Origin of the sequence: Flavobacterium frigoritolerans, from assembly GCF_025847275.1 — a bacterium.
GTDB classification, from domain to species: Bacteria; Bacteroidota; Bacteroidia; order Flavobacteriales; family Flavobacteriaceae; genus Flavobacterium; species Flavobacterium frigoritolerans.
This window is the reverse complement of the sequence record NZ_JAOZEV010000007.1, coordinates 115,343-173,013: the sequence shown is the minus strand read 5'-3', so window position 1 is coordinate 173,013 and position 57,671 is coordinate 115,343. Positions and strand designations below refer to the sequence as shown.

Here is a 57,671-nt window from a genome sequence, read left to right as displayed (position 1 = left end):
CTTTAGAGTTAAGTTATTTTACCCCAACTAACGATGGAATTGACGTAGATGGAGATTTGACTATTGAGGTCAGATTAAAAATAGAGTCAACAAAAAATACAACTTATCCATCTGATAAAGAAAAAGGACTTGAACTTGAACTATGGAATGGAAAATATGGAGGAAAAGATCAGTATATAAGTTGCAACGTACCTTTAAATGGAACAAGTACAGTATCAATCTTTAAAAATAAATTAGGAGAAACTTATAAATATGAAGTTTTTTACTTTCTAATAAATGCAGGTAGGAATGATAATGCTTTTGCAACTGATAAAACGATACGATTTCATATAAGAAACGGACAATTCTATATCGGTGATACTTATTTAGGTGAAGTGCCTAAAATGCCGTCTGGTATTAATAGATTCAGATCTTTTTATATAAAGCATATAGGGGCTATAGGTTCAGTTACAGATATTAGAATTTATAAAAATGGAAAACAAATAGGTATAGAAAATTTTGACGGAAATTCAACAACTATTCCAATGCCTTGGTTAAAATGGTATGAATAAAAAGATAAAAGTTTAATCGTAATTATTTTTAAGGGGGGGATATTAGTAAGAAGACATCATTAACTTGCTGTCTTCTTGCATTATCATTTCGACAGATAGATAATTCATTGTGCTAGTATGCTTAAAATTAAGATTTTACGTTTTTAAAAAACAAAGAGGTCTCTAATTAGGTCTCTAATTTTAAGTAGAGGAAAATACAGACGGCGCAAAGATAGCTTTTTGTGTCAAACAAAAAAAGACAGCTTCACAACTATCTTTTAGACTGAATTTTTAGCAATTCACTTACTTTATATCTTTTTCTGTTACTGAAGGGGCTATATCCTTTAATTTTCCCATCTGTTTCATATTTTCCAATAGTGGTTTGATTTCGTATACCTAAAATCACCATTGCTTCTTTAGTGTTTAAATATTGTTCCATACTTTTATTTTTTAAATACAGTTGTCTTTAATGTCTTTGATATGAAAATAGATGGTACTTCTTTGGTTTCTGTTACAGGTTGGTACGTATTTAATGTAACCGTATTCACTTAATTCGTGCATACATCTGTAGTATGTCTTAGGTGAAGAAACCATTGCTATCTTCATAATTTCATAGCTGTATACTTTAATAGGATTAATGAAACCTCCGTCTGTTCTAAATTTTAGCAATGCCGCATATATACCAATATGAGTGACGCTTATACGGTAATCTTTTTCTATTGCCTTAAAAAAATCAGATAAAGGTTGTAGTGTTTTCATTGATTATCAAGTTTATCAACTTATGTGCATCCCATTTCGTTTAGTAGGTGTCTTCTGTTGGCTTTCATTGTTTTTATGTATCTGTTTTACAGCCTCCATAGTTTTATTACCCAATGTTGTAGCGAGCGTTATTTTTCTGGAATGGTCATCATAAATGTTTACTGATTTAAATTGAGGGTTCGCTTCGATATAAAACTGATGTTCTTTTCCGTTTTTAAGTAAGGTTACCAACTGTCTGTTCCCTTGTCTTAAAGCATCTTGTAATTTATATGCATTAGCTTTATTTGATAATTCTTTTAAAGGAAGTTGCTGCAATGCCTTTTCAAGATCATAACCATACTCTGAATGAAATTCTTTGATACGATGATTGCCAACTGCGTCTTTATCATTAAGATTCAGTTGTATCCAAGATTCTTCTTTTTGAATGGCTCGCCCTGCTAGTAAATTATAAGCCTGTATTATATCAATAGAATTCCTTTCCTGTACTTTAAAATACTGGCTTCTGTCTTCCTCAGGTTTTGATTCATTTTGCAAAGTGGTTTTATATCCTTCAAATTGATACTGCCCGCTTTGATTTTTAATAAAGGATAACTCATGATTCAGTCGTTCCTTTTCGTTGATATAATAGGAAACTGGAATAGTAAATTGTTCGTGACCTTGTTTTATTTGCTGATCGATTTGATTTGACAAATCTTTAAAACCAACGCGCTGCACCTGATCATGCAGCGCTTGATTGTTCTTTTGCTCTCCTTTTTCATCATTGCGTACAGCAATTTGATCTATAAGTGGTGCAACGACCAGTTTACGAATAAGGCGCACTAATAAATTAGGATACAGTTGTTTTAATACCTTGTTCTTTTCTTGCTTGAGCATCTGCAAAGCAAAACGTTCCTCTGTGTTTTTAGTACCCTTATATTTTGTTCCAATACGTTCGTAATGATGGAGTTTCTCTTTAAGCAATGACCTATTGTTGGAAAGACTGAAATTAAACAGTTTAGTAAAACGCTCTTCCCTAGAGTGCCACTGTTTTAATTCCATCTCTACTCTGTTAATAGGAAGTTGGTCGTTCATGATTACATGGATTGGCTTTTCCTTTTTCTCTTAGCTTCCTTTGGTACTTCTGGTCCATCATCATCGGTAGTTTGGTTTTGCTTTTTACTACCTTGTTTTTCGGAAGTTTGCTGGGTTTCGGATTGTTTTTCTTCTTTGGAATGACGATTATCAATACGTTGCATTGTAGCATCATACACATTGATAGTTTTGAATTGTGGATTAGCTTCAATGTACTGCTTAACTTCATTACCATCTTTTAAGAAAGTAGCAGATTGCAGGTTTCCTTTTTTCATAGAATCCATTAAATCTTCTTTATACTTTGGATTTTCTAATTCTTTAATGGGATGCTTGGTGAGTGTTGCTTCCAAATCATAACCATAATTTTGATGGTATTGATTTAGTTTAAAATTTCCATTAGTCTCAGTTTGTTTAAAGTCAATTTGAAGCCAGGAATTGTATAGTTCACCTTCTTTATTTGTCAAATCCTTATTTACGGATCTTCCTTCCATAAGATTAAAAGCTTCTTTCATAGTGATGTTGTTACCTTTATTGATATAGAAGGTTTGCTCCAACGCTTCTTTGGAATTCTCTTTATGCAATTCTACTTTATAAGAATTAAAAAAATACATATCACTTTGATCGGATTTTTTAAAATTCAACGTAGCTATAGCTGTATCATTGCCATATTTAGCATGATGGGTCAAAGTAAAATTAGGTTCTTCCTTCTGTAATTTTTCTTTTAATTCAGACTCAAGTGCATCACCGAAACCGGTGTACTTAACCTGCTCTTTTAAGTATTCAAAATTTTTCTCGTTCATGACTCAATTTTTAAATGATTGAAATGTTTTATAGTTTAGGGAGTACAGTGACCTGTACCAATTTTTTGTTTTTTACATACAGTTCCACATGCCTTCCGCCATTTTTCTCCATAAGCTGTATGGATAAGAATTTTTTCTCTGGAATGGTGAATTTTGGAAGTGCAAATACAAAGGTGTTTTCTGCTTCACCTTCAATTTTAACTACATTGTTCAAGATATAGATTGGAGTGATTTCGATTTCCTGTGAAGCCGTTCGTTTTACTTTTTTAGTATCGCGAATAAAAAAGCGAAGCTGGTCAATATCATAATTAATTTTAGAGATGTTTGTTACTTTTATCCTGTAATACATCACTTCGTCACGAATAAAAATTCCGTTGAGACTAAAGTCAATGTCATACTGTCTTTCTTTTTCACCTCGCAGTTTTTTCTTGTCGTAAAAAGCTAATTTGGAATATTCCTGAACATCCTCATCATTTATGTTTTCATCAGAAAAATAAATTTCCTGTCCTTCGGATTTAGTTTTATTCAAACTGAGATTCAATTGTGGTGATTCCTCATCATAATTCAATACGAAAGAATACAATTTTGCGTCAGCAGTCACTACCGTAAGATTGGTCTGAAGAAATCCTTTTTGAGCTGCTTTGATTTGAAGTATATTCTCAATACCTTTCGCTTTCTGTACCAGTATATCGGGACTTCCCTTATCAACACTTTTAATAGCAAAAGGGAATACAATATTGGTCGTTTTGGAATACGCTATCAGTAAAGAATCGGACTCAATTTTAGAAAGGTTTTTACTTGTTTGCTGTGCAAATACACCGATGGTCATTAATAATAAATACCCCATCACTAACACATTAAATTTTTTCATAGCAATATTTTTAGTTTTTAATTGGAATCTTTTTGTTTTTCATCACGAAGCAGTACTTGATAGCCTGCTTTTACAATCACTTTAATCATCTTTACTTTTTTACTCAGCAGGCTTTTAGCCGCTTCAATTCCAGCTCCAGCTGCCTGTGAACCCCAAGAATCATCAAGGTTTGCAACGCCCAGAGTTTGCATGGAACGGTCAGCAGATGCTTTGGCAACATCACGATTAATAGCTCCCGGAATATAAATACCAATGAGTCCATCCATATCGTAAACTGATAAGTCCACTGGAAATAGGGATTTGTTGTATTTAATGCTGTTTATTTTGATTGTTAGTCGTTCTCCTTTTAAGGAAGCTACTCCAAACAAGAAATTATCCTTTGGAATCTTAATACCACTTACAAAAATGTCGTTCATCAGTCGAAACTTAACTGTAGCTCCATTTACAATAGTTTGTGTTTCATGGATAACAGCTTCCACCGCATTTTGCATTAAATCCGCATTTTGAGATTCATCAATGGAGTAAAACTCATTCTGTCCTGACTCGGTAGCATTATCCGATTTGTTTTGTAAAGAAGAAACAGGGTCTTCTTGCTCTCTGGTGGAAATAGAGAATACTTGCCCTCGATGAGCCTCGGAAGCTTTTCTTAATTTTTCCTGTATTCTGTCGGGATGTTGGATATCTAATATATTTTCCAACATCCCACCGAGTTGTTGCAATTCCGGATCTGGAGTATCCTGCCCAGTATTCATGGATTGCATCATCTGTTCGAGTCTGTCTACATGATTGGAATGCATAGAGGACTCATTTGATTTTGTATACCTACTGACATCCCAGTTTTGTGTAGGAACAGCTACGGGTGCATTGATTGCTTTTTGCAATGCTTCCAATTTTTGATGCACTTTTATTTCGTTTGGATCCTGATAAGCTGATGTATTTAATCCAGTTCGTCCTTTTTTAGAATTGACATTACTACTATCTTCAGTCGAGTCAATCTGGAAAGACTGACTTAAATAGTTAGGATCTTTCTTGATGAGTTCATTTAGCTTTGCCGAATCAAGGGCTGCCATATCGTAGTAATTCATTTTATCTAGCAGAAGCCCCTCTTTGAGGTTTGCATTGGGCAGTTTGATATTAAACCCTTTTTGCTGTGGCGTTGCTAAGTTGGCAGCGTCCATTTTTCCACCGCCTAATGCCCAAAATATCGCCGTTATAAATGGGAGAGCCAATAGAGGTAATACCAAGAGCATCTTACGATGCTTTAACTCCTTTAATGATTTTGTTTTTTGTTCCATGATATCAATTTTTAAAATGTGAGTAATAATAATTTTCTAGTATTGAAAGGCTGTCCAGAAGCCCTGGACGGCATAATACAATACTATCATGTATTTTTTTTCCTGTTGGACTACGTCCCAGACTGTCCATATACCTTCGAAAATGATTAATTTTTTCTAATTCAACTTTACTGATAATTGTTTTGAGCTCGATGTCTTTTTCTTTTAATGGAATTGAATTAGTTGGTTTAGTAATTGGAATGACAGTTATATTTTTAGTTGTATTTCCAGAAAAGTTCGTAACAATCAGGTACATACTGCATCCACCTGTAAATACTATAAAACTGAACAGAATCACAATCCAATGGAGTCGTGAAAAGTGAGCTGTTTTGCGCTCCAGCCATTGTGCACACTTATGTTGCAATCGAAGATTTGCCTGCTCAAATTTTTGCCAAAGACTGTTTTTAATACTTTCAATAGCATCGTTTTTCCTAAAATAAAATCTCATAATCAGTAGTTTGTTATTTTCTGTTTTCAGTGCCTAAATCCCGATTCTCAATGGTATTCCAACGTTCAATTAAAAAACCATGCGGATTGTTGTCGCTTCGCGATACATTGCGAAGATTGCCTTCCGTTATCAGGTTTCGATGGGCAATGCTGGTGGTTCTGATGATATTTTGAGTAGCATAACATCGGAACCCATACGGATAGGTATTGATGTCAATGGTTATGCTGTCAATTTTTATCGTCTGGCTGACGTTCCCTGAGATGATGCCGGAGTAATAGCCATTTTCTTTTAGATCATCGTAGATCCTTTTGGCGCTGTCATCAGCTAGATAAAGTGCCTTGGTAACATTACTTTTGATTACTTTATCATCGGGGTCAAGAGTAAAGAAGAATTGGTGGAACGTCTTTACATGATCCCGCGCCTCAATGGGTATGTTGTCTTTTCGATCTGAAGCATAGGCTTCCAATGCTTTGCCATTAGCCAATATGTAAACCTTATTTTGCATTTGTGATACTAGGCTGAAACTCTTGTAAAGCGAAAAACAACTAATTAAAATACAACCAACAATTACCAGCATCGTAAAACCTCGAACATGTCGAAAGGCAGTGTCAATATTTTTCATTTTACTAAACATGATACTTTTATTTAGAGATTAGGAATTGCCTTTTAATTTATTCCCCATGTAGCCTTCCTTATCTTTAAAATAAGGAGATGTATTTCCAGAACTTGACATACTTTGGGATATTCGTCCAGCGACATTGCCCATTGCATCTGCTGCCATACCAGCTCCTTGGGAAACTGTGCCAATCGCGGAACTAGTAGAGTTACTAAAGATGCTAGATACTTTTTGTCCCAATGCACCACCACCGCCAGCATGAACAATATAGTTGGCAACAGAAGGCACAGTGAAATACCCTACGATTCCAATTATCATAAATACCAGATACGCAACATCGGTTCTGCTAAAGAAAGTATCGCCGTGTTCACCTACTTGCGAGATGTCTAGTTTTAGCATATTCTCTTGAATCTTTCCGATGATACTGCCAAAGATATTTGCCACAGGAAGCCATAAGTAAATATTGATATAGCGCGCCAGCCAGACGGTGAGCATATGTTGAAAACCATCAAAGACCGATATGCCAAAAACGAGTGGACCCAAAATAGACAGCACCACCAATTGAAAAGTTCGAAGTGTATCGATACAGAGTGAAGCCGCTTCAAATAAAATTCGTAGTATTTCGCTCATCCATTCTTTTACTGAATTTCTAAAATTATATGTGGCTTTACTCATTGCAAATTGGATATCATTACCAATACTGGCAAATTTCCCCTCTCCCTCTGGGTTGGCATCATCATGAGTATATTTGTACCATTTGTCCCGATCACCACTTCCATCGGAACCAACATACATCTGCCAAGGATTAGTACTTTTAAGGGCTTCTTCTTTTTCTTTAAGTAGTCGTTCAATAGCTTTGTTTGATCCTTCTACCATTGCAGCAGTAGCCGTTACAGTAGGTTTCATCACTCCATTAATCATATACAATACTGAAGGAAAAATCATTATGCAAAATCCAATAACAAATGGACGAAAGAGAGGGTAGAAGTCTATAGGTTCTGCGCTGGCAATATGTCTCCAAACTCGAGAGGCGATATACCAGATAGCTGCAAAACCAGCAAGTCCTTGTCCAACTCCAAGCAGGTTACTGCATAGAGGCATCATCTCATCATACAATTGCTCCAATACACTATGCAGACTGTTCATTTCATCCGCAACACCTTGTGCTTGGCCAATAAAGGGCAATAAAATCCCTAGAAGAACAAATAAGGTCTTCTTGTTTATCTTTATCATATCAGTAAAATTTAGTTATTTAGTGTGCATGTTACGAACCGCATTTACATCATTACGCTCCTTGGCACGTTGCAAAGCCAGTACTGAAGTATTGTTATTGAAGTTTCTCAGGAACATAAGCTTGTCCTGCATATCTGCATATATTTTGTCAATGGATGTCAGTCGTTCGTCGTCTGACATTCGCATTTTATTTGCCGTGACTACTGTAGTAAGCTCGTCAAGATTTCTAAGACTCTGTTTGAATAAATTATCGTACACTCTTTCTAAGTAAGCGATTTCATCAGCATTGAAATTTTTACTGTCTCGAAAACGACCAAAGGCAAACTTATATTCTTTAACCAATTGCACCTGATAATTGACAATATCACCGATTCGCCTGTAATTTCTGACCGTGGGACTAACTTGCATGAGTGCATCAAGGAACGTTTTATGCAGACTGAAATTTCCTTTAGATAAATCTTTGACCGTATTATAACCTCCACTGAGCATTTCATAACCTTTTTTCATATCCTTAAGGATTTGTTTGAACTGGGCTAATTTCTCTATGTTCAGAATCAATTGCTGGATTTCTTGTTTTTGAGCGGTAACTTTGGAAGGAAGTATTAAAACAATACATACAATTCCTATAATCAGTATTTTTTTCATGGTATATCAGTTTATGCCGCTGAGGACACGGCTGGTTTTTGCCTCTTTCAGTTCCATTGCTTTTGATAAAGCCATAACTTTAGTTTGATTACTGAAACTTTCAGAGAAAGTGTAATTATCGAGCATGTTTTGGTAGATGGTATCAATGCGTTTCACTCGCTCATCATCTTTCATCTCTAATTTTCCGTCTGAAACGATAGTGAGAAGTTCATCCATATTGTTATCACAATTTTCTAGCATTCTTTCAAATACCCTTTTGATATAATCAACTTCATCCCCGTGAAATAAATCATCCTGCCGAATTTGCTTATATAAGCTTTTGTGACTTTTTATGATTTTTATCTGAAGTGCTATAATTTCTGCAACCCTTGCATGCTTTTTAATTTTTGGATTGACTTGTTTGAGTGAAGTGAGATAATCACCATGAAGATTAAATTCTCCACGCTTAAAATCTGATATAGCACCCAGTCCTTTTTTGGCTACCGAATAGCCTTTTTGAGCATATCCGATATACGTTTGAAGTGCCGCTATTTGCTGTAAAAGCATCCGTTGTTGTTTTGCCTGTGCATGCATATTTCCCTTAAAAAATCCTATTAAGAGAAGTACTAAAAATATTTTTTTCATGATTTTTTGATTTATTACGGAATTCCGTAAAATTTCTTGAGCGATTTGACATCATGTTGTGTTTTGGCCCTTTGAAGACTCAGCATTATATTCTGTCTGTTGAAGAGTGTCAGGTCATTATAATTAGTATCGATTTGACCCGCAGCAGTATTGATGATTTCTATTCTCTTGGCATCACTCATCTGTGTGGTAAATGAATCCAATACCAAGAAAATCTGGTCGATGTTTTTTAGACTTTCATTTAATATCCCCGAATACACGCTGTGCATATAATCCAGTTCACTTGCATTAAAATGAGCATCCTTTTGAAACAAGCTCCATGCTCTTTCATATTCATCTACCAAACGAACCTGTTTTTGACTAATATCTTTGATACGCTGGTAATAGGTAATTATGGACTTGACTTTTGCCAGTTCCTCATAATAATCCTTGTAGAGGTCTTTTTGTTTTTGTGTCCAATCGGAAATCTCATCCAATTTTAGTTTAGATAAAATGTTTTCTATTTTCTTCTGTGCATTCTGCAACCAGATGGTTTTGTTCTGTAGTTTTTGTATTCTAAGGTCAATCGCTTTAATTACCTTTTTTGCAACAGCTTTTACCATTTCTAAAATTGGTATTACCGCAACCTTTTCTGCTGGTCGGGTAGGAGTGCTTATCAGTAAAAGGCATAAGAGGCAGATTGTAATTTTCTTTTTTGCTTTCATAATTAGTATTGTTTAGTTTCCATTTCTCATATCTATAGCGAGTGCAGCAATACCTTTTCGGATGTCGCCATCAAATTTCTTGGCATACGCCTGTACTTTTACTTTTTCGGTTTCTTCGGTTGTGTAGGCGTAGTATTCCTCAAGGGATACCTCAGTGCGGTATACTTTAGACTGCATGCCTCCAAGGGAGATAAACACTTCTTTGTATTTCTTATCAGGATCATTGGCTTTGTTTACTGAGAGTACGAGTGCCTTTTCTTTTTCAGTAAGCCCAAGCAGTTCCTGAATCTGTTCGAACTTATTTTGATACTTACTCTGGTCCAGTAATATCTTGCAGTCACTGTTATTGATAATAGCCTGTTTAACGACCGGAGAGGATATAATATCTTCTACTTCCTGAGTGACTACAATGGCTTCCCCAAAGAATTTACGAACAGTCTTGAATAAATACCGAATATATTCTGCCATTCCTTCCTTGGCAATAGCTTTCCATGCTTCTTCAATGAGGATCATTTTACGGACTCCTTTAAGCTTGCGCATTTTACTGATAAAGACTTCCATGATGATGATGGTGACTACTGGAAAGAGTATTGGATGGTCTTTGATATTATCGAGTTCAAAAACAATGAAGCGTTCTTTTAACAGATCCAGATTTTCGGTAGCATTTAATAAATAATCAAATTCACCTCCTTTGTAATACGGACGTAAGACATACAGGAAATTGTTCACATCAAAATCCTTTTCCTTTACCTTATCGCCTTCCAATATGGTAACAAACTCATTTTTTAGAAATTCATAAAAGCTGTCAAAACAAGGAAACAAATCAGAATTACCATCTAACTTTTCATAGTAGAGTTGCAGCGCATTGGACAGAGCCACATATTCACTTCGATTGAAAGTTTCATTGTCTTTTTTCCAAAGAGCTAGTAGCAATGTTTTAATGCTTTCTTTTTTTTCAGTATCCAGTATATCACCATCACTGATATAAAATGGGTTGAATCGAATGGGATTCTTTTCATCATAAGTAAAATAATATCCACCCACCATATCACACAGTCCTTTGTAACTGTGTCCAACATCAACCAATACAACATGAGTTCCTTGTTCGTAGTAACTCCTAACCATATGGTTGGTGAAAAAGGATTTTCCGCTTCCCGATGGTCCCAATATAAATTTGTTTCGATTGGTACAAATGCCCATCTTAACTGGCTCATCACTGATGTCTACATGAACTGGTTTTCCTGTCAAACGATCTCCCAACCGAATACCCATTGGACTAAGGGAAGAGCGATATCCTGTTTCCAGATTCAGGAAGCAGGCAGCTTGTTCTGTGAACGTATCGAAGGTGTCATTCATGGGGAAGTCTGCTGCATTGCCCGGAATTCCTGCCCAAAAAATCTGCGCAGCTCCCACGGTTTCTTGCTTCGCAGCGGCATCCATCTGTGCCAGTGCCGAAGAAACTTTGTTTTTCAAATCTTTGAGTTCTTCTTTATTGTCTGTCCAAATCAGTACATTAAAATGAGCTTTGACTGGGAGCCGTTGCTGACCGATAGCCTCATTTAAAAAATCATTAGTGGCATCACGCGCAATGAGGTTCTCTCTGCTGTAGGCTGATAAGGATTGTAATCGAAGTCTTTTACTTTCCAATTTCTGCAAGTTTTTTTGGAAATCCTCTATAAAAATATATTGGTTGTAAATATGATTACAGGACAATAATTGACCAAGTGTAGATGCAAATCCGATGCTGAACTTGGTTTTATCAGTGGAATAGCGGTCGTAGTTAATTCGAGAACCACATAGAGCAGGCAGGTCAGCAGCATCACCTAAAGTATATATTTGGCAATGTTTGTCTCCAACCTGCAAACCATCATCGAAAGCAATATCCTTAAATACAAATGAATTTTCCTTTTCAGATAAAAAACAGTACTGTTCAATGATTCCAATTTTTCTACTATGGCTTCGAAGGTCATCATTGCCAAGACGCGTTAGTTTTACAAAACCACTGTCTTCCAAAATGCGTCTGAATTGTCCAGTACTATCAATAAACTCCTGACGTAATTGCGCTTTTAATGTTTCTTCTGGAACAATGGAAGTTCTCAGTAAATTCGAAAATAAGGAACTTGACGTTTTTCTGCCTACTGGTTTTTTGGTCAGGAAAATGTAGCAGGAATGATCCAAAAATGGGCGTTCATTAAAAAAACGCTCACTGCTTCGGGTTAAAAAACTGGAGTCTTCACTGGTAAAATCCGGCTGAAACTTACTGTCTATAAACCAGTCCTGTTTATGGAACACGCTAAATTTGGGAAGCAGTTTTATGGCTTTGAGCCATGCTTGATGGAACGCTTCGTATTCCTGATCCGACAAAGTAAATATCTCAGGTAGTTCTGCTTTGAATACCACTGTCACATCTCCTTGTTTGGACAGGATGCAATCGTGCTCTACATCCATAATCGGTAAAATATTATCTATCATCTTTTCCATCTTCATCTATCATTTACCAGTTAATTCAAAACATCATCTAGAGTCTTTTTCCTCTTTTTCTAGGAGATACATCAGAATCAAAAGTTTGTTTGTTGAAATGTTTTTTTACATCTAGCGGGCTTGTATAAGTAGTCGCTTTCAAATTTTTCTCGATTGGATAGTCCCTGATATAGGCTGAGTCTTCATGACCATTGCGTCTTGCAAGTCCAACGGGATCCAGATATAAAAGATTAGGCAATTCTACTTGGATAACATCCTTTGAGGATTCATTGCCTACTAGCTTTTGAAGTTTGGTATCATATAGAAAATGATAGGCAAAGTCTCCATCAAAAGAACCAATCTCAAAGTCTTTAAATTCCAATTTTATAAAAGGATCCTCCGCTAATCTCAGTTCTTTTAAGTTGAGATCTATGATAAAATCCTGTCCTGCGATATCAATATGAGGAAGGATTCCAGCTACCCGTTCCATGAAACCTTCATAATTTGGATTTAGAAACTCTAAATCAGTTTTGTTTTTTAGACTCTCTATAGTAACTCCATACTTTTTTGTCATGCCTTCGGAATCTAAAAGAAGCAAAGGGGGTATGTTGATATTGATAGTATCTTCAACCGCATCGAGTTGACACGGAAAATTTTTATACTCAGAGTGGTAACACATAGAGTAGTGGGTTCCGTGATCTTTCATATCATGGAAAGAAATCGTATTGGTAAGATTTGTTGTTTCGATTAATGCTTGACTATTGATGACTACATAAAAGGTTGTTCCCTCAATCTCATGAGTGGGTAATCTTTCCAGAGGAATAGTATTGCTTGGATTCGCTGTTTCCACTATAGCCTGAGCGTTACTATCAATGTGGAACTTGCAGCCGGTAGCTATTGAAATTTCATTTTTCATTTGGTGTGTTTTTAGAAAAGTTCATGAATATTTTTCTACTCTGGGATTTCACTGCTTTAGGAATTTGTCGTTTCGCTAGCGCTTTCATCATACCAAATTCTCCGTATTGATGGCTCATCTTGTATGTTTTCAAAACCCACAAGGTTCCTGATATACCAATAATTCCTATACAGATTAGCGATGGTAAACCTGCTATGTACATAATTGCAAACAGTATCATAAGAGCAATAACACCACCACCCAGGTACCAGATGTATTGCGCCTTTAACCCGCGAAATTCTATGCTTTGGTTGATCCCCTTGTTGATTTGATAGACACTGTTTGACATGACCTTGTTCGTTTAAATCCCAAAGAAGGATTTGATTACGGTAGCCACTACGACAAGAAAAACACAACTGCCAAACCAGGCGGCGGCAACTTTTCCAGTATCAGGATCGCCTGCATTCCATTTCTGATAGACCTTGACAGCTCCAATTAAACCTAGTAATGCTCCTACAGCATACATTAATTCTGTACCTGCATCGAAGTAACTTCGTACCTGCTGGTTAGCTTCATTGATTCCGGCAAGTCCATCCTGGGCATAAGCCTCATAGCTTATCACAAAAAGGATTTGAGCCAGGAGAATACCGAAATGATTCATTTTTTGGGGTATAAACTTTTTAAAATTCCAGTTCCATTTTCTCATCACACATTATTTTAAAGTTTAAAAATTCAGGTAAAAAACGGAGGTATTGCTGCTGTCGCAGTGCCACTTTCCTGTTACATATGCCATACTGCGCCGGGACGGACAGGGGCATTTCCTCCGTTATATTGTTTTAGATTTTTTAGTTCCACAAACCTTCCGCTTCTGCTTGGGTTACTGATACGGTGTCAAGTGTTTTACACTCTGTCACAATCAGTTCACTCACAGAAGAGCGAAAAGCAGAATCTTTTACGGATGGATATTCTCTTAGGAGGAGTTGCAGATAATAGGTAAATTCTTTTTTGACTAATTTTTTCTTTGCGGCATCAGCGATAAAACTTTTTAATCGTGCCACCAGCGCATCAACATCCTGAAAGGTGGTGTCAAATTCTCCAAACGCAGGTTGGCTTGAAGTAGGTGCAGGTGTTTCCTGATTGTTTTCTTCAGATTGAAAGTCTCCGTAATTTGGATCTCCTAATCTACGGAATTGAAGTTTCCGTTTTCCTGAGATCACTTCTTTGAAGTCATCAAAATAAAATCGAAATCCAACAAATAAATACCAATTTGTCAATAGCAGAATAATCACAACTATGTAATTACCCCATGAAATGTCTGTAAACATACGCTCTTCATTTTATCGTTCTACATTAGTTTCTCACAATCCCGATTTCTAAATCCGGATCTTCATCATTACGGAGCAAAGAAACGATAGACAACAAACTGCTACAAGTACAACTTTTTGTTGCACCCCAGTTGTACCCCCTTGCACCCCCAGTAAAATCAAGAAGAAAAAAATAAAAAAAACGTAAAAAAATATAAAAGCCTCCCGATTGGAAGGCTAGTTAGATTATGAAATGTACTATTTTAGGATTGATTTTCTAGTTCGAAAATGATAAAAATTCAATTTTTGATATAAGAATAAATTGAAAAGTAAAATTGCCAATAGAAGTAAGCTTGGATTCTTAAAGATAATTACAAAGAATCATCGTTTGTTAAATATGTAAATAGAGTCTCTTCAATTTCTTCTAATAGATTGCTAACATTGTCAAAAATGGGATTTTGACTTTCTTACAATATGTTAAGCGAATTGTTCTTTTAATTAGTAGTTTGGTGATTTTCTATTGCACTTGCAGGTTTGTTAAATTCTACACGTAATCTATCTTTGGAATTTTTGTTTTTATTTTCAAAATGCGTAATTATTTATTGTTTAATTTCATAAGTTAATTTTTTAGATGAAAGATAATATTTACATCACACAAGTAAAGCCTAGATTTATTTTGAGTACAAAAAAAGTTCCAGATTTCTCTGAAGGCTTATCTTAGTATCCTCTGTAGTTGCATCACTTAACCCTTTTAGCTATAAATTCCTCAGCTATTATAAAAGGTTGGTTTAAGCTAAAATCATTGTCGCTTATATCTTCGTTTCCGAAAATTAAAATTTTGGTTTTTGGTTTATGGGCATAACCTTTATTGTCACCTATCAATTCGTTAGTCACATCAAATTCCAAATCGTGTTCTTTGCAAACTTCCGTAAATAAGTTTTGTAAAGATTTAGGGATTTTGATATGTCGTTTAGGATATAGTTTAAAGTTTTCTTCATTATTCCAAAAGACTTCGCTTATCTTAATCCAGTTACCAGTTTTTTTCTCCAATCCATTACTGATATCACCAACAAATAAATTTAGATTTTTTGGTTTTCCTTTAACTAAACATTCAAGTTGATTTTCATGATACTTTAAAAGCAAAGGATGAGAATCTAATATTTTTATTTTGACATAAGGAAGTAGTAAGTCCGAAAAGAACCCATCAAATTGCTCAGTTTTTAAGCAGGTTAATTTCCATTCTTCATATTCAATTGGAATATCATAACTAGTTTGATTAATCGAGAAAAATAACTGTAAAGTGTTCGCTGATGTTTTATAACTGTAGGATTCAAGTTTTAAATCAGAATCCTGATAAAATTCGGTAGTATTTGTTTTTCTAATAAATTCTTCAATCATAATTATAGTTCTGTTTCGGTTTGCAATTGCATATAAGGTTTTGCCAGTAAGAGAACTTGGTGATCCGGACGAACTGACTGTTCTCTGATAAAAAATAATTACTTCGTGAAAATCAAATGCAATTATTTATGTCTATATATTACTTCCCATATAGGTTCAAATTCTAACTCTTCAAATTCTAGCGAATGTAAATTTTTGCCTTTATATATACCGTTGCTAAAAGTGTCTTGTATCCAATTTGCAAAAGTCCAGTTTCCTTCTTTTTCAGGTTTGCCCCATCTTCTTGTTTTTAAGATTGTAGCTTTCGAGTTTATTTTTTTAGACAACTTTTTCAAAATCGGTTTGGAGTCAAGTTTTAAACTCTTGGCAATTGCAACTACTATGAAATATCCGAATTTAATATCACGATCGTTTTCAAAATCTCTTTCATTAGATATTGAGATATAAATTTCCGGTGGGGATTGTCTTTTTTCGCAAATTGTCCAAATAGGAGACCAAAGTTCAAAATCGAGAAAGTAATTTTCAGTGTTATTCGATATTGTCCACTTTTCATGTGATTTTTCATCCCATTTGAGTCGTCCAAGCTTTATGTCTGAATAATATACAAATTCTTTGTTGTCCTTTTTAGAAATTCGTTTTTCAGGCTTGCTCTTTGTTGCCCTAATTCCTGTATCTTTTATATTTTTATTATTTTTTATCAACAAGTCAAAATATGGTTCAAAGTCCGATTTCCAATTTGTTTTTATCCAAGGAGATTTGTTTTGGTCAGCCTGTCCAAAAATTAAATAAAAGTCATACTGTTTGTTTTCCCAGTAAGAATCAGTATTAGTCAAATTGTCGTAAAGGTTTGTAAACTTATTTCCTAGTTCCTTTATTAATTTCATTGTCCCTTGGTTCGTATTGGTTTTCTATGCTGACACTCAACGTTCCGCGGCTTTGCGCGGTAGCGTCAATTTACCGCTTTGTTGTAAAGATATGTAAATTTATTTTTGAGTAATTTCCGTCTAAGAAAATAAAACTAGCTATTGCGCAAAACCGATGTTAGTAGATATTTTGATTACCATTCTCCCCATAGGTCAGCAATTCCTTCGCCTTCGGCATAATCTTTTGGATCTAAACCTGAAGCAAGAGTTATTTGGTCAATAAGTTCACATAAGTCTTCTCGTTCACCTGTTTCAATAATTCCTTCATCTTTTTCATTCAATTTATTTAGTGATTTAATTGCTATTTCAAAACATTTTTCCTTTTCATTTTTGTTTCCATTTTCACCTGATGTTACCATTTTAGATATTAAATTGTCAAATATTCCTTTTGCTTCATTGCAATTTTCTTCTGTATATTGTTCCATTTTATACTCAAAAAAATTCTCTCTCCATTTTGCGAATGCATATAGTTCTTTAGTTTTTCTAAATAAGTTAAATTATCATTTACAGAATATCCAAATTGAGTTTCAGTTTGAGTATTTTCTGTTAAATTATTTTGAAGTTTGTTCTTTGTTTTTTTTGAATTAGCAGGCAAATAAGCAATACTGCCAATAATTAAATAAGTCATCTTTTTCATTTTTAGTTTCGTGTCATTTTTTAAAATATCTGGTACTGTCTTGCTACTAAAGTGGGCTTGGCACTAAATTAAGCTCATTTTTTTCAGATTTGCCAAATCATCTAAAATACCAAACCAACTTTCAATTAAAACTATTACCCAAATCTGTTGTAATAGTTGTTGAGACTAGTTTCTTATCCTAATCTAAATATTAAAGCCATATTTTCACTTACAGCTTTTTCGTATGCTTTTTTAATGTTTTCAAAATATTGTATTAAAAAATCTCTATCTTTTATTGGAGTATTTGGGTTATTTTCAATTCCTCCTTTTTTTAAGTATTCAATGAAATTTTTTGAAGTTATTTTATCCAATATTTCAATTTTATTCCTTTTCACTTCACTAGATTTTGAAAATCCAATAAAACCATCTTCCGGACTAAAAGAATTATTGCCCTGCAAAATCTTACCAACTAAATCATTGTTTAGATTGGAATATTTAGACAAAATTTCTAAAAGGTTTATTGCGAAATAACTTAAATCTGCAATTTCGGTTAAAGATTCTATAGAATCAAAATCATTTTTTATTAAGGATTTTAATTTATCATCTGTAGTGCTATATAATGAACCTGTTAATGACATAATTTTTATTTTTTTATTAAGGATTTTTAATCTTCGCTAAAATTACTGCCAACTCGCTAATACTGGCTATAAAATGGTACCAACACAACCTTTTTAGTTGTGTTTGTCCGGTAAGTTAGCTTTTCTTCAAGCGAATATAAGAAATGTTTTACTATATTTTTTTAACTTTTTGAAATTGAAATAAAAATAATTTATAAGTTTTATCTCATTAAAATTTTGCGAAATCAGACCTGAATTGGTTTGAAACAGGTTTGTAATATCAATAATTGTGAGGTTTAAACAGATTTAATAGGATACATTTCTGATAGGATTAACTTGGTAATTATTGGAAGTGGAAAACTTGGTAATAGAACTAATAATTGAAGTTATAGTTGTCTAGCTAAGTTTCATAATTCTAATAAGATAAAAATTCAATTTCCGATTTTTTATCCAGAAGCTTCCAGCCATCATCGGCTCGTATAAAATACACTTCATGACTAAGTGTGTCTTTCAAGCTGTTTTTAATTGCTGCAACAAAAACGTTCTTTTTTCGAATTGTAGTGTATCCCACAATTGCCTTATTATCAGAACTCATAACCCTAATTTCCTTAATTGCTCCGAAGGTTTCGTCTGCTACTTTTACACGTTGAATTTTACTTATTTTATCAGCTGGAGGTGTAGGTAGTAAGTATGGTTTTGCTGCAGTGGTAAAACTCACGAAAGAAATTGTTTCACCAATTTTTTTGCTTTTAAGCACTTTTACAAAACCTTTTTCTACAAGTCCAGATTTAAGAATAGTGTAAGCATGATCAGGATCATTGCAGTAAATATCATGGTCTACAATTATAGGATAATGATATTTTTCTAGAATAAGGGCAGTAGCCAACTTTTCATCTAATGTTATGGGCTGACAGCCTGTAAACATCAGAATTACTGTAGTCATAATGTAGGATAGTTTTTTCATGTTTTTAAATTTTAAAATAGTACTATTTAGTTAATACTCCTTGATTTGTTTAATCATACGCTCCAATGTTTCGATCGCTATTTTTTTGTCTCTTTCTTCGGCAACGTATGCTTTGCCACGCATAGCATTATAAGAAAGATTTACTTTATTTGGAGTTGATAGAAAAGGAACAATTGTTTTAAATAAATGATTCATTGATTTTGAAATAAGAATTTTTAGTTCATCTGAAGCTCTAAGTATTAGAGCTGTCTGATCCGTTGAAAGCTTACATAAAACTTTATTAGATGGATTATCTATCATGGTAGGACCATTGTATTTCCTTTTAATAATTTCAAAGTTGTTGCCTAAATAGTTTGCAAATCTTGATTCTATAAAAGTTATTAATTCATCTAAACAAGATATTAAGGTATCTGTAACTTCTTTCAGGTTGTCTTTGTGTAATTCATTGCTATTATTTATTTCTGTGATTTTATCCAAAAGAAATAATAATGATGAATAATAATTTCCAACTAGAATCTTAATTTGTTTCTCGTTAGTAAGCGAAAAAACCTGTACAGTAAACTGTGACTGAATAAGAAATGTTTGCTCGGTGGCTTTCTTAATAATCGCTCTTGATTGAAGTAGAGTAATCATAGTTAGATCTGTTTTGTTAGGATTGAGGGTTGAGGTTACCGTTAAATCCATCCATTCTAAAAGATAGGCTTGAGTCATTTTTTTTACTTTTACTTAGTAAATCTTTCTCTCTACTTGCAATCGACAGTACTCTAAATCAATACTTATAGAACATTCTTAACCCAGCCTAAACATTTTCTTTGTAATATTTACTGAGGATTTAAGTGTGACCGATATTCGGAAGGTGACAGGGAAGTATGTTTCTTAAAAAAAGTGCAAAATGAAGAAGAGTTGGTAAATTGTAGTTCTTCTATGATATAAAAAATAGATAGTTGATTGTCTTGAAGTAATATTTTCGCTTCCAAGACAATGGATTGAGTAATGAACTCTTTTGCTGTTTTTTGGGTAACTTTCTTAACAATTTTAGTAAGGTGACCTGCTGTAATGTGTAAGTCATCCGCATAGAATTTTACATTGTGTTGCTTCCTACTATTAATTTCTAGGATTTTAAAAAACTGTATGACCAATGCTTCATTTCGTGAATATTTTACATTTAGATGCCAAGACGATCTATGATAAATGCCTGCTAATTCATACAGCAACAGATTAAAACTAAATAAGAGTATTTCCTTTTTATAGACATGTGTGTTATTACTTGCTATTTTACTTTTTATCAAGGTAAACAAATCAATTACCAGAATTGCATCTTTTTTTTTGAGAATGATTTTAGAAGAAATTTGTGTAATAAAAAATTCAAAATGCTTAATATGTGGCCATTTGATACTATTCCCAAAAGCAAAATCTGAAGTAAAGGATGTCTGGCAAATTTGTAATTGGTTACTAATAAATAAAATTTCGCATATCGCTTTTTTTGGAATTATGATGAGATCATTTGCTATCAAATCAATTTTTCTATTATTTATTTGAAGACTTAGAGAGCCTGAATTCACGAGGAGTATTGAAAAATGGTCTATCTTAAATAATTGACTAAAAGAAATCTGGGATGTGAATTTCTCAAAGATATTGACTTGCAAACCAGGATGATAATATTTCGATTTTTTGTCTACCACAATAATTCTCTTTTATAAAATTATGAATAGTTAATAAACTTTAGATAGGCTCAAGTTGAAAAAGGGTTACTCAGAAAGTAATCTGGATATCAATGAAACAGTGACAAAAAGTAAATTGGACATGCCACTCACAAAAAGTAAATAAGCTAGAATACGTCGGCTATCATTTTTTATTTCATCATCTGTGAGGTAGTCAATTATTTCATCATAGGAAAGTAGGTCTATGATGAAATAAAGACTTACAAGATTAAAAAGAATCAGGAAAACAGTAAGCGTGTATATTATTTCTTTTTCGATAGAATAAAGACGATACAACATCAGTGAGTTGCTTGTGTGTATATCATAATTCCTGTTACAAGGGAGCGTCTAATCGCAGTAGATGAATTATCTATAGCTCCACTAAGTCCTCCAACAAGGTGTCCCTTAGAGGGAGGCCAATCTTTATCTTTACGTGTCAGATTATAATATATGGAATATCGGACTAGGGAAGAAGTCGTGAGAATAATTCTCTTATCCTCGTTACTAAATCCTGAATTAGCTATTACAGATGATTCATAAGAAATAACGCTTTGATAAATTTCTTCATAGGAATTATTTTCCCATAAAATAACATCGTTCATAAAACTGGAAAGACTCTCTTTTGCGGCATTTGTCATTGTAGAATTTGTAATAGCCTGAGCAAGTTCAAGCTCAGGATTACTTACAATTTCTTGTATGATGTCAAGATTAAATGACAGATTTATTCCTGTACTTAAAAGGATAAAATTAGTATTGGCAGTTGCAATAGCTTCGATTTGTTGGTTAATTTGTTCAATTGTAGTGTGTTGGTGGTTGCCTGCCAAATAAACATCAAGGATATCATTATGCAGTTTACCTGCAAAGTCATACATGTTTGCTGGATTTTCAGGTATCGGGTTTTGTACTAAACGCGTTGATTTTTCTAATTTTTTCATGCTGACCTTACTCGCAATGCTTTCTGTGTTGTCAATAGTATCAGGAGTACAGGAAATTGTTAGTAATTGTAAAATTACTAATGGAAATGAAATGTTTTTCATGATTGAAATGTGTAAAATGTGACAGACTACTTTTGTAGTAAGTTCATTTCACCCGGGTAAGCAGAACTTTAATTTAGCACGATGCTAAATATTTTTGCTTTTGAATTCGAAACAAATCTAAAAGGCTTTTTTTTATCCTGCAAAATGTTGTATACGGATTTTCATATTTTACGGTACGGATTTTATGAAAATCCGTATATCTTTTTTCGTACAAATAAGCTAGTTGTCAATTGTTTATGTATATTTGAGATGATTTCCAGCAAAATATCCCTAAGACATCTTAGAACCCCTTACTTGGCTCTAAAAAAGGTTTTGCAGAGGAAATAATGTCCCATTTTAATTTACATTATGATTAGAAAGTATCTTTTTTTACTCTCTCTTTGTTTGGGAGGTCAAATCAGCGCACAGAAACTTCATTTTAAAATTCCTGACACGCTGCGAAATAAGGATTATGATTATCTCTTTGAACAAATAGAAGAATCTGAAAAAGACAGTGTTAAACAATCGCTGTATCTTAAATCCTTTCTGGTGAAATCTAAAGTAGAAAAGAATTTCGAAGAGATTGTAAATGGCTATAAAAACTATCTCTACCACTCATCGGAAAATTTAAAACTGGTATATGCAGACAGTATGATCTACACTGCAAAAAAATCAATGGACAATGCTTTGATAGGTTCTGCTTATCTTACAAAAGGAATTGTATACTATTCCTGGAAAAAGCACAATTATGCATTAGATAATTATCTTACTGCAAATAGTTATATTTCTAAAACTAATGACAAGTATTTAATCTATAAAACCAAATATAATATTGCTAACATAAAATACTTTCTTGGATTTTATAACGAGGCAATTGCTTTGTTTAAGGAATGTATCAGTTATTTTAAAAATAATAATGATAGTGGCTATTTGTATTCACTTCACTCTCTTGGGTTGTGTTATAATCGCATTGGAGCCTACAACTTATGTACACAAACAAATGAAAAGGGATTATTGGAAGGGGAAAGATTGGCTAATAATGAAATGAAAGAGTATTTCATTCTTTCCGAAGGAGTTAATCAGTATTTCAGAGGCAATTATGCTTTGGCTATTAAGAAAATAAATCATTCATTACCCGTTATTCAAAAAAGCAAAGGTTTTGCAAATGAGTCTGTTGCGAATTTTTATATTGGAAAAAGCTATTGGGATCTTAAGAAACCCGAACTAGCGATACCCTATTTTCAAAAAGTGGATTCTATTTTTGATGATAAAGGATACATCCGTCCGGATCTTCGCAATAACTATGAATTACTAATCAGTTACTTTAAATCCAAAGAAGATCCTGTATTACAACTTTATTATATTGAAAAACTACTTAAAGTGGATAGCATTTTACACAGTAGATATAGATATGTATCGGGAAGAATTCACAAAGATTATGATACTAAGGAATTATTGGTACAGAAAAAAGGTATTGAAAAATTACTCGATAAAAGAGAACGTGACGGTTTTATTCTTAAAGGGATAGTAGTCCTTTTATTTTTATCTGTTGTCTTTCTCATTTATAAACATATTAAAAACAGGAAAATCTATCGGCAAAGATTTGATGATTTAATGAAAAAAAGTGATGCTACTATTAAAGTTGATTCCAAGAATATAACCAATAGAATAGAAGACATGAATCAAGAAACGGTAACATCGGTCTTAAAGCAATTGGAGAAGTTTGAAGTAGATAAAAAGTTTTTGGAAGAAGATTGGACTTTAGCAAAGCTTGCAGTTACTTTTGGCTCAAACACAAGATATATTTCACAAATAATAGCTACTTACAGAGATAAAAAGTTCGCTGCCTATATCAATGATCTAAAAGTGGATTATTTGATTGCCTTATTAAAGGAGAATAAAAAAGTTCAGAATTATAGCAACAAAGCCCTATCAGAAGAATCGGGTTTTAGCACCACAGAACGTTTTACAAAAGCTTTTTTTTCCAGAACAGGGATGCCTGCATCATATTTTATGGAAGAACTTCGAAAAGAACAATCATAAATTTTTATTAAACCTCAATATTGTTAGCATATTTGCTTAAAAAAATCCACCTCAAAGATACTATTGAGATGGATTTAACTCGTCTCATTACCTAAAATTATTATTGTTTTTGTACTTATACGTAAACTCTGTTGATTTCTTATCTCCCGGCAAATTGTATTTCATCACTATTTCATAATTGCCATAACGCATAAACAAGAAATTACTATTTAGAAAACGGTTCGCAATTGATTCAAGACCAATGTCACCATCGATATAGGCGTTTATAATCTGATTGTTTAAATCAACCCAATCCTGTTTGTAAAGCAATGGCATATTATACTTAAATGGGAAATTACCTTTTGTCCATGTGAGTTACTAATTGAGAAAGGCGTTAAAGCTGCTGGGCCAAGAGCTCGTACATCAAGCATAGAACTTGAGAAATTATTCAAAGAATTTAGAAAAGTTTCTGTAGAAGAATCTAAGAAATAATATTTTTGCTAAACTAATCTAGGTGGGGTTTTGTATTCACATTTGGGATTTAATTATTATAGACTTTTTAGCCTTTTTTCCATTTGTTTTGCGATGAGTATTGAATCTACAGAGATAAAGAATAAAAAACCTATGATCATTGGAACTACTAGTGACCCCATTGTTATAAGAATATCTCCTATGCCTTGAGTTTTAAATTGATTTAAATAGAAATATAAAATAATTCCACCAGTAAAAAAAAATAGAGATAGTGAGATGGCAATGTTGGCACAAATTCTTTCAGTTTTACTTAAATTAATTTTTATTTCTGGACCATTTGAATCTAGGTGTTGTTTTGCTCTCTTGATTTTTGGCCATGTATAGTTTCCGCCTAGTTTATCTTTAAAAGAAATGTATTTCGGTATTGATTTCTCATTTGTATCAATTCCAGTTTGAGAAAAAAAGTACAACTCTTTCACATGAGGCTCAATAAATTTGGTTTTAAAATCTTCATCAAATTTATCAAGCGCAGAAAATGTTTCTAAATCATTTAGTACGTTTTTTAGATTTCTTCTTTGTAAAGAATCAAATAAATTTGATAATGACTGCTTTCCCAGTATAGCTGCAAGTACAGTTCCAGATACAGTTAAGACTGTTTTTATAATATTTTCATTTATTAAATCCATATCATTTTAATTAAGAGATTTTAACTGATTTTTTTAACTTTTTAATTAATTTGCTTTAATATTTTATACCATACTCTTTTTCGAAATCACTAAAAAGCTGAGATAAGGATGTTTCCTCTTTACGGCAAATTTTTATTATAGTCTTCAATGGAGGTATGTACCCTTCTGGAGCATTTGCTATTTTTGTAATGGTAGATGTAGCTAAATCACATTGATTAGCATAATTTGTCATACTGACTTTTTGACTAGCGGGATCTAATTTTTTTGGAAACCACTTTTTAGTAATGTAATTACATAAATTCATGTACATTAAAGCATCACTACTTGAAGTTGTGTTGGAAGGTTTTTTATTTACCACTTTAATAAAAGATTTTAACAAAATAAATCCATTAGGTTGAAAAAATCGTTCGCGATTGCGAACGGTAAAGTTTTTTTAATTATATTTGCTTGAAATCCAAATGGATTGTATTTTTGCGATACTTCTAAATAAAAATATTTGAAGCATTCGCTTTGAATCTCGGATAGAAAACTGGTAATTTTCATTGGAACGAGAGGATAAGTGGTTTTGCTCACGACCATGGCGTGGGCTCACTTGTTGTTCCAGGGTTATACCAGTACCTCTATTCGACATGTTGAGTTTCTGCGCCATTTTTTATTTCTAAAGCAAATCTCTCATTTTTGGATTCTTAGCACCAAATTTTCATTGTTTTTTAGGCTCGTAATAATTTAATTAGTTCAACTAACCAAAATTTAGTACCTATGATTCAACAAAAATGGTAGTCGATACCATACTCCACCTAACTTAACGCACAAAAAATGGCCCTCTAATTCGTCACCAAACTAGTATAGAGGACCGTAGCAAACAAAACAAACGTTTTACTTAACTAACCCAATATTATGAATAATTTTTCATTCTACAAGGGTAGTAAGGCTCTTTATTACCTGATTTTTTTCGGGTGTTTCTTGTCTTTTACCCCTGTTCTAGCAAAAAGTGCACTGCGGCAACTGCAGTCTAACCCCCAACAAAATGTAGTTAGTGGTATCATCACAGATGGTACTAATCCATTACCAGGGGTTACCATAGCTATAAAAAGCAAAGCCAATTCCGGTACAATTTCCGATTATAATGGACAGTACGGAATTATTGCTAATGAGCTCGATACCTTAGTTGTGTCTTTTATAGGTTTCAAAACTGCTCTGATCCCCATAAAAGGACGCCAAACCATAAGCATAGTTTTGGAATACGATACCATGGTACTTCAAGAAGTCCGAGTCAATGCAGGCTACTATACCGTAAAGGAAAGCGAGCGTACGGGCAGTATTTCCAGAATCACATCCAAAGATATCGAAACCCAACCCGTGACTAATGTCTTGGCAACGCTGCAAGGGCGTATGGCAGGAGTTAGTGTTACCCAAACCACAGGCGTTCCCGGAGGTGGTTTTGATATTAAAATTCGCGGGCAAAATAGTATTCGCAGTGATACCAATGCCCCGCTGTATATCATTGACGGAGTGCCGTATGCCAGCGATGCTATTGGGGCGAGTCGAACAGCGACTACATTTCCAACACCAACGAGCCCCTTAAATAGCATTAATCCCGATATGATTGAAAGCATCGAGATTCTAAAAGATGCCGACGCTACTGCCATTTACGGCTCCAGAGGAGCAAATGGCGTGGTACTGATTACCACCAAAAAAGGAAAAGCAGGGAAAACCACTTTTACGGTAACCGCATCAACAGGAGCGGGCAATGTTCCCCGATTTCTAAAACTCATGGATACGGGGCAATATCTAGCCATGCGTAAACAGGCATTTATAAACGATGGTCTTAGCCAGTATGGTCCCTTAGACTATGACATCAACGGAACCTGGGATCAGAATAGATATACTGATTGGCAAAAGGAACTCTTAGGAGGTACCGCACAACTCACAGATTTTCAAGGAACAATCTCAGGCGGATCCGAAACTACACAATTTCTGGTTAGCGCTAGTTACCATACCGAAACTACCGTATTTCCGGGTGAATTTCTCTATAAAAAAGGAGGTAGCCAAATTAATTTGAACCACCGCTCTGAGGATAAAAAATTCAGAATAACATTTTCAGTAGGGTATACCAGCCAAAATAACCAGCTGCCATCATATGACCCCAGTTATGAAGCGCGCTCCTTACCACCTAATGCTCCAGCATTGTATGATGCAAACGGAAATTTAAATTGGGAAAACAGCACCTGGATCAATCCACTGGGCAAACTGGGCTCCAAGTTTGAAACAAAAACGAATGATTTGATTGCAAACAGCGTACTGTCTTATGAACTACTACCTGGATTGCTGCTTAAAAGTAGTTTGGGCTATACTGATTTAAGCACGCATGAAACCCGAATAATCCCTTCCACTACAGGGGATCCTGCTCTTGGAAATGATAGTTCCATTTCGGCGCTGTTTCTAAATAATACCGACCGGTCTTCCTGGATTGTAGAGCCACAAATCAATTGGAAAAAAGAGTTAGGCCTTGGGAAAATGGAAATACTCTTTGGGGCTACCTTTCAAAACCAAATCACCAAACGCATAGAACAATCTGGAAGCGGATTTTCCTCCAATAGTCTAATCTATAATTTAGCCGCTGCAAAAACCATCCGTGTGGTGCGTGATGAGGAAATCCAATACAAATACCAAGCCTTTTTCGGAAGATTAAATTACAATTGGCAACAGCGTTATATTGTGAACTTAACCGCAAGACACGATGGCTCAAGCCGGTTTGGCCCGGGAAATCAATTTGCCAATTTTGGAGCTATCGGACTGGCATGGTTATTCTCTAATGAAAATTTCCTTAAAAGCAATTCCTGGTTCAGTTTTGGAAAACTACGTGGTAGCTATGGAACCACCGGTAGCGATCAAATTGGGGATTATCAGTTTTTAAATACCTATACTACCTCAGGAGTAGTTTATAATGGAGTAATTGGACTCAAACCTTCAAGGCTTTATAATGCCAATTTTGGGTGGGAAACCAATAAAAAACTGGAAATGGCACTCGAACTTGGATTCTTGAAAGATCGCATTTTCACCACAGTGGCATGGTATCAAAACCAATCCTCCAATCAATTGGCAGGAGTGCCGCTGCCTGGAACAACAGGTTTTACACTGCTACAGTCCAATTTAGATGCCACGGTTCAAAATACTGGAATAGAGCTCAGCGTGGGCACGACTAATTTTAAAAGTGATGCCTTTAACTGGACTACGAGTATCAACCTCACTTTTGCTAAAAATAAATTACTTCGTTTTCCGGGATTGGAAAGTTCTCCGTACAGTCAGCAATATCGCATCGGTGAGCCACTAAATATCGTATTGCTCTACAAGTACAAAGGCGTTAATCCCCAAACTGGGATTTATGAATTTGAAGACGTAAATAATGACAGTCGAATATCAGCACCCGAAGACAAACAAACTTTGGTTGATTTAAATCCGCAATACTATGGTGGGATTCAAAATCAACTCAGCTATAAACGATGGACACTGGATTTCTTATTTCAATTTGTCAAGCAAAAAAGCCATAACTACCCGATGGATCCCGCAGGAATGATGTCCAATGAACAAGAAAGAAAAATAAATAGCTGGCAACAACCTGGTGACTCGGGTACCTATCAAATTTATACCACAGGATATAACAGTGATGCGATCACAGGGGAGAGTTTCTACGCGCAAAGCGATGCCGATATTGCAGATGCTTCTTTTATTCGCTTGAAGAACATTGCTCTTTCTTATGATGTACCCTTAAATCTAAAACAGAGCCAGTGTAAAATTATGCTCCAGGGACAGAACCTTTTGACTTTTACTCGGTATAAAGATGGAGATCCGGAATACACCAGTGGGAGTTTTCTGGCTCCACTTAAGGTAATATCTGCGGGGGTACAATTAACATTTTAATTCAACCATTAATCGATTTATTATGAAAAAAAGACATAAAATAAGCAACAGTAATTGGAAAGCTATTCCAAAAACCAGACATACAACTCCCGAAACAATACTTAAAACATTGCTATTGATTGTTGTGATTACTTTTCAGTTCCAATCCTGTGATTCTTTTGTGGATGTTGAACTGCCACAATCACAGCTAATAAGCACAACGGTTTTTGAAGATTATGCGACGGCCAATGCAGCCATGACAGATATATACGCTACCATTCCCAACAAAGGAATCTATACAGGAGCATTGGGCTTGGGAATCTCGAATCAGCTTGGGAATTATGCAGATGAAATAACCAGTACTCAAAATCCAAACAATCCCAGTCTGAATTTTTACAACAACAGTCTTTTGCCTTCCAATACCACAGTAACGGGATTCTGGAATATCACCTATAACCAAATCTATGCTGTCAATGCTGTAATTGAAGGGGTAGCTACAAGTCAGAATCTCACTATGGAACAGAAAGAACAGCTAACAGGGGAAGCTCTTTTTATTCGCGCGTTACTGCATTTTCATCTGGTAAATATCTTTGGAGATGTGCCGTATATAACCCAGACAGATTATAAAAAAAACAGCACCGTCTCAAGAACACCTATTGGGGAGATATATCAAAATTGTATTGTTGATTTGCAAAATGCCATTGCTGTTTTGCCCGATCCTGCCCCTACGAGTGATATGGAAAGAGTACGTCCCAATAAGGCGGTAGCGCAAGCCTTGTTAGCAAGGGTATATCTATATAACAAATCCTATCCCCAAGCGGCTAATATGGCTTCGGCAGTACTAAATCGAGAAGCATTATATGCATTAGAACAAAATATGACCAAGGTCTTCTTAATTGGCTCTAAAGAAACGATTTGGCAATTGCAGTCTGGAAGTGCCGGACTCAATACAACAGAAGGCGCTTTCTTTACTTTTATCTCGGGACCTCCTCCTTTAATTTCCCTGAGTGAGAATCTGGTGAATTCTTTTACGGGGAATGATTTGCGTAAATCCAACTGGATAAGAGCAATTTACAATGGAACAACAACCTGGTATCATGCCTATAAATACAAAGAAAGCAAGTCGACCTCGGTTTCAAAAGAATATACTATTGTCTTTCGTCTGGCAGAACAATACCTTATACGGGCAGAAGCACGTGCTGAGCAAGGGGACTTTATAGGCGCTAGAGAAGATTTAAACAAAATCAGACACCGTGCGGGACTCTCCGATACAACGGCTTCGTCACAACAAGAAATCCTCAATGCTATCCTAGAGGAAAGAAGATGGGAGCTTTTTACCGAACGAGGCCAACGTTTTTTTGATCTAAAACGAAGCGGAAAACTCGATAGCACCCTAACAGGATTAAAACCAGGCTGGAATACCACCGATAGTTTATTTCCTATTCCACAAACGGAACTAAATACAAACCCTAATCTGCTTCCTCAAAATCCAGGATATTAAATAAAAAATCATGACCACAAATCATTTAAAAAATAGGACTGCAAAGAATCTGCTTGATTTTTTGTCCCCTATAGTAGTTTTATTTCTATTTTTTATTTTGCCATTAGTAGCCTGTCCCTTATGGGGGCAGGTGGTGCAAAAAAAACAGCTAACGGTTGCGGATTATCATTTATGGGGAACAGTAGATTTGGACAGAGTCTCCCCGAATGAGGAATGGGCGAGCTACAGAATGACCTATAATACGGGGAGGGATACTTTATTTGTCCGAAACATTCGGAGCAATAAAACATACCACTTTGCTGGTGGTACCCACTCGCTTTTTACAAAGGATAATATTTTTATATGTCTTAAAGCAGAAGAACTACAAATTCTAAATGTAGCAACGGGAAAAGCAGAAACGATACAAAATGTTATAGAATACACGTACTGCTCTGAAACAAATCAGTTAATTATTCTTATCAAATCAGCGCAGGGTACTGCTACAGGCAAGTTAGTTGTTCGATCTCCGGTGGGAGAAATTACAAGAGAAATTACTGATGTGACTCAATTTTCATTAAGTCCCAAAGGGCATCAATTAGTTTATGCCACCTTTTCAAATAATAAAAATATGCTTATATGGATTGACCTTAAAAAGATAAATAAGAAAAAATGGCTTAAAACGGGTAGTACAGCTCCTTTTAGTGATTTTGCATGGCAAAAAGAAGGGCATGCTTTGGCCTTTGTTGTACAGTCCGATGATGGGACCCATAATTCGCTTTGTTATTATATGTTAGAAAAGGATCAATTATATCAACTAGATCCAGAGACTGAGCCCAATTTTCTGGATAACACCACTATAAAGACTAATCCTTTCTATAAGATATTGGTGTCTGACGATAGGCAAAAACTCTTTTTTAGTATTACAAGCCAAACACTTCCTTCAAAAACTAAACCCGATTCCAATGTAGAGATTTGGAATGCCAATGACAAGTGGGTTTATCCGCAGCAGCAGAAAAACGGGAATTTTGAAAATGGAGAAAAAGTGGCTTTGTGGTTGCCTTTGGAGAACCGTTTTACTGCTATTACCTCAATCGAACTTCCAAGTGTTATGCTCAGTGGAGACCAGCAGTATGCTATTTTATCCAATCCAAAACAATATGAACCTCAATTTGAAGAAGAAGGTCCAAGAGATTACTATATCATGAATCTTAAGACATTTGAAAAGAATATTTTTGTAAAGAAACAGTCCAGTGATTACCCATATATTATTCCTTCACCAAGTGGAAAATATGTAGCTTACTTTAAAGAAAATAATTGGTGGGTTTATAACATTGCTGCCAAGACTCATACCAATATCACGGGTACTATAGCTAGTGAATTTACTGCAAAAATACGACAGCTCGTTCCCGAAACGGCTTGTGGCAACCCCGGATGGAGTGTCGATGACAAAGCCATTTTGATTTACGACCGTTATGATCTATGGGCTATTAGACCTGATGGCAGTGCCTCAAAGAGACTTACTCATGGACGAGAATCAAAAATCAGGTATCGTATAGCTGAAGTTCCAAATGAAAGACCACTGAAGTTTATTTATGATGGGCTAAAAATAGAAAGCTTTGATATCACTAAAGAATTACTCCTTAGAGCGGAAGGAGAAGATGGAAAAACAGGTTATTTTAGATGGAGCAGCAATCAGGGAGAAAAACCGATTGCCTATACTGACCGATACATCGATCAACTGAATTATGTCTGGCAAAAGAAAAAGATCTTCTTTAGGGAACAAAAAAATGATGGAGCTCCGCAATTGATGGAGCAAAGTGCTGTTTCAAAACCTAATTCTTTTTTTCAGAGTAATCCACAACAGAAAAAATATTTTTGGGGCAAATCAGAATTAGTAGAATATCAAAATTCAAAGAATAAGAATCTAAAAGGAGTCTTGTTGTATCCTGCCAATTATGATCCTGAGCAAAAATACCCCATGATTGTGCATATTTATGAGATTCAGTCCGATCTGTTGCATCACTACACTAATCCAACATTGTATAATGAAAATGGTTTTAATCCAACAGTTTTTACTACACAGGGCTATTTTGTATTTTTTCCGGATATTGTACTTGAAAATGGAAATCCTGGGATCTCTGCAACCGATTGTGTCGTTACTGCAACAAAAAAAGTTATTGCCAAAGGGATTGTAAACCCGGATAAAATTGGAATTATTGGTCATTCGTTTGGAGGATATGAGGCCTCATTTGTGATCACCCAAACCAATCTTTTTGCAACTGCCATTGCCAGCGGAGCAATTACGGATTTAAACAGTTTTTACCTGACTATTAATCAAAAATCCGGACAACCCGAGATGTGGCGCTTTCAAAGCGAACAATGGCAAATGGGGAAAACACCTTTCGAGACTCCTTTAGTCTATCAGGCAAATTCTCCTATCGCTCATGTTCAGAACATCAAAACACCCGTTCTGCAATGGAGTGGTAAACAAGACAAACAAGTAGATCCGCATCAGACTATTGAATTTTATTTGGCACTTCGTAGATTGGGTAAAAAAAATATAACATTATTTTATCCAAATGAGAGTCATATTCTCACCAATGCGACAAACCAAAAAGATCTTACGATTCGTATGCAAGAATGGTTTGACTGTTTTCTAAAAGATATGCCTCCTGCTATGTGGATTAAAGAAGGGTTAAAGTAGGTATTAATAAATGAATTTAAAAGATAATGCAGTTCCAGATATGGAACTGCATTATCTTTTTACCACCAGTTTAATAAGACCAATTAGGGACGATATAAAGGTTGTACACAATTGCCACCATCCTCTTGCTCATAAGCTACTGCCCCTGAAGCACCATTTAAACGGCAAAGAAAGGGTGATATATCTCCACAAGCCACGGGAATATTAATACATTGATTTTGAGAATTAGCAATGTATCCTACCATTGGTCCATTACTTTCAGATGCGTTTTGCATTAAAGTGGTTGCAAAAGCTCCCGAAATTCCCAACACTGCAACAGCGAAGGGCATCATGTTTTTTAAAAATAACGTTTTCATATTTTCATATTTTAAATTGTACTTTGAGCTATTTTTTCTATAAGTTCTCCATCTAATTTCTCATACAGATGGGAATGTTTTAATGCTTAGCTAGCATATAATTTAGTCGCTTTTTATCTCATTTGTGCCTATCATTTCTCAAACCAAAAACAGGACCAATCCTATTCAGCTATTATAGTATAGATATTTTCTAAAAGAGCAATCACCAACCTGGTAATTGATTAAATAGGAACTAAATTACGAGTTGGTAATCAGCTTAATAAGAAACAATGCAATTCTGGTGATGGAACTGCATTGCTATAACAAATACTTTAGCAAGAGCAATCAAGGACGAAACAAAGGTTCTATACAATTATCATCATCCTCTTTTTTATAGGCTATAGGCCCTGTAGTACCATTTAAACGACATAAAAAGGGCTTAGGTATTGTTTCACAAGCCACGGGAGTATTAATACATTTATTTTGAGAATTCGCCAAATATCCCACGATTGGTACTTTATTTTCAGGTATGCTTTGTATCGAAGTGGTTGCAAAAGCTCCCGAAATCCCCAATGCTATCACGGCAAATGGCATGCTGTTTTTTAAAAATAACGGTTTCATACTATTAGATTTTAAGTTATACTTTAATTTGTTTTTTTCTATAGGTACTTGAGCTAATTCCGAATACTAACAGGCATATTTTAATACTTTATCAGTATATAATTTAGTCGCTTTTTACCTCATTTGTGAATATCATTTCTCAAATCAAAAGATAGTACCAATTTCGCATAATAACGGTCTGGGCATTTTTTAAAACTGGAATCACCAGTCTAGTGATTGATTTACGGAAGACTACAGTACCTATTGATAAATCAGCTTAATAAGAAACAATGCAGTTCCAGTTTTGGAACTGCATTGCCATGACAACTACTTTAATAAGACCAATCAAGGGCGATATAAAGGTTGTACACAATTACCGCCATCCTCTTGCTCATAAGCTACTGCTCCTGAAACACCATTTAAACGACATAGAAAAGGTCTAGGTGTATCATCACAAGCCACAGGGATATTAAGACATTGATTTTGAGAATTAGCAATATATCCTACCGCTGGTGCTTTAGCTTCTGATACACTTTGCATAGAAGTGGTTACAAAAGCTCCCGAAACTCCCATCACTATAACAGCGAAGGGCATCATGTTTTTTAAAAATAACGTTTTCATAATATTAAATTTTAATTTACACTTTGATCTACTTTTTTTTACAGGTGTTCGATCTGGGGCCTGATACTGATCAGTATATGTTTATGCCATGCAGACATTTATTTTAGTTGATTTTCATTTCTTTGGTTAGTATAGTTTTTAATTCATAAACGACAAGGTCATTACCTATTATAGCATATAAATGTGTGGATGAAACAAATAAGGAATTAAGCTCCGTATCACCCGTTTTATATATGGGAAAACTCAGTAAATAAGCATTTTTGGTTAAGTCATATACATCAATAATGAAAGATTTTTCCCAAAGTTTATGATTTTCATATTTGCCTTTTACTTTAGAATGTACAAACAGTAATTTTTGACAAATAGTTGCATGGGCATTAACTACAAATGGAGGAGATGACATTTCGGCCTGGGTTCCATTTTTAAGATACGAAACTTTAAGTTTAGCCTGTTTAATAGTATCTATAGTATGCCCTCTGGAATCAAGAGTACCATTTTTATCCGCTATTATAAACTCATTACGATAGTAATACAGATAAACCATTTTATTTAGTTGTTCACTGTACAGTAATGTCCCATCGGTATCAAAAATACCATCTATTTGTTGCTGCAAAAGATCTCTCTTATAAGTTATTTTCGGAGTAGGATTTGCACTGAAAACACCTAATACATTTGCTGATTTTTTTGCATTGTTTGATCTAAATGATATGGTAGTACTATCAAGGGGTACTGCTAATGTAAAATACGGAATACCTTTAAGTTCTTTTGTGATTTTCCAGTCTGAAGTACTTCCTCTAAAAACAGTGGGTACACTTCCATCCATTAAAAAGAAATTCGAATCTCTTATAGAGATTGTTACTATTTTAAAAGGTATTTTTTTGGGGTCAAAAGATATTTTTGCATTTTGTTGATTTCGTAAAGCAGTATCCATTGATACTATATGCAACGGGTTAGTATAATTTCCAAGGTGAATTCGGTTATTCCTGTAACCAGCAAAATAATAGGAATTGAATTTTAAATCCATTGCATTCGAAAATACTACTGGATGTTGAGGATAACGTCTGATAAATGGATTCTCATGATGCATAATGTCCTCAGAAGACAGAAATAAAATCACCACAATAGCAACACTACCTATCATAGAAATCGTAATTTGTTTTACAGTTAAAAAACGTTTTTTAAAAGATCTATTGGTATTGGTAGGAGTGTTTTTTATGACTATTGCCAGAGCTCCAAATAGTAGGAATGCCATATTAAAAATAAGGTGGCTATTCCAACTCATTTTTTCTAAGACTCCTCCACAAGAACAAGGAACAAATGAGCTGTAATGCAAGACTATGAAAATATAAGCAGTAAACATAGTCATCAAACTAAATGCTGCGAAGAGACCTGCGCTTTGGAATTTTGGGATAATAAGTAACAAAACTATTAGTAATTCTATCACTGGTACCAACCAGGATACCCAGGATGCAAAAGCACTCAATAATGGAGATTTCCCAAGTTGAACTTCGAAGTTTTCAAAGTCCAATAGTTTACTTACAGCTGCGTAGACAAATAATAGTACATATAGCAGACAAATTATGTCAAGAATTACATTCTTAGTCTTTACAGTCAGTTTCATGTTTTCTAATCTTTTAAGTTGATACATTTATAAAGTGTCAAATTCTAAATACTCAAATAAAGAAAGCATTTTAACTAGGATTCAATTATTTAGAGTTGGAACTAAAACAAAATTACAACACTCTATTTTCTAAATTGTTATCAAAAACAAGCCAAAATTTTTCAATAACATTCATTTTTAGTTAAAGTTTAAAAAACGGCATTATGAGCTTCCATTTATTAATAAAAAAAATGCCAAATAAACCTCAATTTGTTTATTTGGCACATAACTAATTTTACTCCCTCTTTGCTATTTTCCAGTTTCGCTCAAGGTCTTTAATTTTTCACTGAGTTCGATAAGTCCAGCTTTTTGCAAACATTCATCTCCGAAGAGTCTTAATTCTTCCAGATTTACATCTGGAATACTAGTCATGAGAATCGATGGTTTATCATCACCCTTGGTGGATAATCCACGTTCAATAACATGGTTTAATAATAAAACATTTTTTCGTGAAATCTTCAAATCAATTTTCACTACATCATTCATACCAGGGATACTAAGTACAGTATCAAGAACCTTGGCCACATCATTTGGTGTCATAATCTTCACGTTTTTAATTAATAATTTATTCTATAAAGGTAGAAAGTTGGTGGTGAGTTTTGATAGGTAAAATTTACCTATGATAGGTAGAATCCATACTGCTTGCTTAGATTTGTGTTGGAAATAAGTAATGAGTATTGCAATTTACGATAGGATTTTAGAGAATAATAACCGGACTAACTAGTTATGAAATATGTAAAATGAAATAGTTCTGGGAGAATTAAGATGTTCGAAAAATTGATTTCACTTAAGTATTCAATAAGACATCTTACCCTTTAGAAGAACAACCAAAAACCTTCCTTAAAAAAGTCAGGATTTTGTTGTTTTTAAAATTGATTTATTGTTTTGAAAGTGCACCTCATTTTAGGGAAATTGGTAAGTAAATTCAGTTATGTACTTATTGCGTAGCAATGGTTTTAAATTATATGAGGTGTGCATTTCTTTGACAGCCAAAAATGAAAATAGTATATTCTTTATGGATGTTCTTGAGATTTTAGGAGGTTGCTATAACTGTTGTGATAATTAACTGGAATGTCAAGATTAGTATATTACTGATTATAAAATAGAAAAAGAGTTTTGAATATTTTGGATGTCTCAAGATTATTTAAAATGTCTGGAAGATTGCCACGTTCCTGCAATCGGCAAGATGTCCTGTTGTTAAACAACAGCTTCTTGCTGCTCTACACTCGGGACTCGTTAGCAGTGATACTGAAAGATTAAAAAAGAGTTTGATAATAATGAAGAAGAGAGATGATGAAAAGAGAAAATTCAAACAGAACACGCATTGTCGGGGTGCGGTTTACATCCGAAGAGTATGCGAAAATTGAAAAAAAATGGAAAGCTAGTACTTGTCGTAAGCTAAGCGACTACATTCGCAGGCACCTATTTGACAAATCTATAAACACCACTTATAGGAATCAGTCATTGGATGATTTGACTTATGAAATGATGCAGTTGTTTAAGCATTTAAATGGCATTGGAAACAATTATAATCAGGCAGTAAAAAAACTACATACTCTAAATCAAATTCCGGAATTTAAAGTATGGATTATAAGTGCTGAACTGGATAAAAAAATGCTTTTTGATAAGATAGATGAAATCAAACTATACATCCAGAAAATCTCGGAAAGATGGTTACGATCATAAAAACAGGACACTCTATCCACAAGGTTTTCTATTACAATGAAAACAAAGTAAAAGAAAATGTTGCAGAATGTATAGGTGCTGGAAATTATCCGATTGATGTGGATAAAATGAGACTTACTATAAAACTGAATCGTTTTTTAAAACAGCTGGAATTAAATGAAAATGTAAAACGAAACAGCGTACATATTTCAATCAACTTTGATCCGTCGGAAAATTATTCTAAGGAAAAATTGATGGCTATTGCTGATTCGTATATGGAAAAGATAGGTTTTGGTGAACAACCTTATTTAGTATATCAGCATCACGATTCTGGGCATGCGCATATTCATCTGGTTTCCATAAATGTCCAGAGAGATGGTACACGAATTGATATGCAAAATATAGGTCAAAACCGATCTGAACCGGCAAGAAAAGAAATTGAAGAATTCTTTGAACTTGTTAAGGCGCAAGGGAATAAAAACAGTCCCGATTTCGAACTCAAGCCAATCATTTCAGGGAAGATTCAATACGGACGAACCGAATCAAAAAAGGCAATTACAAATGTACTTAATCAGGTGCTTTTATCTTATAAATATGCCAGCCTTCCAGAACTCAACGCAGTGCTCAAACAATATAATGTTTTAGCAGATCCAGGCAATGAAGATTCAAGAATGTTTAAAGCAAAAGGATTAATGTACAGGATACTCGATGATAATGGAAAACCTATTGGAGTTCCCATAAAAGCAAGTCTCTTTTATAACAAGCCAACGCTGAAATTTTTAGAGGAAAAATTTACTTCCAATACCACAAATCAAGTTTCAGATATAAGAAGGGTAAAAAATGCTATTGATATGGCATTTTTCAAAGCGGAAATATCGCTTTGTGAACTAGTTAAAATTCTTGAGAAAGATGGAATCGATACTGTTTTTAGAAAAAACGCAGAAGGATTACTTTATGGGCTAACCTACGTAGACCATACCACAAAATGTGTTTTTAACGGGAGTACTCTTGGAAAACAATATAGTGCCAAAGCGATACAGGAACGCTGTGCATCCAGTAATCAGACAGAGCAAAACAAAGAAAGTTTAACGAGCGAAAAATCGCATACAGTCACATTTGAAGCACCAAATTCGGAAATTATGGCAACGCTTTTTGCTGATGATTATAGAGATAACAAATATGTTGGATCTGATACTATAATGGGACAACTATGGGATGCACTTACGCAATCTGAGCAGGCCGCTAATTACCTCCCATACGAGCTGAGAAACAGAAAGAAAAAAAGAAGAGGACAGTCTAATAATCGATAAAATTTGAAATTATGGCTATGCAGACAGGAGAAAATGAACAGGCACTGAGAAAGATCTTGGATATGACAAGACTCATTAGCATTATTATTTTAACCATCCATTTTTATTATTACTGTTATGCCGCATTTGGAAAGTGGTATTTGGTTAGCGGGTTCAGTGATAAAATCATGGGTAATATTTACTACACGGGATTGTTCAGTAATTTCCATAAATCTAAACTCTTTGCTTTGGGATTTTTAATAATCTCGCTAATTGGAGCTAAGGGACGAAAAGATGAAAAACTGAATTATAAAACAGCCTTTGCTTATATAATTTCGGGGATTCTGATTTACTTTTTAAGTTATCTTTCCTTATACCTGAAAATAGAATTAGCCTTGGCCGCGATTGTCTATATGACAATCACTTCCAGTGGCTTCCTTCTAATGCTCACTGGTGGTACATTATTATCACGTATTATAAAAAACAGGCTCAACAATAAAGATATTTTTAATAGCGAAAATGAAACTTTCCCCCAAGAAGAAAGGCTCTTGGAAAATGAGTATTCCATCAACCTTCCAGCCCGATATCATTTAAAGGATAAGATAAGAGACAGTTGGATAAACATCATTAATCCGTTTCGGGGTTTACTGGTTTCTGGTACTCCTGGCTCTGGAAAATCCTATTTTGTAATACGTCATGTTATTACCCAACACATCCGTAAAAAATTCACCATGTTTGTCTATGATTTCAAGTTTGATGATCTGACGAAAATCGTCTATAATACCTGGCTTAAATACAAGCATCTCTATCCGAAATTACCTCAGTTTTATGTTATTAATTTTGACGATCTGACTCGAAGTAACCGATGTAATCCATTAGATCCTTCAGCCATGAGTGATATTACCGACGCTTCCGAATCAGCACGTACTATTCTGCTCGGACTCAACAGGGAATGGATCAAAAGACAAGGAGATTTTTTCGTGGAATCACCGATTAATTTTCTCTCAGCCATAATATGGTATTTAAAAAAATATAAAGACGGCGAATTCTGTACACTTCCCCATGTAATTGAACTCATGCAGGAAGACTATGATAGTCTCTTTACCCTGCTTAGAACTGAAAAAGAAATCGAGGTGCTTATTAATCCTTTTGTCAATGCCTATCTTAATAATGTCATGGACCAATTGGAGGGCCAAATCGCATCAGCAAAAATTGCGATGGCACGGCTTTCCTCTCCACAATTATATTATGTTTTATCCGGTAATGATTTCACATTGGACATCAATAATCCCGAGGAACCTAAGATTGTATGCATGGGGAATAATCCGCAAAAAATCCAAATATATGGAGCTGTATTATCACTATACGTAAACCGATTGGTAAAACAAGTGAATCAGAAAAACAAGCAAAAAAGTAGCCTGATATTCGATGAGTTTCCAACCATCTACCTCAACAATATGGATAGTTTGATTGCTACTGCCAGAAGTAATAAAGTAGCAACTTGTTTGGGTATTCAGGATTTTAGCCAGCTGCGTAAAGATTACGGGCGAGAACAGGCTGACGTCATTATGAATATTGTTGGAAATGTAGTCAGCGGACAAGTTACAGGTGATACCGCTAAACAATTATCAGAACGTTTTGGGAAAATTATGCAGGACAGGGAGAGCCTGTCCATTAATAGTGGTGATACCTCAATTAGTCGTTCCAAACAATTGGAATCCGCAGTGCCTCCATCCAAAATTTCAGGACTTAGTTCCGGTGAATTCGTTGGTATGGTAGCCGATGACCCTGATTGTAAAATAGAACTCAAAACATTTCATTCTGAAATTGTAAATGACCATGAAGCATTAAAAAAAGAACAGGATAACTATGTCGATATTCCTATTATCCGTAAAGTAGACAATTCAATGGTGCAGCGCAATTATATGCAAATAAAAAAGGATATCAAGGATATTATTTATTCTGAAAAAGAAAGATTATTAAATGATTATGAATTGAGGCATTTAGTCGTAAAGAAAAACAAGTAACTCTTTTAAAATTATAATATATTTGCTTATATATGGATTAAATGTTTTCAAAAAAAGTTGTTCTCAGATCACATCATTATTCCATACTAAACACTAACAAATAATGAATTTTGTCAATGATACAAAAACAATTTTTAGATATAGTACAACTTATAAGATATTCTCAGGTAAATGCAATTAAGGTTGTAAATACGGAATTAATTAACCTTTATTGGAATATTGGAGAATATATTAGTACTAAAATTGAAACCCAGGAATGGGGGCAATCTGTTGTGAAAGAATTAGCACAATACTTACTTAAAAATGAACCTCAGATCAAAGGATTCTCTGATAAAAATTTATGGAGAATGAAGCAATTTTATCAAACATACAAAGCTTTTCCAAAACTCTCAGCACTGCTGAGAGAAATTAGTTGGACAAACAATCTCATTATTCTAAGCAGGGCTAAATCTATCGAAGAACAAGAATTTTATTTGCGACTTTCAAGTCAGGAAAAATTTAGTTCAAGAGAATTAGAAAGGCAAATAAACAGCGGTGTTTTTGAAAGAACTATTATAGGAAATGCAAAAGTCTCATCAGTGATGAGAGAATTACATCCCGATATCACAAACACATTTAAGGATAGCTACATATTTGATTTTTTAAATCTTTCAGAGCCTCATAGTGAAAGCGATTTGCAAAAAGGACTGATAAGACAAATGAAAAATTTTATACTTGAATTAGGAAAAGATTTTCTGTTTGTTAGTGAGGAATATAAAGTTCAGGTTGGGAATAGTGATTTTTATATCGACTTATTATTTTATCACCGAAGCCTTCAATGTTTGGTTGCCTTTGAACTGAAAGCCGATAAATTTAAACCTGAACATTTAGGACAAATTAATTTCTACCTGGAAGCCTTGGATAGGGATGTGAAAAAAGAAAATGAAAATGCCAGTATTGGAATTTTACTGTGTAAGGATAAAGATAGTGAAGTCGTAGAGTACGCCTTGAGTAGAAGTCTTTCTCCTACAATGGTTGCAGAGTATAAGACGCATCTTCCTGATAAAAAGATTTTACAGCAAAAACTGCATGAATTGTTTAATGATAATTAATTAAGAGTAATCATAGTTTGTTGAGTTCTTAAGTCTGAATAAATTGTCGTTACACTGTCACGACAATTATGCTGGTAGTCCTATTTTCTAGTACTAGTATCAAGCAAAAAAAAGATATTCATTAAGCCCTATTCTTAATTTCCATAACCTCTCTTTTTAGTTCCAACAGCAATTCTTTCATGCTTTCCGTTTCTGATTGTTCTTGTTTTTTGTCTGTGCGTCCGATATTGCATTCATATTCCCAGATTTCTAAAATATCAGAAGCTTTAACTTCATAAGCAGGATAAAAATGGTTATCTGATTCTAAAACAAGTGTGTTTCTTTTATTTTTATTGAGCCTTTTATAGACCATACCCTCACTTTTGGTGATGATGATATAGGTTTTACCGTCCATTACTTCACCCAATTTATCAATATAACGTCCTATGATAATCGACCCATCTTCATGTGGAGGCATCGAATCGCCTTCCACAGGAAAGCCTCTGTGTTTTCCGGGACCTAAAAAAGGTAAAGAAATTTGCTGTAAGTTTTCGATATATTCAGGATCACCATAGCCATTCAAGTAACCCGCCTTTGCTTTTTGAGTAACAATTTCAATAAAATTTTCTCCGTTTGCATCAACGGTAATAGGCAACAGTAATCGGTTGTTTTCCAACTGAAGTAAATGATTCGTAGGGATTTTACGAACATCCACTGAAAGCAACAAATCGATACTAATGTGGAAATAATGCGCTATTTTTTTGAGGATCTCATACGGTGCCTCTGAAGTACCATCCTCATATTTGGTGTACCTACTTCTAGTGATTAGCAGGCTCTCAGCGACCTTTTCCTGTGAGACTTTCTTTTTTAGCCTTAGGCTCCTGATATTATCGGAAAATAAAGACATAATAATATTGTTATAATTTGTAACAACAAACATAAGTATTTTTGTTACAATCTGTACTAATTTTGTTCCGTATAAAAGGAAGAAGATTATGGGAAGGTCAATTGTACATATTGATATGAATACATTTTTTGTATCCTGTGAAAGGTTAACCAATTCAGAGTTAACTGGGGTACCACTGATCATTGGTGGTGGAGATAGGGGAGTGGTAGCATCTTGTTCTTATGAGGCTCGTACTTTTGGGGTTCGATCGGCTATGCCAATTAAGATGGCGCTTCGACTTTGTCCACAGGCAAAAGTGATGAAAGGGGATATGGAATTGTATTCAACCTTATCACATACCATTACCGAAATAATTCAGGAAAAAGCGCCCATAGTAGAAAAAGCCAGCATTGATGAATTTTATCTGGATATAACGGGTATGGATAAATTCTATGGGAGTTACAAGTGGACCAATGAACTTGCTCAAACTATTACAAAAGAAACGGGATTGCCACTAACTTTTGCTTTATCAGTTAATAAAACGGTTTCAAAAATAGGTACTGGAGAGGGAAAACAAAAGCGAAATTTGGAGATTCCCGAGCATATGGTGCAACCCTTTTTAAATCCCTTATCTATTCAGAAAATCCCAATGGTGGGAGATAAGACCTTTCAATTACTTTCACGAATTGGGATACGAACCATTCAAACACTCTCTGAAATGCCATCAGAAGTCTTGCAGCAAATGATTGGAAAAAACGGTACCGAACTCTGGAAGAAAGCCAACGGTATAGATAATAATCCCGTGGAACCTTATACTGAAAGGAAATCCATATCAACGGAACATACTTTCTCGCAAGATACCATTGACATAGCCAAACTCAAACGCATACTCGTTGGGATGGTAGAAAAACTAGCTTTTCAACTCCGCTCGGAGCAGTGGCTCACCTCAACTGTAGTTATCAAAATACGGTATGCCAATTTTGATACAGAGACCAAACAATGCCGTATCGCCTATACCTCAGCCGATCATACCCTGACTAGAAATGTTACCGAGTTATTCGATAAATTATACCAACGGCGCATGCGACTAAGATTAATAGGAATACGTTTTAGTGGTCTTGTGCGAGGAACTTATCAAATCAATCTCTTTGAAGATACAGAAGAAATGTTAGCCTTATATCAGGCAATGGATAAAATGAAAAGCCGCTACGGATTTGATGCCGTTATGAGGTGTGCAGGAGCTTCGTTCAAACCCAACAACAAAGCAGAAATTTTAAAACGCAAACTGTAATTCACATGTATCTCAATTGTCATTCTTTCCATTCTTTGCGTTATGGTACTATTCCCCTCGTAGATTTGGTACAGCAAGCTGTGGCATGTAATGTAAAAGCCATGGCGCTTACAGACATCAATACCGTAACTGGAATTTATGATTTTATCAAAGCATGTAATGCAGTTTCGATTAAACCAATTGTTGGGATAGAATTTAGATGTAATCATAAACTGCGTTATATTGGACTTGCCAAAAATAGCGAAGGTCTGGGGGAAATGAATCGTTTTCTGACCAAGCATAATTTTGAGAATACTCCTCTGCCAATAGAAGCGCCCGAATTCAAATCGGTTTTTATACTATATTCCTTGGAGAATGCGCCAGCTTCTTTGAAAGAAAATGAATATATTGGTATTCGTCCTGAAGAACTTCCAAAATTGTTCAGATCCCATTGGAAAAATAGAATAGATAAAATGGTCATTTCTCAGCCAGTGACCTTTCGGATTAAAAAAGAATTTAATCTGCATAAAATTCTTCGGGCTATTGATACCAATGTTATTCTATCAAAGCTTAGTCAGAGTGACTATTGCAGTACTTCGGACGTAATGATGCCGCTTGAAAATTTACTTGCCCAATTCACGGATTACCCACAGATTAATGAAAATACCCAAAGAATAACAGACGAGTGTAATTTTGAATTTGATTTCAAAACACCCAAAAATAAAAAATACTATACCAATAGTAGAAGCAGTGATATGGCTTTGCTGACAACTCTCGCCCAGCAAGGACTAGTGTGGAGATATGGAATTACCAATTTGCAGGCAAAAGCGCGAGTGGAGAAGGAACTGCGTGTGATTGAAGAACTAGAATTCAGTGGTTATTTTTTAATCACATGGGATATTATCCGCTATAGCAACAGTTGTGGTTTTTTACATATCGGGCGTGGAAGTGGTGCTAATAGTATCGTTAGTTATTGTCTTGGAATCACAGACATTTGTCCGATCGAACTCGACTTATACTTTGAGCGTTTTCTAAACCTCAATCGTAAAAGTCCACCAGATTTTGATATTGACTGGTCATGGAAAGAACGCGATACTATATTAAAATATATTTTCAATCGCTATGGCGCGGACCATGTGGCTTTCTGTGGAACCAATGTAGAGTTCAAATACCGATCGATATTCAGAGAAGTTGGAAAAGTATTTGGACTCCCAAAAGAAGAACTTGATGTGCTGGCTAAAAATCCAATGACTTCGCATGATGGGAATTCAGTGGTCAGATACGTGCAGGAATATGGGATGATGCTCGAAAAATACCCCAATCAGCGCAGCATGCATTCCTGTGGGATATTGATTTCCGAGGAGCCCCTTACCAATTATACAGTGCTCGAATTGCCTCCTAAAGGCTTTCCTATTGTGCTGTTTGATATGCATATTGCCGAGGATATTGGTTTTGAAAAATTTGATATTCTAAGTCAGCGAGGAATTGGTCACATTGATGATAGCGTGAAACTCATCCAAAAGAACCGTGGCATTAAAGTAGATATTAGAGACGCGGTATTATCCAAAGATGAGGTGTTGTGCAATACATATTTGGCCACAGGTAAGACCATTGGTTGCTTTTATATTGAAAGTCCTGCTATGCGTGGTTTACTTAGACGTCTTAATTGCGATAACTATAAAATACTGGTAGCGGCATCGTCTATTATCCGCCCTGGCGTAGCGCAATCCGGAATGATGAAAGAGTACATTTTTCGTCATAATAACCCTGATAAATTCGAATATTTTCATGATGTTTTTAAAGAACAATTGGGCGAGACTTATGGTATTATGGTCTATCAGGAAGATGTAATCAAGATAGCTTTGTATTATGGAGGGCTTCCAGCTGCCGATGGAGATATCCTGCGTCGTGCTATGAGTGGTAAGGGACGCTCCAAGGCAGCTTTGCAAAAAGTGAAAGATAATTTCTTTGCTTCTTGCCTGCAAAAAGGACATTCGGTAAAACTAAGTGAAGAAATATACAGACAGATTGAATCCTTTGCAGGCTACTCTTTCTGTAAAGCCCATTCGGCATCTTATGCAGTGGAAAGTTACCAAAGTTTGTATCTGAAAGTATATTATCCTGTGGAATTCATGGTAGCCGTTATTAATAATCAAGGCGGTTTTTACAGGACTGAAGTATATATTCACGAGGCTCGAATGTCTGGAGCGATAATACATAACCCTTGTGTCAATAGGAGTGAATATGAGGCAACTTTATACGGAGTTGATGTCTATCTCGGGCTGATGCATTTAGAGGGTTTAGAAACTAAACTGGCGCATCTTATTATATCTGATCGGGAGGATAGGTGTGAATTCAAATCATTGGAAGATTTTATCAATCGCATTCCTATCGGCATTGAAGGCATTCAGATTTTGATTTTTATCGGCGCTTTTCGCTTTACAGGAAAAACAAAAAATCAATTGCTGGTAATAGCCCGATTGATATTAGTGAATTTTAAGCCTGAAAATAGAAACCTTATGTTACTCCAAGAGCCAGTAAAAGAATATAAGCTGCCTGTACTCGAACGCTCCGCTTATGAAGATGCCTTTGATGAAATTGAACTACTTAGTTTTCCAGTATCATGCACCCCTTTCGATCTTTTACAAACTCCATACAGAGGGGCTGTCATGGCAAAGGATTTAGTGAGTCATCATAAGAAAACGGTAAAAATGCTTGCTTATCTCATTTCTAGAAAACATGTGCCTACCAAAAGAGGCACCATGTATTTTGGTACTTGGATTGACATAGAAGGAGAGTACTTTGATACAGCCCATTTCTCAGATAGTCTTGAAAAATATCCTTTCCAAGGTGGTGGGTGTTATTTATTGCTAGGAAATGTTGCCGTAGATTATCACTTTCCCACCGTGACTGTAACTAAAATGGCTAAAATGCCATTCATCCCTGACCCGCGATATTCCAATACCAGTGACAGGCAATTTAAAGTTCACGAACATATACGAGAAGATGCGAGTATGACACATCGCGCTCCATATCCTTCGGAACATGAGATTAATATTCCAAGGCAAAAGATGGAGAATACTTAAAGAATTAAATTAATCTTGAGAAAAGAAATTACACTTCTCATTATTAATGGATATTTATTTTGAAAATAAATTTTATGAGTAATAGGAAATTATGATTTTTAATGCTTTTTCTAAATCTTGATTGGATTAAACTTGAGTGATAAACGTTAAAATAATTATATATCTTTAGCCTTAAAATTTTAAAAGATAAAGCGGAATGGATAGTTTTAGTGTTTGTGTAACTTTAATCTCAGTATTGTTAGGTATTGCATATCCTGTATTAATACAGATAACCTCTAATGACAAATATTCATCAGAAAAGATTTTAGAACTTTTTGAAAATAATATAAGAAGAAAATGGTTTCTTCCTAACCTTATAATTTCATTGTTGTTTATCGGTATTTACCTTTGTGAAATACCACCTTTTTTTACAATCCAAAATGAATATCTCAACTGGATTATTAAAAAATCGGCACTCATAATTTTATGTATTTCTACAATTGCGCTGATAATCAATTTTATCTTATTAATTGATTTAGTTAAGATTTTTTATCGTACCTCAGCGCTGATAACGTACCTAACTGCTAAAAATAAAGAGGTATTGGAAGATAATAATTTTATTTCATTTGACGCCCTTTCTGATTTGCTATATTGGTCAATTCAGAATCAAGATTTTAATGCATCCCGTCAATTGTCCACGTACTTCTATGGCGTTTTTAATGATTATCGTGAAAAGTATGCTAATCAGGATGGAATAACATATCCAAATAATTTTTATGGAATGGTTTATATGGCAACAGAAAAACTGGCTGGTGTAAAAAAAAATGAATTAGTCTTTTTAGAGAATAGAACTGTTGGTGGAATCTGGTTATTAGGAGAGGTTAATTCTCCAAAACTAAGTGAAAGTACATATAAATCGTTATGGTCCAACTTGGTTGTAGCATTAGAAAATGATAGAGATGATTTTGTTATGTCATATTGGAAAAATGCTCATCAATATTTCTCATATAATTTGCAATATATATACCCTGAATATAATAATGATGGTCTGACGCATAAAAATCAAGAAGCTATTGACGATAGAATTAAGGAAAGAGAATCTTTTCTAGAATTTCATTACGCTTTAGGAGGACTTATTCTTTATAAAAATAAAATTTCTCTTTTGAAAAAGATTTTCACTTATACTACTAGTATCCCGCCTGATTATGTGCTTTTGCCAAAAAGTATGACACAAATTTTTAGTATGTTTTTTAAATTTTTTGATCCATTTGACAGAAGATTTCCTTTTATAGCTCATCAATACAATTTTCCAGGACTTGAAGGATTAAATGCGGACCAAACTATTAAAAGTTGGATATGTCGCTACATTGGTATTATGTTTATTCGTCAAATGAATATTCAAAGTCAGTATTATAATTACAATCCTACGGATGTTCCTAATCTACCTCAGACATTACCAGAGAAAAGACATTGGTCTGATAATGTTCAGTATTTCAAGAATATCATAAAGATAGTAGTTGAAGAGGATAAGGAGTTATTGAAAAACTTTAAATACAATATGGAAGATGATCGATTATACCTTAATAAAATTGAGGAAATTGAAAAAGCAATCGTCGATGATTTCAATTATAGTCAGGAAGCTATAGAACCCCAAAAAGAAAAAGTTGATCAGTTTCTGGAAAGTTCAACTAAGATATTAAGCAAGACATTTCAAGACTACAAACAGCTTGATAATTCCTACGAGTTTAATTCAGAACTAGAGTATCAGGTTTTTAATATTCAAGGGCAGGTCAATATAGTTGATAAGGGAACTTTCACAGACAACGGAGTAGCGCACTTAAATTATGATACATTCCTTGCTGAAGCGGTTAGCAGTAAGTATAGTGGAGGATTCTTTGACATATTCAATATACGGGCAACGAAAAAATTCGTTTTTGATCAATCAAATATTTTTATCGCTATTGAAAAACTAGAACTTAATCCGGAACATCATATTATAATATCATTTGGGTTTATGAATATCAATTATTATATTGAAAATCTAAAAGTTAAGGGGCTAACAATGGCTGCATATAAAGGTGTTCCTATTAATTTTTTTGCAGCTAGAGGCTATGGTTTATCTGATTCGCTCTTTATTCTTTCAAAAGATGATTTGCCATGGATTGAATATAAAGATTTTGATAATGAAACGAAAGGAATGTATGAATTACAACTAATTCTTGAACCATATAATGTATATGCTGGAGTTACTGACTTGAATACAAATGCTCAGTTAAGAGAAAAACTAGAGAATGATGCAAGGGCCAAAGAAAAGGATTTGAGTAAATCTGTATGGCAAGGAATCATGTTTATGACAATAATTCGTTGGAGAAAGAAAATGAAGATGGTTCAAATTTTTATTAAAGATAATAACGAAAGTCAGAAGAAAGCAAACAAAATTGATGATATAACATCATTTGACCAGCTAGATTCTTAAACCTATATAATTCTCGAAATTTTTAAAACTGCTTTTTTTCCTTTTTGAACGAAATTAGTGAAACTCTTTATAGATGCTGAAATTTTTAAATCAGGTACAAGAGAAAAAAAATTAATGTTTCTTATACCGACTTTATAAAAAGGAGATAATATATCCTAAGGTTCAGTTAAGTAAAAAATCATACAGAAAATAATTAAATTTCCATTGTCACAAAGTGGTTGCATCGTTGATACACATTGACATTTTGCTTATTTTTGCCGTATGAATCACGAAGAAATAAAACGCTATTTTGAAAGTACACCTCCGCCTGAGGTAGTACAATGGGAATCATGGGCTAAAATTTCTGATACAAAGCTTTTCTTAAACAGTTGCTACATAGGTATACATAATTTTAATGGACCTCTTGAGATGTGCCCAGCCTGGTGGCATCTAAAGGATTTTTACTATCATATTAAGCGTAACGTTTCTGATAATAACCAGACACAATCAGAATAAAAAAGCATATTCGGAAGTAGGAAGAATCCAAAAAGAAGTTATTATCCATACAGAATTGCTCAATTTGTAGGATTTTCCATTTGGCTTATAATCTTGTTTACTTCACTTTCTGTTGATTTGAGTTTGGTCTGACAAAAAGTAATAAGTCCAGCAGCCCTCTTGACTTTTGTAGCCAGTACATCAACCGAAATGGTTTCATTTTCTATTTCTTTTGCAATTGTTTCAAGCTCAGCATAAGCAGCTTCATAAGTCAGTATCTCTTCCATTGTATTTTGTTTTTTCCTTGACGGTAGTTTTAAAAATCGTATCAGCCAGTATGACATCAATGGTATCTCCCACATCTATAGTATCGGTACTACTGGTAATTGTATCATTAATCTTGACAATAGCATATCCTTTTTTAAGGATATTCTCAGGGGACATCATTCTGATACTCGAACTGTAATGCCCCAGATATCCTTTTTGATTGCGAAGATACTGATTTGTGAATGTTTTTAAATTACGGATCGTATTACCAATATCATTAATCCTATTGTAAAGGATAATCCGGGGTTTGCCTGAAATTTGATGCGATAGGCTCAGTAGCTGACGATGTTCTTGATAGAGGATTGATTTGGAGCTGTTGATTGTATTTTGGTTAATAGATACTAAGGCATCTTTATGCCCGGAAAGGAGCTCCCTTGTATTATTAGAAATGTTACTCTTAAGATGGGAAAGGTTCTGGTAATGCATCAGAAAAAGCTGCTGCGATTTAATGACAATGTTTTTTTGCAGTGAAAGGATCTTCTGCTCAAAACTGCGGTTGTGCGCAATAATAAACTCTGCGGCTTTGGTTGGAGTCTTAGTCTGGGTATGTGCCATGAGATCCACAATGCTAACATTTTTCTGATGCCCTATTCCTGTGATAACTGCAATAGGAAATTTGGCCACGGCGCGCCCAATGTTATAGTTATCAAAGATCAAAAAATCGGACTGAGCACCTCCTCCTCTGGTAATCACAACGGCATCATACAATTTGCCACTACTGTACACTTCAATAAGTTTGTCTAAAAATAACTTGGCATTATTATCCCCTTGAACAATGTTTGGATAATCATCTATCTCAAAAACATAACCAAAATCATTATTTTCAAGTGTATGCCTAAAATCCTCAAGACCAGCGGAATTACTCCCTGATATCACCGCTACTTTTTGAATAACTGCCCTAAGCTTTATTTGATTGTTTTTAGTAATGTATTGTTCTCCTTCTTTAACGATAAAAGTATTTTCTTCCACAAGCCTTTTCAGGGTGGCATTTCGTTGCTGTTCAAGGATTCCAAGAGTGAAATTAGTATCAATATCCAGGACACTCAGTGACAGGCCAAACAAGGGGTGGTAATCCACGCTTACCAAAACAAGTACATTGATATTATTGGTAAAACGTTGTCCAGTATTTTTTTCAAAATCAGAAAGATGCATTGATCCTGTTCCCCAGGCTTTGCCAACAATCTTCGCAACAATACTGTTTGATGTGGTTCCTTTTTCTACCAGTTCAAAGTAATGAATTTTCTTATCTGCTTTATAGGAGTGATTGGTAATATCGGCAACTACCCAAAATGTCTGCCCCTTAAAACGATCCGTCAGGGCATCGCTAATTTTATTGTTTAGCTCAGAGAGTTTGATATGTTTTTCTGATTCCATAAAAAGTGAGGAAGCCAGTGTTCCTTTTTAGATCATCCTAAATGCAATAGAAGATACAAGAGTTGTTTAGAAAAAATAGGTTTGATTTTTTTCAAAATCATTTACAAGGGAATTATCGCTCCATGCCCAAAAGTGTAACGGTAGCTGTAAGATCATGACTGGAAATATAATCCAGTACAAAATCTTCTGCCTCTTTTCTATGATCGGCAGCAGTCGAAAACGAATTGAGATAAAAATCTTCGTTCTCATCAGCAATATGGATAATCTCGGTATATCCTTTGGTAATCAGGCTCCCTTTTAGTTTTAATACCTGAAGCTCATTTCTATTGTCAATCTCCTTCTTCACTCTAAGCTTTATCGTTTTATCCATGGCATTGGTATTTGGTCTTGTGTTGTTTCGTAAAATAATATACTTAAAAATCAAAAGATAATAGGGGTAACTCTTTTATTTTTTCTCTTGATCATGATCCTTACTTCCTGCTTAACTCAAAGATTCCAGGTAAGTAACTTCCGAAAACAAACTTCTTGTTCTCCCTTTTTTATAAACCTAAAAATACTAAAAATCAAAACAGCATGATCGGGTTCAATCATAAAAATATGAACAATTAAAAATTGGATTCAATTTACAATCAAAACGGACTAAAAGGGCAGCCAAAATAGTGCCCGCCGTCTCCTGCATGCGCATAACGGTTTGACGCCGCCCTTCGGGACTTATAGCACTCCGGCTCCTTAACCGGACACTTGATTTGTGCTTTCTTTTTTCCCGTTTTTTCTTTTGAAAAAATTTTTTGCGGAACAGGCGGGAAGAAGCAGTAATAATCTAAAAACTTTTAAATCATGGAAATCACAGGACGCTTAACCAGAGATGCTGTTGTTGCTAAAACAGCAAAAGAAAGACAGGTTGTTAACTTCTCCATTGCAGTTAATGATACCTACAAAACCAAAGACAGTAATGAGGTAAAAAAGATAGTCACTTTTATTGACTGCTCTTACTGGCTCAGTGCAGGTGTAGCCCAGTGGCTCAAAAAAGGCGCAATGGTGGAACTATTCGGAAGAATCGGCGTGAATGCCTATCTCAGCAGTGAGGGTAAAGCCGTAGGCAGTCTCACTTTTCACACCAGTAATATTAAGATACTGATTTTCGCATCAGACACTCAGCCTGTACAGTCGGGTAATTTTTCTCCTAAGAAAAGTAAAAAAGAAGAACCCGATGACCTGCCTTTTTAATGTTCGGATGATAAATGTATAAGCCTAAAGAAATGAGTTATGAAAGCCTTTGAAAAATCAATATACGCCGATTATGATGTGCGTCTTGCGTTCAATAAAATTATCCTTTCCGATTTGGAATCGTATGACGGAACTAAAAAAGTAAAGCTTAAATCTTTCCTTGAAGACCTGCAGAGAATCGGGTGCATCAGCGGTATGATTTCCGAATTTATTTATCATGCCGATTGTAAAAAATTCTATATCCAGCATCTTGATGATTTAGAAGACATCAGGCAAGAAATCGAAGATTCCCTTGGCGAAGCTGTCACAAACAGACACCGCCTGCCTCACTACACTTTTATGTGCTGGCTGTGTTTCGAAGAATACTGTTTTGACATCTACAGAAGCAGTTTTGAATAACAATAATTGTTCAATCTTAAATCAACTTTTATGAAAGCTTCAGAAAAATTTAAAACCGTTATAGAAAATTATCTGACTGAAACTGCGCAGAGCGACACCGTCTTTGCGCAGAACTTCAGTAAAGCATCCAAAAACTTGGAAAACTGTTTCAATTACATTTTTGCCGAGGTAAAAAAAACGGGACTGTGCGCCTTTGACAATCAGGAAATATTTGACATGGCGGTCAAATATTATGCAGATGACAGCATTGGTCAGCCTGAGCCTATAAAATGCAGGGTTGTGGTAAGTCAGCCTGAAAAAGCTGATTTGTTTAGCTCTGCTTCCGAAGTTCCTCAAAACAACATCGTTCCAAAAACGCAAGTGCCTGCTCTAAAACCTGCACCAAAAACCTTAACACTCTTTGACCTATGATACCTAAAACCATCATCGAAAAGCAGATTACAGAACTGAGTGTCTCCCTTAAACCTGTAACGGAAAACATGAAAGGGAGAGCGGAAAGAGACATTTTCCTTAAATGGGCGGTGCTGTCAAGGGGAAAATTCCACTGTTTGGAATGCGCCCACACTTGGAAACCTAATGCGCAGAAAGCATCCTGCAAAAATTATATAAACTGCACAGCATGCAGGGGGGAACTCAAAATACAGCAGTACAATCAGGTGCATTTCAAAGAAATAGAGTACTGGGCTGTTTTAAATGTATGCGCAGGATTTCAGGTGGTGCGTATTATCTGCTCGCATAAAAACATGAAAAAGAATTTACTGCCGACTTACTTTCATAAGGAAGTCATACAGCACTGGATAAATTCAAAAGGCGAGGTGCGCACCCTCTCGCTCGGTACCAACGTTTTTTCAAATGCCTATGACGCCTGGAAATATTATTCGCCCCTTGAAATCCGCCCCAAAAATTTTGAGAGTTCTCCCAAATACCGCATTAATCCTTATAAGGTTTACGCAGGAACGCAGACGCTTGATGTCCTTAAAAGGAACGGTTTTAAAGGCAGTTTTTACACCATTGCACCGCAGGTACTTTTTACGGCTCTTTTGAAAGATTCGCATGCCGAGACACTCCTTAAAACAGGACAGACAGATTTCCTTAAACATTATCTGCTGTCGCGCGCGCAGTCTATCAGGGAGAACTGGCAGGCGGTTAAAACGTGTTTTAAAAACAGCTATAAGGTGTCAGATTTTACGCTTTGGGAAGATTATATTTCACTGCTCAGATGGTTTAAAATGGATCTAAGCATTCCTGAGAATGTCTGTCCTGAAAACTTAGCTGAACAGCATGACAGGCTCGTGGAAAGAAAACGCAGGATTCAGAGACATCTTAAAATAAAGGAACTCCGCTCTGAAATACAGCAGGCGCAGATAGTCTATGAAGAGCAGAAAAGACAGTTTTTCGGACTGGAGTTCACAAAGGAAAATCTCAGCATAAGTGTCATGGAAAGCGTGCAGGATTTTCTCGAAGAGGGCGATATGCTCCGACACTGCGTATTTACCAACGAATACTATAAAAAGAAAAACTCCCTTATCCTTTCGGCTAAATATAAAGATAATCCTGTAGAGACAATCGAAGTGACGCTTCCCTCACTTGAAATTGTGCAGTGCAGAGGAACCAAAAATAAGGATTCCCAACATCACAAACAGATTTTAAAGCTTTTGAATCAGAACCTGTATCAGATTAAAAAGCGAATAAAAAGCAAAAAAGCAGTCCAAGCCGAAAACTAATTTTCGGCTTTTTTTAACATAATGTTAATTTTTTGCGCCCGGACACTTAAAGGAGGGGATATTGTCTCAGCGGTTCAGGCTTAATTCTAAAACAAAGTTAGGGAAGGAAAGTCGGTTCGCCGAAAAAAATTCCCCCATAAATGCAGGTGAAAAACCTGCTTTATTGCGTTGCTTTTTTCGCTCGCTTTCTCATTCCCGGCCGAGGTTCCACAATTAATCTTAAAACTTTAGAAATCATGGAAACTTCAAAAACACTTCAGAACTGGAATCAGGTGGCAGAGATTGAATTGGTCTACAAAACAAAAGTAAAAGCATCCGAAAGACCTTTTATAAATTCTTCCAAAACCGCTTACCAGCTGGCACTCCAGTCCTGGAATTCCGATACAATTGAATTTTTCGAGCAGTTTAAAATCCTGCTTCTCAACCAGTCCAATAAAGTGCTTGGCATTTACGAAGTATCCTCAGGAGGTATTTCAGGCACTGTAGTTGACCTCAGACTGATTTTTGCAGCAGCACTTAAAGCAAATACCGTATCGCTCATTATGGTTCATAACCATCCTTCGGGACAGATTAAACCTTCAGAGGCTGATAAACAGATAACCAGAAAAGTCAAGGAAGCAGGGAGCATACTTGATATCAAACTGCTGGATCATTTGATCATTACTCCTGAAACCTACTATTCCTTTGCAGATGACGGAGCTTTTTAGCTCCTACATTTTTTTAATAATTGGAACGTAGGTATTTCATAAATTGGCATACTAATATTTGGATAAAGAAGCTTTATCTCAAATTATGTAGAGATTTCTTGATTTGCTATTAACAGGAAACATGTCTAGACATCTTAATTAGTTACATAAATTTACGGAAACGCTAATCTTTCGGATAAATCAACAGGTAGTATTAGTAAACAATTAATTATGAATAAACAGTATAAATCGTGCAGACAATATATTTTAACTCTGTTATAGATGATAATTTTCAACTTCAGATGTTACAATATTCATAACCAGCATTATTTTGCTTATCGTAATTGTCAAATCGATAAGCCGATCAATAGCTCATGAATCGACAAGCAGTTTTTTAAGTTTCTGAATCATATGATAAGCATCTGTAATATTCCTACTGAATCTGTCCCAGGTGGTAAATACTATAACATTTACCCCTTTCTCTAAACTCCTTAAGATTTGTGAATAATTTTTGCCATGCTGGCCTATTGAAAGTTTTTAGTAGAATATTCAAAATAATTTGTAGACAAATATTATAATGCCTAAAATAATAAGTATAAAAAAAGCGACCCTTTTGAGGCCGCTTTGAATGTTTTCACAACGGAATAATCCTTATTGTGAATTGCTTCAAAATTGTATTGCAATAATACAAAAAAAATCGTACTTGTTAATTATGGTTTTCCGTAAATCAGTTAATTATCTTTTATTTAATTTTAGAAATTAATTTTTTAGAGATGAAGAAAATATTAGGATTAGATTTGGGGACGAATAGTATTGGATGGGCGTTAATAAATAATGACTTCGATAATACACTTGGAAGTATTGAAGGGTTAGGAAGCAGAATAATTCCTATGAGTCAAGATGTTCTTGGTAAGTTTGACAGTGGCGTTTCCATTTCACAAACTGCTGAAAGAACTAAATATCGAGGGGCAAGAAGATTAGTGCAACGCTTTTTATTAAGAAGAGAACGACTTCATCGAATTTTAAATATCCTTGATTTTCTACCAAAACATTATTCCGAAGCAATAGATTTTGATAAAAAATTTGGACAATTTAAACCCGAAAGAGAAGAAAAATTATCTTTTTATAAAAATGAAAGTGGTAAAAATCAATTTTTATTTTTGGAAAGTCACCAAGAAATGTTCTCTGAATTCAAATTAACACATCCTAATTTAAAACAAGTTCCCTATGATTGGACCATTTATTATTTAAGAAAAAAAGCTCTAACACAAAAAATTTCTAAGCAAGAATTGGCTTGGATACTATTGAACTTCAATCAAAAAAGAGGATATTATCAATTGCGTGGGGAGGAAGAAGAAGTAAACAAAAACAAATTAGAAGAATTTCATACCCTTACAGTTGTTGATGTAATTGAAAGAGAAAAAGGTAAATCAGGAATCTGGTATAATGTAATTCTGGAAAACGGTTGGATTTATAAACGTGAAAGCAAAATTGCATTATTTGACTGGATTGGAAAACAGAAGGATTTTATTGTAACTTCTGAATTGAATGATGATGGAACTATTAAACTCAATAAAGACAATGAAGAAAAGAGAAGTTTTAGATCTCCAAAAGAAAACGATTGGGGATTAGTAAAAATTAGAACAGAACAAACTATAAATCAAAGTAAAAAATCAGTTGGTTCTTTTATCTATGATGAGCTTTT

General features: G+C 34.8%; 58 protein-coding genes and 1 pseudogene (2 of these 59 running past the window's edge). 20 read left to right on the top strand and 39 right to left on the bottom strand.

Annotation, left to right across the window (positions count from 1 at the left end):
- Positions 1-551, top strand: the final stretch of a protein-coding gene (locus OIU80_RS11480) for a C1 family peptidase (protein ID WP_264287141.1). The gene continues 1,045 nt to the left of window position 1, outside the view; only the last 551 of its 1,596 coding nucleotides appear in the window; its start codon lies beyond the left edge, outside the window; it ends in the stop codon at positions 549-551.
- 250 nt (positions 552-801) lie between these two features.
- Here the strand turns inward: OIU80_RS11480 and OIU80_RS11475 are convergent, their stop codons facing one another.
- The 27 genes from OIU80_RS11475 to OIU80_RS11345 all read right to left on the bottom strand — a co-directional run bounded on the left by OIU80_RS11475 (position 802) and on the right by OIU80_RS11345 (position 21,549).
- Entirely contained in the window at positions 802-969 is a 168-nt protein-coding gene (locus tag OIU80_RS11475) for a hypothetical protein (protein WP_264287140.1), read from the bottom strand.
- 11 nt (positions 970-980) lie between these two features.
- On the bottom strand, positions 981-1,289 hold the full coding sequence (locus OIU80_RS11470) for a hypothetical protein (RefSeq protein ID WP_264287139.1): 309 nt from the start codon (positions 1,287-1,289) through the stop codon (positions 981-983).
- A gap of 15 nt (positions 1,290-1,304) precedes the next feature.
- The gene (locus OIU80_RS11465; protein WP_264287138.1) at positions 1,305-2,360 is read right to left on the bottom strand and encodes a hypothetical protein; all 1,056 of its coding nucleotides are present in this window, start codon (positions 2,358-2,360) and stop codon (positions 1,305-1,307) included.
- A gap of 2 nt (positions 2,361-2,362) precedes the next feature.
- Complete coding sequence (locus OIU80_RS11460) at positions 2,363-3,160, bottom strand: hypothetical protein (protein WP_264287137.1); 798 nt, start codon at positions 3,158-3,160, stop codon at positions 2,363-2,365.
- Between the two features lie 28 nt (positions 3,161-3,188).
- Positions 3,189-4,031, bottom strand: a complete 843-nt coding sequence (gene traN / locus OIU80_RS11455) for a conjugative transposon protein TraN (protein WP_264287136.1) — start codon at positions 4,029-4,031, stop codon at positions 3,189-3,191.
- A gap of 17 nt (positions 4,032-4,048) precedes the next feature.
- The gene (traM, locus tag OIU80_RS11450) at positions 4,049-5,281 is read right to left on the bottom strand and encodes a conjugative transposon protein TraM (protein ID WP_319004967.1); all 1,233 of its coding nucleotides are present in this window, start codon (positions 5,279-5,281) and stop codon (positions 4,049-4,051) included.
- A 49-nt stretch (positions 5,282-5,330) separates the two neighbouring features.
- Positions 5,331-5,813 carry a hypothetical protein gene (locus OIU80_RS11445; protein ID WP_264287134.1) on the bottom strand — a complete coding sequence of 161 codons (483 nt, stop codon included), beginning with the start codon at positions 5,811-5,813 and terminating at the stop codon, positions 5,331-5,333.
- 13 nt (positions 5,814-5,826) lie between these two features.
- Positions 5,827-6,435: a conjugative transposon protein TraK gene (gene traK, locus OIU80_RS11440; protein WP_264287133.1), complete on the bottom strand. Its 609-nt coding sequence runs from the start codon at positions 6,433-6,435 to the stop codon at positions 5,827-5,829.
- A 30-nt stretch (positions 6,436-6,465) separates the two neighbouring features.
- On the bottom strand, positions 6,466-7,662 hold the full coding sequence (traJ, locus tag OIU80_RS11435) for a conjugative transposon protein TraJ (protein WP_264287132.1): 1,197 nt from the start codon (positions 7,660-7,662) through the stop codon (positions 6,466-6,468).
- Between the two features lie 15 nt (positions 7,663-7,677).
- On the bottom strand, positions 7,678-8,307 hold the full coding sequence (locus OIU80_RS11430; protein ID WP_264287131.1) for a TerB family tellurite resistance protein: 630 nt from the start codon (positions 8,305-8,307) through the stop codon (positions 7,678-7,680).
- A 6-nt stretch (positions 8,308-8,313) separates the two neighbouring features.
- Positions 8,314-8,931 (bottom strand): hypothetical protein, encoded by a 618-nt coding sequence (locus OIU80_RS11425; protein ID WP_264287130.1) that lies wholly within the window; start codon positions 8,929-8,931, stop codon positions 8,314-8,316.
- Between the two features lie 14 nt (positions 8,932-8,945).
- Positions 8,946-9,635, bottom strand: a complete 690-nt coding sequence (locus tag OIU80_RS11420; RefSeq protein WP_264287129.1) for a conjugal transfer protein TraI — start codon at positions 9,633-9,635, stop codon at positions 8,946-8,948.
- Positions 9,636-9,647: 12 nt separating this feature from the next.
- Positions 9,648-12,116 (bottom strand): TraG family conjugative transposon ATPase, encoded by a 2,469-nt coding sequence (locus OIU80_RS11415; RefSeq protein WP_264287128.1) that lies wholly within the window; start codon positions 12,114-12,116, stop codon positions 9,648-9,650.
- A 37-nt stretch (positions 12,117-12,153) separates the two neighbouring features.
- Positions 12,154-13,011 (bottom strand): hypothetical protein, encoded by an 858-nt coding sequence (locus OIU80_RS11410; RefSeq protein WP_264287127.1) that lies wholly within the window; start codon positions 13,009-13,011, stop codon positions 12,154-12,156.
- Positions 13,001-13,339, bottom strand: coding sequence for a DUF4133 domain-containing protein (locus tag OIU80_RS11405; protein ID WP_264287126.1), 339 nt, complete (start codon positions 13,337-13,339; stop codon positions 13,001-13,003). Before OIU80_RS11405 ends, OIU80_RS11410 begins: the two co-directional genes overlap by 11 nt.
- 12 nt (positions 13,340-13,351) lie before the next feature.
- Entirely contained in the window at positions 13,352-13,651 is a 300-nt protein-coding gene (locus OIU80_RS11400; protein WP_264287158.1) for a DUF4134 domain-containing protein, read from the bottom strand.
- Positions 13,652-13,835: 184 nt separating this feature from the next.
- The gene (locus OIU80_RS11395; RefSeq protein WP_264287125.1) at positions 13,836-14,315 is read right to left on the bottom strand and encodes a hypothetical protein; all 480 of its coding nucleotides are present in this window, start codon (positions 14,313-14,315) and stop codon (positions 13,836-13,838) included.
- Positions 14,316-15,032: 717 nt separating this feature from the next.
- Complete coding sequence (locus OIU80_RS11390; protein ID WP_264287124.1) at positions 15,033-15,692, bottom strand: hypothetical protein; 660 nt, start codon at positions 15,690-15,692, stop codon at positions 15,033-15,035.
- A 122-nt stretch (positions 15,693-15,814) separates the two neighbouring features.
- On the bottom strand, positions 15,815-16,576 hold the full coding sequence (locus OIU80_RS11385; RefSeq protein ID WP_264287123.1) for a hypothetical protein: 762 nt from the start codon (positions 16,574-16,576) through the stop codon (positions 15,815-15,817).
- A 173-nt stretch (positions 16,577-16,749) separates the two neighbouring features.
- The gene (locus OIU80_RS11380) at positions 16,750-17,040 is read right to left on the bottom strand and encodes a hypothetical protein (protein ID WP_264287122.1); all 291 of its coding nucleotides are present in this window, start codon (positions 17,038-17,040) and stop codon (positions 16,750-16,752) included.
- A complete protein-coding gene (locus OIU80_RS11375) occupies positions 16,983-17,243 on the bottom strand; it encodes a hypothetical protein (RefSeq protein WP_264287121.1) in 261 nt (86 codons plus the stop codon). The genes OIU80_RS11380 and OIU80_RS11375 overlap by 58 nt, the downstream gene beginning before the upstream one ends.
- Before the next feature lie 182 nt (positions 17,244-17,425).
- On the bottom strand, positions 17,426-17,869 hold the full coding sequence (locus OIU80_RS11370) for a YfbM family protein (RefSeq protein WP_264287120.1): 444 nt from the start codon (positions 17,867-17,869) through the stop codon (positions 17,426-17,428).
- A 394-nt stretch (positions 17,870-18,263) separates the two neighbouring features.
- A complete protein-coding gene (locus OIU80_RS11365) occupies positions 18,264-18,812 on the bottom strand; it encodes a hypothetical protein (RefSeq protein ID WP_264287119.1) in 549 nt (182 codons plus the stop codon).
- A gap of 30 nt (positions 18,813-18,842) precedes the next feature.
- Entirely contained in the window at positions 18,843-19,523 is a 681-nt protein-coding gene (locus OIU80_RS11360; protein ID WP_264287118.1) for a hypothetical protein, read from the bottom strand.
- Between the two features lie 110 nt (positions 19,524-19,633).
- Positions 19,634-20,494, bottom strand: coding sequence for a helix-turn-helix domain-containing protein (locus OIU80_RS11355; RefSeq protein ID WP_264287117.1), 861 nt, complete (start codon positions 20,492-20,494; stop codon positions 19,634-19,636).
- A gap of 66 nt (positions 20,495-20,560) precedes the next feature.
- The gene (locus tag OIU80_RS11350) at positions 20,561-20,812 is read right to left on the bottom strand and encodes a hypothetical protein (RefSeq protein WP_264287116.1); all 252 of its coding nucleotides are present in this window, start codon (positions 20,810-20,812) and stop codon (positions 20,561-20,563) included.
- Positions 20,812-21,549 (bottom strand): hypothetical protein, encoded by a 738-nt coding sequence (locus OIU80_RS11345; protein WP_264287115.1) that lies wholly within the window; start codon positions 21,547-21,549, stop codon positions 20,812-20,814. The genes OIU80_RS11350 and OIU80_RS11345 overlap by 1 nt, the downstream gene beginning before the upstream one ends.
- A gap of 348 nt (positions 21,550-21,897) precedes the next feature.
- On the opposite strand from OIU80_RS11345, the gene OIU80_RS11340 reads away from it, so the two are divergent.
- Positions 21,898-23,571, top strand: a complete 1,674-nt coding sequence (locus OIU80_RS11340; RefSeq protein ID WP_264287114.1) for an AraC family transcriptional regulator — start codon at positions 21,898-21,900, stop codon at positions 23,569-23,571.
- An 87-nt stretch (positions 23,572-23,658) separates the two neighbouring features.
- Here the strand turns inward: OIU80_RS11340 and OIU80_RS11335 are convergent, their stop codons facing one another.
- Entirely contained in the window at positions 23,659-23,886 is a 228-nt protein-coding gene (locus OIU80_RS11335; protein ID WP_264287113.1) for a hypothetical protein, read from the bottom strand.
- A 42-nt stretch (positions 23,887-23,928) separates the two neighbouring features.
- Here OIU80_RS11335 and OIU80_RS11330 point away from each other — a divergent pair.
- Positions 23,929-24,042 (top strand): annotated as a pseudogene (locus OIU80_RS11330) (histone H1); the annotation flags it as partial.
- A gap of 56 nt (positions 24,043-24,098) precedes the next feature.
- Here the strand turns inward: OIU80_RS11330 and OIU80_RS11325 are convergent.
- Positions 24,099-24,707: a hypothetical protein gene (locus tag OIU80_RS11325; protein WP_264287112.1), complete on the bottom strand. Its 609-nt coding sequence runs from the start codon at positions 24,705-24,707 to the stop codon at positions 24,099-24,101.
- Positions 24,708-24,762: 55 nt separating this feature from the next.
- Entirely contained in the window at positions 24,763-24,939 is a 177-nt protein-coding gene (locus OIU80_RS11320; RefSeq protein WP_264287111.1) for a hypothetical protein, read from the bottom strand.
- Between the two features lie 665 nt (positions 24,940-25,604).
- Between OIU80_RS11320 and OIU80_RS11315 the strand changes: the two genes are divergently transcribed.
- From OIU80_RS11315 to OIU80_RS11305, 3 genes are all read left to right on the top strand, one after another.
- Entirely contained in the window at positions 25,605-28,628 is a 3,024-nt protein-coding gene (locus OIU80_RS11315) for a SusC/RagA family TonB-linked outer membrane protein (RefSeq protein ID WP_264287110.1), read from the top strand.
- 22 nt (positions 28,629-28,650) lie between these two features.
- Positions 28,651-30,108, top strand: a complete 1,458-nt coding sequence (locus OIU80_RS11310) for a RagB/SusD family nutrient uptake outer membrane protein (protein ID WP_264287109.1) — start codon at positions 28,651-28,653, stop codon at positions 30,106-30,108.
- A 133-nt stretch (positions 30,109-30,241) separates the two neighbouring features.
- Positions 30,242-32,791, top strand: coding sequence for a S9 family peptidase (locus OIU80_RS11305; protein WP_264287108.1), 2,550 nt, complete (start codon positions 30,242-30,244; stop codon positions 32,789-32,791).
- An 83-nt stretch (positions 32,792-32,874) separates the two neighbouring features.
- Here the strand turns inward: OIU80_RS11305 and OIU80_RS11300 are convergent, their stop codons facing one another.
- The 5 genes from OIU80_RS11300 to OIU80_RS11280 form a co-directional block, all read right to left on the bottom strand.
- Positions 32,875-33,147 carry a DUF6520 family protein gene (locus tag OIU80_RS11300; protein WP_264287107.1) on the bottom strand — a complete coding sequence of 91 codons (273 nt, stop codon included), beginning with the start codon at positions 33,145-33,147 and terminating at the stop codon, positions 32,875-32,877.
- A gap of 324 nt (positions 33,148-33,471) precedes the next feature.
- The gene (locus OIU80_RS11295; RefSeq protein WP_264287106.1) at positions 33,472-33,747 is read right to left on the bottom strand and encodes a hypothetical protein; all 276 of its coding nucleotides are present in this window, start codon (positions 33,745-33,747) and stop codon (positions 33,472-33,474) included.
- Between the two features lie 324 nt (positions 33,748-34,071).
- The gene (locus OIU80_RS11290; RefSeq protein ID WP_264287105.1) at positions 34,072-34,347 is read right to left on the bottom strand and encodes a DUF6520 family protein; all 276 of its coding nucleotides are present in this window, start codon (positions 34,345-34,347) and stop codon (positions 34,072-34,074) included.
- Positions 34,348-34,450: 103 nt separating this feature from the next.
- Positions 34,451-35,968 (bottom strand): MauE/DoxX family redox-associated membrane protein, encoded by a 1,518-nt coding sequence (locus OIU80_RS11285; protein WP_264287104.1) that lies wholly within the window; start codon positions 35,966-35,968, stop codon positions 34,451-34,453.
- Positions 35,969-36,256: 288 nt separating this feature from the next.
- On the bottom strand, positions 36,257-36,547 hold the full coding sequence (locus OIU80_RS11280) for a hypothetical protein (RefSeq protein ID WP_319004966.1): 291 nt from the start codon (positions 36,545-36,547) through the stop codon (positions 36,257-36,259).
- Between the two features lie 750 nt (positions 36,548-37,297).
- Between OIU80_RS11280 and OIU80_RS11275 the strand changes: the two genes are divergently transcribed.
- From OIU80_RS11275 to OIU80_RS11260, 4 genes are all read left to right on the top strand, one after another.
- Positions 37,298-37,693 carry a plasmid mobilization protein gene (locus OIU80_RS11275; protein WP_264287103.1) on the top strand — a complete coding sequence of 132 codons (396 nt, stop codon included), beginning with the start codon at positions 37,298-37,300 and terminating at the stop codon, positions 37,691-37,693.
- Positions 37,678-38,982: a relaxase/mobilization nuclease domain-containing protein gene (locus OIU80_RS11270; RefSeq protein WP_264287102.1), complete on the top strand. Its 1,305-nt coding sequence runs from the start codon at positions 37,678-37,680 to the stop codon at positions 38,980-38,982. Before OIU80_RS11275 ends, OIU80_RS11270 begins: the two co-directional genes overlap by 16 nt.
- Positions 38,983-38,999: 17 nt before the next feature.
- On the top strand, positions 39,000-40,988 hold the full coding sequence (gene mobC, locus OIU80_RS11265) for a conjugal transfer protein MobC (RefSeq protein ID WP_264287156.1): 1,989 nt from the start codon (positions 39,000-39,002) through the stop codon (positions 40,986-40,988).
- Positions 40,989-41,104: 116 nt separating this feature from the next.
- The gene (locus OIU80_RS11260) at positions 41,105-42,079 is read left to right on the top strand and encodes a PDDEXK nuclease domain-containing protein (RefSeq protein WP_264287101.1); all 975 of its coding nucleotides are present in this window, start codon (positions 41,105-41,107) and stop codon (positions 42,077-42,079) included.
- Between the two features lie 121 nt (positions 42,080-42,200).
- Here OIU80_RS11260 and OIU80_RS11255 read toward each other — a convergent pair whose 3' ends face one another.
- The gene (locus OIU80_RS11255) at positions 42,201-42,965 is read right to left on the bottom strand and encodes an XRE family transcriptional regulator (protein WP_264287100.1); all 765 of its coding nucleotides are present in this window, start codon (positions 42,963-42,965) and stop codon (positions 42,201-42,203) included.
- 88 nt (positions 42,966-43,053) lie between these two features.
- Between OIU80_RS11255 and dinB the strand changes: the two genes are divergently transcribed.
- The 4 genes from dinB to OIU80_RS11235 all read left to right on the top strand — a co-directional run bounded on the left by dinB (position 43,054) and on the right by OIU80_RS11235 (position 50,250).
- Complete coding sequence (dinB, locus tag OIU80_RS11250; protein ID WP_264287099.1) at positions 43,054-44,235, top strand: DNA polymerase IV; 1,182 nt, start codon at positions 43,054-43,056, stop codon at positions 44,233-44,235.
- Between the two features lie 5 nt (positions 44,236-44,240).
- Complete coding sequence (locus OIU80_RS11245; protein ID WP_264287098.1) at positions 44,241-47,300, top strand: DNA polymerase III subunit alpha; 3,060 nt, start codon at positions 44,241-44,243, stop codon at positions 47,298-47,300.
- 196 nt (positions 47,301-47,496) lie between these two features.
- Positions 47,497-49,755 carry a hypothetical protein gene (locus OIU80_RS11240; protein WP_264287097.1) on the top strand — a complete coding sequence of 753 codons (2,259 nt, stop codon included), beginning with the start codon at positions 47,497-47,499 and terminating at the stop codon, positions 49,753-49,755.
- A 261-nt stretch (positions 49,756-50,016) separates the two neighbouring features.
- Complete coding sequence (locus OIU80_RS11235) at positions 50,017-50,250, top strand: DUF6965 family protein (RefSeq protein WP_264287096.1); 234 nt, start codon at positions 50,017-50,019, stop codon at positions 50,248-50,250.
- Between the two features lie 59 nt (positions 50,251-50,309).
- Here OIU80_RS11235 and xseB read toward each other — a convergent pair whose 3' ends face one another.
- From xseB to OIU80_RS11220, 3 genes are all read right to left on the bottom strand, one after another.
- Positions 50,310-50,516 (bottom strand): exodeoxyribonuclease VII small subunit, encoded by a 207-nt coding sequence (gene xseB, locus OIU80_RS11230; RefSeq protein ID WP_264287095.1) that lies wholly within the window; start codon positions 50,514-50,516, stop codon positions 50,310-50,312.
- Positions 50,494-51,930, bottom strand: coding sequence for an exodeoxyribonuclease VII large subunit (xseA, locus tag OIU80_RS11225; RefSeq protein WP_264287094.1), 1,437 nt, complete (start codon positions 51,928-51,930; stop codon positions 50,494-50,496). Before xseA ends, xseB begins: the two co-directional genes overlap by 23 nt.
- 112 nt (positions 51,931-52,042) lie before the next feature.
- Entirely contained in the window at positions 52,043-52,300 is a 258-nt protein-coding gene (locus OIU80_RS11220) for a hypothetical protein (RefSeq protein ID WP_264287093.1), read from the bottom strand.
- 467 nt (positions 52,301-52,767) lie between these two features.
- On the opposite strand from OIU80_RS11220, the gene OIU80_RS11215 reads away from it, so the two are divergent.
- The 6 genes from OIU80_RS11215 to cas9 all read left to right on the top strand — a co-directional run.
- Entirely contained in the window at positions 52,768-53,157 is a 390-nt protein-coding gene (locus OIU80_RS11215; RefSeq protein WP_264287092.1) for a single-stranded DNA-binding protein, read from the top strand.
- A gap of 39 nt (positions 53,158-53,196) precedes the next feature.
- Positions 53,197-53,556, top strand: a complete 360-nt coding sequence (locus OIU80_RS11210) for a DUF7222 domain-containing protein (protein ID WP_264287091.1) — start codon at positions 53,197-53,199, stop codon at positions 53,554-53,556.
- 30 nt (positions 53,557-53,586) lie between these two features.
- Entirely contained in the window at positions 53,587-53,967 is a 381-nt protein-coding gene (locus tag OIU80_RS11205; RefSeq protein ID WP_264287090.1) for a PcfK-like family protein, read from the top strand.
- Entirely contained in the window at positions 53,964-55,280 is a 1,317-nt protein-coding gene (locus tag OIU80_RS11200; protein WP_264287089.1) for a PcfJ domain-containing protein, read from the top strand. Before OIU80_RS11205 ends, OIU80_RS11200 begins: the two co-directional genes overlap by 4 nt.
- 236 nt (positions 55,281-55,516) lie before the next feature.
- Positions 55,517-55,987: a JAB domain-containing protein gene (locus OIU80_RS11195; protein WP_264287088.1), complete on the top strand. Its 471-nt coding sequence runs from the start codon at positions 55,517-55,519 to the stop codon at positions 55,985-55,987.
- Between the two features lie 752 nt (positions 55,988-56,739).
- On the top strand, positions 56,740-57,671 hold the 5' portion of the coding sequence (gene cas9 / locus OIU80_RS11190) for a type II CRISPR RNA-guided endonuclease Cas9 (protein ID WP_264287087.1). The gene runs 3,748 nt beyond the window's last position; 932 of the gene's 4,680 nt are visible here — the first part of the coding sequence; it begins with the start codon at positions 56,740-56,742; its stop codon lies off the right edge, out of view.

Coding starts and splice junctions, on each gene's coding strand:
- traN (WP_264287136.1), bottom strand. CDS start 4,031: ATGAAAAAATTTAATGTGTTAGTGATGGGGTATTTATTATTAATGACC.
- OIU80_RS11325 (WP_264287112.1), bottom strand. CDS start 24,707: ATGGATTTAATAAATGAAAATATTATAAAAACAGTCTTAACTGTATCT.
- OIU80_RS11360 (WP_264287118.1), bottom strand. CDS start 19,523: ATGACTCAAGCCTATCTTTTAGAATGGATGGATTTAACGGTAACCTCA.
- OIU80_RS11335 (WP_264287113.1), bottom strand. CDS start 23,886: ATGCCATTGCTTTACAAACAGGATTGGGTTGATTTAAACAATCAGATT.
- OIU80_RS11260 (WP_264287101.1), top strand. CDS start 41,105: ATGATACAAAAACAATTTTTAGATATAGTACAACTTATAAGATATTCT.
- OIU80_RS11280 (WP_319004966.1), bottom strand. CDS start 36,547: ATGACACCAAATGATGTGGCCAAGGTTCTTGATACTGTACTTAGTATC.
- OIU80_RS11285 (WP_264287104.1), bottom strand. CDS start 35,968: ATGAAACTGACTGTAAAGACTAAGAATGTAATTCTTGACATAATTTGT.
- OIU80_RS11300 (WP_264287107.1), bottom strand. CDS start 33,147: ATGAAAACGTTATTTTTAAAAAACATGATGCCCTTCGCTGTTGCAGTG.
- OIU80_RS11315 (WP_264287110.1), top strand. CDS start 25,605: ATGAATAATTTTTCATTCTACAAGGGTAGTAAGGCTCTTTATTACCTG.
- OIU80_RS11405 (WP_264287126.1), bottom strand. CDS start 13,339: ATGTCAAACAGTGTCTATCAAATCAACAAGGGGATCAACCAAAGCATA.
- OIU80_RS11460 (WP_264287137.1), bottom strand. CDS start 3,160: ATGAACGAGAAAAATTTTGAATACTTAAAAGAGCAGGTTAAGTACACC.
- OIU80_RS11295 (WP_264287106.1), bottom strand. CDS start 33,747: ATGAAACCGTTATTTTTAAAAAACAGCATGCCATTTGCCGTGATAGCA.
- OIU80_RS11470 (WP_264287139.1), bottom strand. CDS start 1,289: ATGAAAACACTACAACCTTTATCTGATTTTTTTAAGGCAATAGAAAAA.
- OIU80_RS11445 (WP_264287134.1), bottom strand. CDS start 5,813: ATGAGATTTTATTTTAGGAAAAACGATGCTATTGAAAGTATTAAAAAC.
- OIU80_RS11290 (WP_264287105.1), bottom strand. CDS start 34,347: ATGAAAACGTTATTTTTAAAAAACATGATGCCCTTCGCTGTTATAGTG.
- OIU80_RS11310 (WP_264287109.1), top strand. CDS start 28,651: ATGAAAAAAAGACATAAAATAAGCAACAGTAATTGGAAAGCTATTCCA.
- OIU80_RS11425 (WP_264287130.1), bottom strand. CDS start 8,931: ATGAAAAAAATATTTTTAGTACTTCTCTTAATAGGATTTTTTAAGGGA.
- OIU80_RS11235 (WP_264287096.1), top strand. CDS start 50,017: ATGAATCACGAAGAAATAAAACGCTATTTTGAAAGTACACCTCCGCCT.
- OIU80_RS11375 (WP_264287121.1), bottom strand. CDS start 17,243: ATGACTTATTTAATTATTGGCAGTATTGCTTATTTGCCTGCTAATTCA.
- OIU80_RS11340 (WP_264287114.1), top strand. CDS start 21,898: ATGATTAGAAAGTATCTTTTTTTACTCTCTCTTTGTTTGGGAGGTCAA.
- OIU80_RS11255 (WP_264287100.1), bottom strand. CDS start 42,965: ATGTCTTTATTTTCCGATAATATCAGGAGCCTAAGGCTAAAAAAGAAA.
- OIU80_RS11350 (WP_264287116.1), bottom strand. CDS start 20,812: ATGTTGTATCGTCTTTATTCTATCGAAAAAGAAATAATATACACGCTT.
- OIU80_RS11270 (WP_264287102.1), top strand. CDS start 37,678: ATGGTTACGATCATAAAAACAGGACACTCTATCCACAAGGTTTTCTAT.
- OIU80_RS11400 (WP_264287158.1), bottom strand. CDS start 13,651: ATGAATCATTTCGGTATTCTCCTGGCTCAAATCCTTTTTGTGATAAGC.
- OIU80_RS11385 (WP_264287123.1), bottom strand. CDS start 16,576: ATGAAATTAATAAAGGAACTAGGAAATAAGTTTACAAACCTTTACGAC.
- mobC (WP_264287156.1), top strand. CDS start 39,000: ATGCAGACAGGAGAAAATGAACAGGCACTGAGAAAGATCTTGGATATG.
- OIU80_RS11475 (WP_264287140.1), bottom strand. CDS start 969: ATGGAACAATATTTAAACACTAAAGAAGCAATGGTGATTTTAGGTATA.
- OIU80_RS11240 (WP_264287097.1), top strand. CDS start 47,497: ATGGATAGTTTTAGTGTTTGTGTAACTTTAATCTCAGTATTGTTAGGT.
- OIU80_RS11420 (WP_264287129.1), bottom strand. CDS start 9,635: ATGAAAGCAAAAAAGAAAATTACAATCTGCCTCTTATGCCTTTTACTG.
- OIU80_RS11380 (WP_264287122.1), bottom strand. CDS start 17,040: ATGGAACAATATACAGAAGAAAATTGCAATGAAGCAAAAGGAATATTT.
- OIU80_RS11345 (WP_264287115.1), bottom strand. CDS start 21,549: ATGAAAAACATTTCATTTCCATTAGTAATTTTACAATTACTAACAATT.
- xseB (WP_264287095.1), bottom strand. CDS start 50,516: ATGGAAGAGATACTGACTTATGAAGCTGCTTATGCTGAGCTTGAAACA.
- OIU80_RS11245 (WP_264287098.1), top strand. CDS start 44,241: ATGTATCTCAATTGTCATTCTTTCCATTCTTTGCGTTATGGTACTATT.
- OIU80_RS11370 (WP_264287120.1), bottom strand. CDS start 17,869: ATGTCATTAACAGGTTCATTATATAGCACTACAGATGATAAATTAAAA.
- OIU80_RS11465 (WP_264287138.1), bottom strand. CDS start 2,360: ATGAACGACCAACTTCCTATTAACAGAGTAGAGATGGAATTAAAACAG.
- OIU80_RS11320 (WP_264287111.1), bottom strand. CDS start 24,939: ATGACAAATTATGCTAATCAATGTGATTTAGCTACATCTACCATTACA.
- traK (WP_264287133.1), bottom strand. CDS start 6,435: ATGAAAAATATTGACACTGCCTTTCGACATGTTCGAGGTTTTACGATG.
- OIU80_RS11200 (WP_264287089.1), top strand. CDS start 53,964: ATGATACCTAAAACCATCATCGAAAAGCAGATTACAGAACTGAGTGTC.
- OIU80_RS11205 (WP_264287090.1), top strand. CDS start 53,587: ATGAAAGCTTCAGAAAAATTTAAAACCGTTATAGAAAATTATCTGACT.
- OIU80_RS11430 (WP_264287131.1), bottom strand. CDS start 8,307: ATGAAAAAAATACTGATTATAGGAATTGTATGTATTGTTTTAATACTT.
- OIU80_RS11210 (WP_264287091.1), top strand. CDS start 53,197: ATGAAAGCCTTTGAAAAATCAATATACGCCGATTATGATGTGCGTCTT.
- OIU80_RS11275 (WP_264287103.1), top strand. CDS start 37,298: ATGATGAAAAGAGAAAATTCAAACAGAACACGCATTGTCGGGGTGCGG.
- traM (WP_319004967.1), bottom strand. CDS start 5,281: ATGCTCTTGGTATTACCTCTATTGGCTCTCCCATTTATAACGGCGATA.
- xseA (WP_264287094.1), bottom strand. CDS start 51,930: ATGGAATCAGAAAAACATATCAAACTCTCTGAGCTAAACAATAAAATT.
- OIU80_RS11395 (WP_264287125.1), bottom strand. CDS start 14,315: ATGTTTACAGACATTTCATGGGGTAATTACATAGTTGTGATTATTCTG.
- OIU80_RS11220 (WP_264287093.1), bottom strand. CDS start 52,300: ATGGATAAAACGATAAAGCTTAGAGTGAAGAAGGAGATTGACAATAGA.
- OIU80_RS11410 (WP_264287127.1), bottom strand. CDS start 13,011: ATGAAAAATGAAATTTCAATAGCTACCGGCTGCAAGTTCCACATTGAT.
- OIU80_RS11415 (WP_264287128.1), bottom strand. CDS start 12,116: ATGGAAAAGATGATAGATAATATTTTACCGATTATGGATGTAGAGCAC.
- OIU80_RS11195 (WP_264287088.1), top strand. CDS start 55,517: ATGGAAACTTCAAAAACACTTCAGAACTGGAATCAGGTGGCAGAGATT.
- OIU80_RS11390 (WP_264287124.1), bottom strand. CDS start 15,692: ATGATTGAAGAATTTATTAGAAAAACAAATACTACCGAATTTTATCAG.
- OIU80_RS11215 (WP_264287092.1), top strand. CDS start 52,768: ATGGAAATCACAGGACGCTTAACCAGAGATGCTGTTGTTGCTAAAACA.
- OIU80_RS11365 (WP_264287119.1), bottom strand. CDS start 18,812: ATGAAAAAACTATCCTACATTATGACTACAGTAATTCTGATGTTTACA.
- dinB (WP_264287099.1), top strand. CDS start 43,054: ATGGGAAGGTCAATTGTACATATTGATATGAATACATTTTTTGTATCC.
- traJ (WP_264287132.1), bottom strand. CDS start 7,662: ATGATAAAGATAAACAAGAAGACCTTATTTGTTCTTCTAGGGATTTTA.